Origin of the sequence: Spirulina subsalsa FACHB-351 (genome assembly GCF_026130165.1) — a bacterium.
GTDB lineage: Bacteria > Cyanobacteriota > Cyanobacteriia > Cyanobacteriales > Spirulinaceae > Spirulina_A > Spirulina_A subsalsa_A.
In genome coordinates, this window is record NZ_JAIHOM010000006.1 from 1 (window position 1) to 57671 (window position 57671).

General features: G+C 46.3%; 50 protein-coding genes, 1 tRNA gene, 1 pseudogene and 1 riboswitch (1 of these 53 running past the window's edge). Of the genes and pseudogenes, 31 read left to right on the forward strand and 21 right to left on the reverse strand.

Going from position 1 to position 57671, the window contains the following annotated elements:
• Together K4A83_RS01815 and K4A83_RS01820 are read left to right on the forward strand one after the other, a co-directional pair.
• On the forward strand, window positions 1–836 hold an 836-nt coding region (locus K4A83_RS01815), incomplete at its 5' end, for a CIA30 family protein (protein WP_265262670.1).
• Window positions 837–1080: 244 nt separating this feature from the next.
• On the forward strand, window positions 1081–1392 hold the full coding sequence (locus K4A83_RS01820; protein ID WP_265262671.1) for a YkvA family protein: 312 nt from the start codon (window positions 1081–1083) through the stop codon (window positions 1390–1392).
• Window positions 1393–1581: 189 nt separating this feature from the next.
• Here K4A83_RS01820 and K4A83_RS01825 read toward each other — a convergent pair whose 3' ends face one another.
• Together K4A83_RS01825 and K4A83_RS01830 are read right to left on the reverse strand one after the other, a co-directional pair.
• On the reverse strand, window positions 1582–1878 hold the full coding sequence (locus K4A83_RS01825; RefSeq protein WP_265262672.1) for an energy-coupling factor ABC transporter substrate-binding protein: 297 nt from the start codon (window positions 1876–1878) through the stop codon (window positions 1582–1584).
• An 86-nt stretch (window positions 1879–1964) separates the two neighbouring features.
• Entirely contained in the window at window positions 1965–2723 is a 759-nt protein-coding gene (locus K4A83_RS01830) for an energy-coupling factor ABC transporter permease (protein WP_265262673.1), read from the reverse strand.
• A gap of 19 nt (window positions 2724–2742) precedes the next feature.
• Window positions 2743–2886, reverse strand: a riboswitch (cobalamin riboswitch).
• 321 nt (window positions 2887–3207) lie between these two features.
• Here K4A83_RS01830 and K4A83_RS01835 point away from each other — a divergent pair.
• Both K4A83_RS01835 and aroF read left to right on the forward strand, forming a co-directional pair.
• Window positions 3208–3504: a peptidoglycan-binding domain-containing protein gene (locus K4A83_RS01835; protein WP_265262674.1), complete on the forward strand. Its 297-nt coding sequence runs from the start codon at window positions 3208–3210 to the stop codon at window positions 3502–3504.
• A gap of 570 nt (window positions 3505–4074) precedes the next feature.
• The gene (gene aroF / locus K4A83_RS01840; protein WP_321160989.1) at window positions 4075–4959 is read left to right on the forward strand and encodes a 3-deoxy-7-phosphoheptulonate synthase; all 885 of its coding nucleotides are present in this window, start codon (window positions 4075–4077) and stop codon (window positions 4957–4959) included.
• Window positions 4960–5197: 238 nt separating this feature from the next.
• Here aroF and K4A83_RS01845 read toward each other — a convergent pair whose 3' ends face one another.
• Complete coding sequence (locus tag K4A83_RS01845; protein ID WP_265262675.1) at window positions 5198–7321, reverse strand: NAD(P)/FAD-dependent oxidoreductase; 2124 nt, start codon at window positions 7319–7321, stop codon at window positions 5198–5200.
• 140 nt (window positions 7322–7461) lie between these two features.
• Here K4A83_RS01845 and K4A83_RS01850 point away from each other — a divergent pair, with 140 nt between their 5' ends.
• Window positions 7462–7704, forward strand: coding sequence for a hypothetical protein (locus K4A83_RS01850; RefSeq protein WP_265262676.1), 243 nt, complete (start codon window positions 7462–7464; stop codon window positions 7702–7704).
• A gap of 134 nt (window positions 7705–7838) precedes the next feature.
• Here the strand turns inward: K4A83_RS01850 and proC are convergent, their stop codons facing one another.
• The 6 genes and pseudogenes from proC to K4A83_RS01880 form a co-directional block, all read right to left on the reverse strand.
• Entirely contained in the window at window positions 7839–8654 is an 816-nt protein-coding gene (gene proC / locus K4A83_RS01855; RefSeq protein WP_265262677.1) for a pyrroline-5-carboxylate reductase, read from the reverse strand.
• Between the two features lie 6 nt (window positions 8655–8660).
• On the reverse strand, window positions 8661–9431 hold the full coding sequence (locus tag K4A83_RS01860; RefSeq protein ID WP_265262678.1) for a Uma2 family endonuclease: 771 nt from the start codon (window positions 9429–9431) through the stop codon (window positions 8661–8663).
• A 148-nt stretch (window positions 9432–9579) separates the two neighbouring features.
• Window positions 9580–10179 carry a cell division protein SepF gene (locus K4A83_RS01865; protein ID WP_265262679.1) on the reverse strand — a complete coding sequence of 200 codons (600 nt, stop codon included), beginning with the start codon at window positions 10177–10179 and terminating at the stop codon, window positions 9580–9582.
• Window positions 10180–10572: 393 nt separating this feature from the next.
• Window positions 10573–11235: pseudogene (locus tag K4A83_RS01870) on the reverse strand (YggS family pyridoxal phosphate-dependent enzyme); the annotation flags it as partial.
• A 16-nt stretch (window positions 11236–11251) separates the two neighbouring features.
• The gene (gene pipX, locus K4A83_RS01875) at window positions 11252–11524 is read right to left on the reverse strand and encodes a transcriptional coactivator PipX (RefSeq protein ID WP_265262681.1); all 273 of its coding nucleotides are present in this window, start codon (window positions 11522–11524) and stop codon (window positions 11252–11254) included.
• 216 nt (window positions 11525–11740) lie between these two features.
• Complete coding sequence (locus K4A83_RS01880; protein ID WP_265262683.1) at window positions 11741–12469, reverse strand: 2'-5' RNA ligase family protein; 729 nt, start codon at window positions 12467–12469, stop codon at window positions 11741–11743.
• 124 nt (window positions 12470–12593) lie between these two features.
• On the opposite strand from K4A83_RS01880, the gene holA reads away from it, so the two are divergent.
• Window positions 12594–13589, forward strand: coding sequence for a DNA polymerase III subunit delta (gene holA / locus K4A83_RS01885; protein WP_265262684.1), 996 nt, complete (start codon window positions 12594–12596; stop codon window positions 13587–13589).
• Window positions 13590–13644: 55 nt separating this feature from the next.
• Here the strand turns inward: holA and K4A83_RS01890 are convergent, their stop codons facing one another.
• Window positions 13645–15129: a glycosyltransferase family 2 protein gene (locus K4A83_RS01890; RefSeq protein ID WP_265262685.1), complete on the reverse strand. Its 1485-nt coding sequence runs from the start codon at window positions 15127–15129 to the stop codon at window positions 13645–13647.
• Between the two features lie 99 nt (window positions 15130–15228).
• Entirely contained in the window at window positions 15229–16731 is a 1503-nt protein-coding gene (locus K4A83_RS01895; protein ID WP_265262686.1) for a carotenoid oxygenase family protein, read from the reverse strand.
• 296 nt (window positions 16732–17027) lie between these two features.
• Here K4A83_RS01895 and K4A83_RS01900 point away from each other — a divergent pair, with 296 nt between their 5' ends.
• The 4 genes from K4A83_RS01900 to K4A83_RS01915 all read left to right on the forward strand — a co-directional run bounded on the left by K4A83_RS01900 (window position 17028) and on the right by K4A83_RS01915 (window position 23058).
• A complete protein-coding gene (locus tag K4A83_RS01900; RefSeq protein WP_265262687.1) occupies window positions 17028–18755 on the forward strand; it encodes a succinate dehydrogenase/fumarate reductase flavoprotein subunit in 1728 nt (575 codons plus the stop codon).
• Window positions 18756–19089: 334 nt separating this feature from the next.
• Window positions 19090–21249 (forward strand): PAS domain S-box protein, encoded by a 2160-nt coding sequence (locus K4A83_RS01905; RefSeq protein ID WP_265262688.1) that lies wholly within the window; start codon window positions 19090–19092, stop codon window positions 21247–21249.
• Between the two features lie 134 nt (window positions 21250–21383).
• Window positions 21384–22199 carry a YwqG family protein gene (locus tag K4A83_RS01910; protein ID WP_265262689.1) on the forward strand — a complete coding sequence of 272 codons (816 nt, stop codon included), beginning with the start codon at window positions 21384–21386 and terminating at the stop codon, window positions 22197–22199.
• A 40-nt stretch (window positions 22200–22239) separates the two neighbouring features.
• A complete protein-coding gene (locus tag K4A83_RS01915) occupies window positions 22240–23058 on the forward strand; it encodes a YwqG family protein (RefSeq protein WP_265262690.1) in 819 nt (272 codons plus the stop codon).
• A gap of 53 nt (window positions 23059–23111) precedes the next feature.
• On the opposite strand, the gene K4A83_RS01920 is transcribed toward K4A83_RS01915, so the two are convergent.
• From K4A83_RS01920 to K4A83_RS01930, 3 genes are all read right to left on the reverse strand, one after another.
• On the reverse strand, window positions 23112–25166 hold the full coding sequence (locus K4A83_RS01920; protein ID WP_265262691.1) for an ABC transporter ATP-binding protein: 2055 nt from the start codon (window positions 25164–25166) through the stop codon (window positions 23112–23114).
• 66 nt (window positions 25167–25232) lie between these two features.
• The gene (locus tag K4A83_RS01925; protein WP_265262692.1) at window positions 25233–25373 is read right to left on the reverse strand and encodes a hypothetical protein; all 141 of its coding nucleotides are present in this window, start codon (window positions 25371–25373) and stop codon (window positions 25233–25235) included.
• Window positions 25374–25626: 253 nt separating this feature from the next.
• Window positions 25627–26370 carry a response regulator transcription factor gene (locus K4A83_RS01930; protein ID WP_265262693.1) on the reverse strand — a complete coding sequence of 248 codons (744 nt, stop codon included), beginning with the start codon at window positions 26368–26370 and terminating at the stop codon, window positions 25627–25629.
• Between the two features lie 389 nt (window positions 26371–26759).
• Between K4A83_RS01930 and K4A83_RS01935 the strand changes: the two genes are divergently transcribed.
• The 5 genes from K4A83_RS01935 to K4A83_RS01955 all read left to right on the forward strand — a co-directional run bounded on the left by K4A83_RS01935 (window position 26760) and on the right by K4A83_RS01955 (window position 34019).
• Window positions 26760–27869, forward strand: coding sequence for a YheT family hydrolase (locus K4A83_RS01935; RefSeq protein ID WP_265262694.1), 1110 nt, complete (start codon window positions 26760–26762; stop codon window positions 27867–27869).
• A gap of 150 nt (window positions 27870–28019) precedes the next feature.
• Window positions 28020–30383 (forward strand): putative PEP-binding protein, encoded by a 2364-nt coding sequence (locus K4A83_RS01940; RefSeq protein ID WP_265262696.1) that lies wholly within the window; start codon window positions 28020–28022, stop codon window positions 30381–30383.
• 187 nt (window positions 30384–30570) lie between these two features.
• Window positions 30571–31614 (forward strand): permease, encoded by a 1044-nt coding sequence (locus K4A83_RS01945; RefSeq protein ID WP_265262697.1) that lies wholly within the window; start codon window positions 30571–30573, stop codon window positions 31612–31614.
• 5 nt (window positions 31615–31619) lie between these two features.
• Window positions 31620–32453: a TIGR03943 family putative permease subunit gene (locus tag K4A83_RS01950; RefSeq protein ID WP_265262698.1), complete on the forward strand. Its 834-nt coding sequence runs from the start codon at window positions 31620–31622 to the stop codon at window positions 32451–32453.
• A gap of 12 nt (window positions 32454–32465) precedes the next feature.
• A complete protein-coding gene (locus tag K4A83_RS01955) occupies window positions 32466–34019 on the forward strand; it encodes an Ig-like domain-containing protein (protein WP_265262699.1) in 1554 nt (517 codons plus the stop codon).
• Between the two features lie 153 nt (window positions 34020–34172).
• Here K4A83_RS01955 and K4A83_RS01960 read toward each other — a convergent pair whose 3' ends face one another.
• Complete coding sequence (locus K4A83_RS01960; RefSeq protein ID WP_265262700.1) at window positions 34173–35882, reverse strand: putative bifunctional diguanylate cyclase/phosphodiesterase; 1710 nt, start codon at window positions 35880–35882, stop codon at window positions 34173–34175.
• A gap of 295 nt (window positions 35883–36177) precedes the next feature.
• On the opposite strand from K4A83_RS01960, the gene pgsA reads away from it, so the two are divergent.
• The 3 genes from pgsA to K4A83_RS01975 all read left to right on the forward strand — a co-directional run bounded on the left by pgsA (window position 36178) and on the right by K4A83_RS01975 (window position 40568).
• Window positions 36178–36693 carry a CDP-diacylglycerol--glycerol-3-phosphate 3-phosphatidyltransferase gene (gene pgsA / locus K4A83_RS01965; protein WP_265262701.1) on the forward strand — a complete coding sequence of 172 codons (516 nt, stop codon included), beginning with the start codon at window positions 36178–36180 and terminating at the stop codon, window positions 36691–36693.
• 153 nt (window positions 36694–36846) lie between these two features.
• A complete protein-coding gene (locus K4A83_RS01970; protein WP_265262702.1) occupies window positions 36847–38178 on the forward strand; it encodes a 16S rRNA (cytosine(967)-C(5))-methyltransferase in 1332 nt (443 codons plus the stop codon).
• 29 nt (window positions 38179–38207) lie between these two features.
• Window positions 38208–40568: an NACHT domain-containing protein gene (locus tag K4A83_RS01975; protein ID WP_265262703.1), complete on the forward strand. Its 2361-nt coding sequence runs from the start codon at window positions 38208–38210 to the stop codon at window positions 40566–40568.
• A 1-nt stretch (window position 40569) separates the two neighbouring features.
• Here the strand turns inward: K4A83_RS01975 and K4A83_RS01980 are convergent, their stop codons facing one another.
• Window positions 40570–41163, reverse strand: coding sequence for a glyoxalase-like domain protein (locus K4A83_RS01980; protein ID WP_407809783.1), 594 nt, complete (start codon window positions 41161–41163; stop codon window positions 40570–40572).
• A 593-nt stretch (window positions 41164–41756) separates the two neighbouring features.
• Between K4A83_RS01980 and K4A83_RS01985 the strand changes: the two genes are divergently transcribed.
• Window positions 41757–42518: a sterol desaturase family protein gene (locus tag K4A83_RS01985; RefSeq protein WP_265262705.1), complete on the forward strand. Its 762-nt coding sequence runs from the start codon at window positions 41757–41759 to the stop codon at window positions 42516–42518.
• Between the two features lie 128 nt (window positions 42519–42646).
• On the opposite strand, the gene K4A83_RS01990 is transcribed toward K4A83_RS01985, so the two are convergent.
• The 3 genes from K4A83_RS01990 to K4A83_RS02000 form a co-directional block, all read right to left on the reverse strand.
• Window positions 42647–43102: an NUDIX domain-containing protein gene (locus tag K4A83_RS01990; RefSeq protein ID WP_265262706.1), complete on the reverse strand. Its 456-nt coding sequence runs from the start codon at window positions 43100–43102 to the stop codon at window positions 42647–42649.
• 115 nt (window positions 43103–43217) lie between these two features.
• Window positions 43218–43290 (reverse strand) — tRNA-Phe (locus tag K4A83_RS01995).
• 77 nt (window positions 43291–43367) lie between these two features.
• A complete protein-coding gene (locus tag K4A83_RS02000; RefSeq protein ID WP_265262707.1) occupies window positions 43368–44807 on the reverse strand; it encodes an adenylate/guanylate cyclase domain-containing protein in 1440 nt (479 codons plus the stop codon).
• Window positions 44808–44998: 191 nt separating this feature from the next.
• Here K4A83_RS02000 and K4A83_RS02005 point away from each other — a divergent pair, with 191 nt between their 5' ends.
• Complete coding sequence (locus K4A83_RS02005) at window positions 44999–45826, forward strand: ABC transporter permease (RefSeq protein WP_265262708.1); 828 nt, start codon at window positions 44999–45001, stop codon at window positions 45824–45826.
• Here the strand turns inward: K4A83_RS02005 and K4A83_RS02010 are convergent.
• Window positions 45823–46608 carry a fumarylacetoacetate hydrolase family protein gene (locus K4A83_RS02010; protein WP_265262709.1) on the reverse strand — a complete coding sequence of 262 codons (786 nt, stop codon included), beginning with the start codon at window positions 46606–46608 and terminating at the stop codon, window positions 45823–45825. The genes K4A83_RS02005 and K4A83_RS02010 overlap by 4 nt on opposite strands.
• Before the next feature lie 272 nt (window positions 46609–46880).
• Between K4A83_RS02010 and rpsF the strand changes: the two genes are divergently transcribed.
• Together rpsF and K4A83_RS02020 are read left to right on the forward strand one after the other, a co-directional pair.
• Window positions 46881–47219, forward strand: coding sequence for a 30S ribosomal protein S6 (gene rpsF, locus K4A83_RS02015; RefSeq protein WP_265262710.1), 339 nt, complete (start codon window positions 46881–46883; stop codon window positions 47217–47219).
• A gap of 173 nt (window positions 47220–47392) precedes the next feature.
• Window positions 47393–48337 (forward strand): calcium/sodium antiporter, encoded by a 945-nt coding sequence (locus K4A83_RS02020; protein ID WP_265262711.1) that lies wholly within the window; start codon window positions 47393–47395, stop codon window positions 48335–48337.
• On the opposite strand, the gene K4A83_RS02025 is transcribed toward K4A83_RS02020, so the two are convergent.
• Complete coding sequence (locus K4A83_RS02025; protein ID WP_265262712.1) at window positions 48284–48823, reverse strand: hypothetical protein; 540 nt, start codon at window positions 48821–48823, stop codon at window positions 48284–48286. The two genes, K4A83_RS02020 and K4A83_RS02025, sit on opposite strands and share 54 nt — an antisense overlap.
• A 657-nt stretch (window positions 48824–49480) precedes the next feature.
• On the opposite strand from K4A83_RS02025, the gene adhE reads away from it, so the two are divergent.
• The 9 genes from adhE to K4A83_RS02070 form a co-directional block, all read left to right on the forward strand.
• Window positions 49481–52159 (forward strand): bifunctional acetaldehyde-CoA/alcohol dehydrogenase, encoded by a 2679-nt coding sequence (gene adhE / locus K4A83_RS02030; protein ID WP_265262713.1) that lies wholly within the window; start codon window positions 49481–49483, stop codon window positions 52157–52159.
• A 152-nt stretch (window positions 52160–52311) separates the two neighbouring features.
• Window positions 52312–52590 carry a (2Fe-2S) ferredoxin domain-containing protein gene (locus K4A83_RS02035; protein ID WP_265262714.1) on the forward strand — a complete coding sequence of 93 codons (279 nt, stop codon included), beginning with the start codon at window positions 52312–52314 and terminating at the stop codon, window positions 52588–52590.
• On the forward strand, window positions 52577–53086 hold the full coding sequence (locus tag K4A83_RS02040; protein ID WP_265262715.1) for a PAS domain-containing protein: 510 nt from the start codon (window positions 52577–52579) through the stop codon (window positions 53084–53086). The genes K4A83_RS02035 and K4A83_RS02040 overlap by 14 nt, the downstream gene beginning before the upstream one ends.
• 15 nt (window positions 53087–53101) lie before the next feature.
• Complete coding sequence (locus K4A83_RS02045; protein ID WP_265262716.1) at window positions 53102–54268, forward strand: serine/threonine-protein phosphatase; 1167 nt, start codon at window positions 53102–53104, stop codon at window positions 54266–54268.
• Window positions 54269–54284: 16 nt separating this feature from the next.
• A complete protein-coding gene (locus K4A83_RS02050; protein WP_265262717.1) occupies window positions 54285–54746 on the forward strand; it encodes a hydrogenase maturation protease in 462 nt (153 codons plus the stop codon).
• Window positions 54747–54749: 3 nt separating this feature from the next.
• The gene (hypA, locus tag K4A83_RS02055; protein ID WP_265262718.1) at window positions 54750–55091 is read left to right on the forward strand and encodes a hydrogenase maturation nickel metallochaperone HypA; all 342 of its coding nucleotides are present in this window, start codon (window positions 54750–54752) and stop codon (window positions 55089–55091) included.
• A gap of 2 nt (window positions 55092–55093) precedes the next feature.
• Window positions 55094–55897 carry a hydrogenase nickel incorporation protein HypB gene (gene hypB / locus K4A83_RS02060; protein WP_265262719.1) on the forward strand — a complete coding sequence of 268 codons (804 nt, stop codon included), beginning with the start codon at window positions 55094–55096 and terminating at the stop codon, window positions 55895–55897.
• Window positions 55898–56181: 284 nt separating this feature from the next.
• The gene (locus K4A83_RS02065) at window positions 56182–57330 is read left to right on the forward strand and encodes a hybrid sensor histidine kinase/response regulator (protein WP_265262720.1); all 1149 of its coding nucleotides are present in this window, start codon (window positions 56182–56184) and stop codon (window positions 57328–57330) included.
• 21 nt (window positions 57331–57351) lie between these two features.
• A protein-coding gene (locus tag K4A83_RS02070; RefSeq protein WP_265262721.1) for a hybrid sensor histidine kinase/response regulator crosses the window boundary here: on the forward strand, window positions 57352–57671 show its 5' portion. 769 nt of this gene lie beyond the right edge of the window; 320 of the gene's 1089 nt are visible here — the first part of the coding sequence; it begins with the start codon at window positions 57352–57354; the stop codon falls past the right edge of the window.

Genomic DNA, 57671 nt, shown 5'->3' on the forward strand with positions numbered 1-57671 from the left:
ACCCCAACACCCCCAACCCCCAAGTCTCTGAACTTCCCCCCCTCCTCAACCACGTGCAAAGCGTAATCTACACCGGAGACGTTAACGCATTGCCCCCCTGGATCGACGTAATCGCCCAATACCTCGGCATCGGGAGCGAAACCCTATTATTCGACTTCCGACAGCCTAACGACGATTTAAAAGCCAGTTGGGGCGCTGTAGATGACGTGGTGATGGGGGGAGTCAGTGCCAGTGGGATTCGTTGCCTCGAAGGACGGGCAATCTTCGCGGGAAACGTTTCCACAGCCAACTCCGGGGGGTTTGCCTCAGTCCGTAACCGCAACTTTGACCCTCCCCTCGACCTTTCCCACTACGACGGGATTCAACTGCGCGTTAAAGGAGACGGTCAACGGTACAAACTCATTTTACGCAGTGAGGGGCGTTGGGATGGCGTGAGTTATTGTTACTCCTTCGATACCGTCGCCGGGGACTGGATAACCGTCTCCATTCCCTTTCGGGATCTTCGTCCCGTTTTCCGCGCCAAAACCCTTACCAATGTAGGGGAATTTGATGCCAGTCGCACCTATTCTTTCCAGATTATGCTGAGTAAATTTGAGTATGATGGGGCGCTGAATCCTCATTTTACGGCGGGAGGATTTAGTTTAGAAATAGCCACAATTCAAGCCTATGGGGGTGTTGTTACACCTAAGTTAATTGTTTTTACCAATCGTGACTTGCCATCGGTCATTGAGAGTGGTTTAAACCAAAGTGGTTTAGCCTATAAAATCCTTGAAATGGGAGACACCGGAGAAGCCATGGCGGAACAAATTCTTAAGGTTTTATCTCCTGTAAGTTGACATCCCCCCCCACCGTAAACGGACGGGGATTCCATCTATTTCAACAGGTCAAAAATTGACAATTGATAAGATTAGTGTTTCAGTTTTTATAGAGTTTATTAATTTTCGTGCTACCTTAAGATGAAGGAATTTTGGGGCTTGGTCGCCATTTATCCCGTCGCCAACGTTCCTTACGGCACGGGCAAAACTTGGCCCCATTCAGATCAGGAAAGAGCCTGTATTGAGGTTTCCTTCCGTCTAGAGCATGGGAGAAGCATTGAGAGTGAAAACGGCTTATCGTTGGTATCGTCAGACCCTACATAACCCCCAATATCGTTGGTGGTTAATTTTGGGCAGTTTGTTATATCTAATTAGTCCGTTAGATTTATCCCCAGATGTGATTCCACTGTTAGGACAAATTGATGATCTCGTCTTGCTGACGATTCTTTTTACGGAAGTCTCACAACTGATTACCGATGCCTTGCGACCTCGTCCTCTAGAACCTCTGAGACGAGATGATGATCCTCGGGCGATTAACACTGTCGATGTAGATGCGGTAACAGTGCAAGATGACTAGGGGAATGGGGAGTCGGGAACGGGGGAGCGGGGGAGCAGGGGAGCAGGGGAGCAGGGGAGCAGGGGAGAAATTCCCTATTCTCTATTCCCTATTACCTATTCCCTATTCCCTATTCCCTGTTCCCTTGTGGATTACAAAACTCAAATGGAAACGCTATATAACCCTGATTAGAGAAATACTAAGCTATCCCTACTTGCTCTCATGACGACCTTTATAAAGCCCAATGACATAACCTAAAAACCCTGCACCTAATGCCGCTTGAGATACAAATAATAAGCTTTCAATTTCTCCACTCGGCGGCTCAAAAATCGACTCAAACCAGGGTTCATAATCCGGTTGAATTTCTGTAATCATTTCTTCACCTAGTCCATCGGCTCCCTCATAGTCTCCTCGAACAAATAGTAAAGGAGTTAGGGTTAAGACCAGGACAGCGAAAACAAGCCACCAGTTGCCTTGTTTGCTAGGTTTAATGTTAGATTGTGCCATGATTAATTCAAGATAGGGTAAGTGATTTTATCGGATTAAACGGCTCAAAAATTGGATAGTGAGTCCCCGTTTAAAGTAAAAATTCATTAACTTTGAGCAGGTTTTAATAGCTTCAAGGTTTGCAGTTCTGGGGCGGCATAGGACTGTAACCAGTTCCACACTAAGACGGTTAGAAAACCTTCGGTAATGGCGAGGGGAATTTGAGTGAGGGCAAAAATTCCGGCAAATTTGACAAAGGCGGCTAAAATGCCACCACTAGCGGCGGGAAAGGCAAGGGCTAACTGGATTGAGGTGACTAAATAGGTGCTTAAGTTGCCCAAGGCAGCGGCGCTAAAAATGCCGATTTTCTGCTGTCCTAATTTCAGGGCTATTTGATAAACAGCGTAGGCGACCCAAGGACCAACAATGGCCATAGAAAAGACGTTTGCTCCCAAGGTTGTAATCCCACCATGTGCTAATAAAAGGGCTTGAAAGATTAACACTAAACTACCTAAAACGGTCATTATGCCGGGCCCAAATAAAACGGCACCGAGTCCGGTTCCGGTGGGATGGGAACAACTCCCTGTGACGGAGGGTAATTTAAGAGCAGACAGGACAAAACTAAAGGCTCCTGCGAGTCCGAGGAGTAATTTTAATTCGGGATTTTGGCGGGTGATCTGAAGGAGCGATCGCAATCCCCAGCCAAAAAAGGGCAATGCCAACACCCACCACAATACAGCCCATTGTAGGGGTAAAAACCCTTCCATAATGTGCATCGCTTGGACGGGCTGGGCGGAACCGATTACTAAGTAGGCACTAAGTCCAGCTATGGCAGCTAACTGCCAACTCTTTTTTCTGTAATTCATCTGTACCTCGCAGATTGATTAAAGCGGTTAAGCCTCGGCGGGCATCCTGACTTAGGGATTTGTGTTCCCTTCACAGTTGCGGGACAGTGCTGGATTTGCACCAGTCTTTCCCCGTTACCTCTAATGGCTGTTCCCCATTAGAACCGAATTGGATTATTGACACTGTACCAGAAACCGGGGGCAGTGAAACCAGAAAAATAGCCTGAGAAACGTTCTCGGGTTTCACGGGGGATTTCAGATTTTTTTTGTATCCTAAAACACTCTTGCCTGCTATACTGTTGTGAGATGTTGGGAAATCGTACAATTTTCGGCATAAATGGTCGGGATTCCTGACTCCATCAGGCCTGACTAGATCAGGGAGATTAACTGCCCTTAACCCAGCTAGTTAAATCAGAGCAATCAAAAACAAAGGAAGGCCGATTAATTCGCCTGTAATGTTCTTCCCCCGTGAAAAACGAGGGTTTTCACACTTACTAAATTTGTCATGAAAGGTTCTATTTCTGCCACCCAGATCAAATTCCCGATTTTGTCCGAACCATTACGCCTCGGTAGCGAAGGACGCTTTGTGAAGGTTTTGCAACTGCAACTGGAGTCTCAAGGCTTTTTTTTAGGTCGTGTTGATGGTGTTTTCGGTAGAAATACCCTCGCTGCCGTCCGTGCCTTTCAAGCTGAGTTTGGGTTATCTATCGATGGTGTGGTAGGAGCAGCCACTTGGCGCAATTTGGGAGGAGAATACTATGGTCGGGAGAAGGTTGTATTCCCCATGAGTATTTTCTCTTAAATTAGCTCTCCGTCGGATCAGAATCCAGTTGGGCTTGACTTTGATCTCCCTGTCTGCTAAGGTTATTTTGCCAGTGGGGAACAAAGTTTCCTCAAAGGCAGTCTAGGGTTAAGTATCTAGAGTAAAGTTTCTAGAATCAACAACATCTAGAATGAACAACCTCTAGAGTTAACAAACTAGCAAGTTTCCATTCAACTTATAGAAATCACCAGTTTCCTAGATGAATTTCCCCGGCACCAGCTACTTTTATTTTTGGTTTAGACAGGTTCACCGAGGGTGAGTCCCGTTTAGGCTAGGGAAAGCAAAAGGGAAAACTCGGTGAACCGCAAGCACTTTAAAGGGCCTGCGGTTTTTGGTGTTTTAGGGGGTTCTACCCAAACACTAGACTCCATCGATTAGATTTCTCTCTCTTTTCTCGTTCACCCGTTTATCGCGGAGATACCCATGATCATTCCTTCTCCTGTTTGGTTTTTTGGTTTTTATTTTACTTGGCCTACTGGATAGTCCGAGCTTAGATCCTGTTGTATCTCCCTCTTGCTCGGACAGTGATTCCGAGCTTTTTTTTCGTCCATTATTCATGCTTTAAGGAAGGTTCACACCATGTCTCATTCTCAACTGATTGCCAAAAAACACGACCAAGATATGACCTTAGTCTCCCTGTCTTCAGAGGTGATTTTCGGGGGGGAAGAAGTGGTGATTATTGGCGGGCCTTGTTCGGTGGAAAGTCAGGAACAAATGGATACCGTTGCCGAAAAACTCAGCGCCGCTCCCGTCCAAGCGTTACGGGGGGGCGTTTATAAGCCCCGCACGCTGCCTTACTCCTTCCAAGGGTTAGGTCAAGCGGGATTGGAGATTTTAGCGCGAGTGCGTAGGGAGCATCAGATTCCGGTGGTTACGGAGGTGATGGCGATCGCACAAATTGAAGAACTCGCCGCCGTTGCCGATCTGCTGCAAGTTGGGAGTCGTAATATGCAGAACTTCGACCTCCTCAAAGCCCTAGGCCAGGCCGGAAAACCCATCTTACTCAAGCGAGGGTTAGCCGCTACGATTGAGGAATTCCTAGGGGCAGCAGAGTATATTGTCAGTCATGGCAACCCCCAAGTGGTGTTATGTGAACGAGGAATCCGTAGTTTCGACAACTTCACCCGCAATGTCTTGGATCTTGGGGCCGTGGTTGCCCTGAAACAACTCACCCATTTACCCGTAATTGTAGATCCCTCCCACGCCGTTGGGAAGCGGGAATTAGTCGCTCCCTTGGCCAAAGCGGCGATCGCCTGTGGAGCCGATGGGTTAATCATCGAGTGCCACCCGGAACCCGAGCAATCTATTTCTGATGCTCGCCAAGCCCTATCCTTAGAAGATATGGTCGCCCTCGTCCACAGTTTACAACCTGTTGCTGCTGCCATTGGTCGCTCCGTGAGAACTACTCCGGAGCGACAATTATTAGCGGCTTAGTTTAGCTGAATCAAGCCGGGGGGGAACAGGGAACAGGGAATAGGGAATTGATAATTGATAATTGATAATTGATAATTGATAATTGATAATTGTTCCCCCTCTCCCCCTCTCCCCTGCTCCCCTGCTCCCCTGCTCCCCTGCTCCCCTGCTCCCCTGCTCCCCCGCGAAGAGAGAAGAGAGAATTGAGAAGTGAGAATTATTCCTGACTCCCGACTCCCGATTGGGGGCCAAAGGGCAACTACGAACCCGATTTCCGAACTTTTTCAGCCAGCTCTAGTTCCACCGGGGGCGGTGCATTCGCCTCCTGTTGACGACGTAGCACCTGCTGTTGTTGGTCCGAGGCAAAAGGGGGAGAATTCCCCACCCCCGTTAAACTGTAGCTAAAACTCAACAACCGCAGCCAGAGCGCCGGATAATTCGGCTCTAACCACCTTTGCACCCCTGCTAATACTTGGGGCAACCAACCGCGAAACGCCCAGGCAATTAGGGAGTCCAGCCCAAACCAGAAATAACTGCCCAGCCAGCGCAGAAAATCCTTAGCTCCGGCCTGTTTCCAAATCCAAGGAATGAGGGCTGGATTCATAAACGCCGCCTTGATGGCTAAACGGTTAAACGTCAGCCAGTTAAAACGGTCTTTAATGAACGTATCGGCCACCTCGTAGGGTTCATTAGCCAATAAGCCAAAAAAGGTGTTTAACATGGCATTAATCCGTTCTGGGGGGAGCGTTTGTCCCGTCGGTACCATCATCCCCTTAGAAAATAGCCAAGTCACGGCGATATTGCTCTGATAAGCGCGGATTTGGTTCAAGTGTTGAGCTTGGAGTAAATCATGTTTCAGGGCTGTATCTAATAAATGGGTGAGACGGCCTAAATTGCGCACGAGAGAGCCAAACCCCGTAAACACTAGAGGGGATTGAAGGGAAGCCGCATCCCCAATGGCTAACAGCCGATCAAACGCCACCTTGCGATCGCCTCCCCCCACCGTAAAATGACCCGGAATATAGCCAAACGTCGCCTTTTTCCAGACCAAGGTTTCAGGATCACAACGTCGATATTCCGGCAAAATCGAGAAAAAGTCCTCATACATCTCCAACAACGACCCCGGATTATCCGGGTGGACTTGGTGATAGTGGAACAGATACAGCGTTAAATTATCCTCCTCAATCGGGAACAACTCCCAAATCAACTGACGGCCGCGGGAAATATCCCCATGAGAATGGAGAACATCCCCATATTCCGGGTCCCACACTTGGGGAGAAATGCCCGACAAAACCGCCCCCACCGTCGGACAAACACTATCAAACGCCCGTCCTCCGTTGAGTTGCCAAGCAATCGGGGAAGCCGTTCCCATCGCATCAATTAGCAACCGTCCCGTCACCGTTTTAGCCCTTCCCGTATCCAACTCCGTCGTCTGGACTTGTACCCCACTTTCCCCAATATCCACCCGAGAAAATTCGGTAAAATCCCAGATTTCACCCCCAGCGGCTTTTAACTTATCGCCACAAAGCTTTAATAATTTACTAGAATCCACCGCAATATTTAACACCGTGGGCGTGTAGAGAATATTAGCCTTTAAATGGGGGGGATTATTGCCATCAAAAAATTTACTGAACCCATCCCGATATTCTCGTGCAATAATAGATTCAAACTCATCTGGTGAAAAGAGTCCCAAATCGATTAAACTCTGGAACTCTGCCCTAGAAATATTCCACTCTCGGTTCATCCGACCGAAGCCCAGACGTTCGACCACAAGAACTTTATAGCCCCGCCTGGCCATCACGGCGGCATGAATAACCCCTAAAGCCCCTCCGATATAGATGAGGTCGTATTCTGGGGCAGGGGTTTGAGCGTTGGTTAAGGGAAAAACAACTGATTTCGGATTTTGCGGGGTGCAAACACTTTCCCGCCAACGCTTCTCCCACCAGTAGGCCCGTTGTAAATCCTGTTCCCCGTGGGGCATTTTCTGGAAAAAATGCACCGTCTGGGGGTAGTAGGGCGCAAGGGCGCTAAAAATTGACTGTTGACTGAGATCAATGTCCGGCGGTGCTGGATACCGTTGCGGGAATTGTTGTCTCAAGTCGGCTTCGAGTTGAGCTAATAGCCGAGATTCTTGGGGGAGGGGGATTTTTCCCCACCGAAACACTTTAAGATAGGTGGTGCGCTGGACTGACCAGAGGAAAATTGATAGTTCAGTCTCTGGAATGTTCTCCCTAGGTTGTGAAGATTTATGGGGAAATTGCCAGCGAATGCCATCGGGAGTGTTAAGTTTTTGTCCGAGTTCGGGTCGCCATTGGTCATGGAGCCAAGCTAACACCGCTTGAGTTTCCGGTGTCGGAAGTTCAACATAAAGGAGTTCTTTCATTGGGATTCTTTTCACTAACCAGAGCGTGGGGATTACTTAAGGATGAGAAGGTCGTAAAATCCTTAGAATGTTTTAAAGAAAGTTTACACTGTTGCCGTTGCCGATTTTTGACCAGTTACTAGGGTGACTTAGGGTACGCCATGAATTATCCCATTCCTAAGAGTTCAGAAGAAATTCAAGCCCTCCAGCACCGTCCGGTGAATGAGGAGTTAGTCGCGGCTGCGATCGCAGGAGTGATCCAAATTGCCCGCGCCCAAGGAAAATCCCTCTCCGATCTCACGGCAGAGGTCTTGACGGATCATAACCTACTCGATGGCGCTCAACGACGTTGGCTGAGTGAGTTAGTGACCCATGCTTGGTACAGTTTACCGATGGGGGAATGATCTGGGTTGATAGGTAGGGCTTGCTGAATAACTCTACTCGTGGGGCTAGGGAATAGGGAATAGGGAATAGGGAATTTCTCCCCTGCTCCCCTGCTCCCCCGCTCCCCTGCTCCCCTGCTCCCCTGCCCCCCGAGTTATTCAGCAAGCCCTAACTCCTTAGAACGAGCATAGGCGGCTTTAACGGCCTCAATCACTGCCGAACGAAACCCCTTGGATTCTAATAGGGCAACCCCAGCAATAGTTGTCCCGGCCGGACTCGTTACTTGGTCTTTTAATAGGGCAGGATGTAGCCCCTTGTCCTGCATTAACTGAGCCGTGCCTAGAACGGTCTGTACGGCCAGTTGTTGGGCAATGCCTCTAGAAAGTCCAGCCGCTACCCCGCCATCGCTCAGAGCTTCAATCATCAGGGCAACGAAGGCGGGACCAGAACCGGATAATCCGGTCACGGCATCCATTTGACTTTCCGGCACTTGGACAACCTGCCCGACCACGGCAAAAATGTTCTGAGCGAGGGTGATGTGTTCTGGGCGAGTTTGGGTTCCCGGTGCGATCGCCGTCATCCCAGCCCCCACCATTGCCGGAGTATTCGGCATCACCCGAATAACCGCCTGCTGGGGAAAAGCCGCTTCCAGCCTGACCAACGGCACCCCCGCCAAAATCGATAAAACCAACGCCGAACAACCACAACGCGCCTCAAGGGGCAAATCCTCCACCACCTGATCTAAAACTTGGGGTTTCACAGCCAATAACAACCCCTCAGTCGCCTCCAACGTCTCTACATTATTCCCCGTCACTTGGACTTGATAGGTCGCCGCCAAAAAATCCCGCCGTTCCCCAGAAGGTTCACTGACAATCACCTCATAGGGAGCATATAAATTCTGAGCTAATAAACGAGAGAGCAGCGCCTCCCCCATCACACCCCCACCAATGAAACCAAACCGAATCGTCATAATTCTTCAATCTTCCTCCAAATCCACACCCAAAGCCTGCAAACGTGCGGCTAAACGTTCGGCTCGTTCCCGCTCCTGTTCGGCTCGTTCCCGCTCCTGTTCGGCTCGTTCCCGTTCCTGTTCGGCTCGTTCCCGCTCCTGTTCAATTTGTTCTGCGCCCCATAACAACAACTCTCCCCCTTCATCCCACCAACGCAACCAATAAGCGTTAAAGTTTTCCCGGGTTCCTTGCCAAACGCCAATCATTAAGTTCATGGGTTCGATCCAATAACGTCCCTCACTATTGGCTGTTTGTAGGGTGTAGCGTTCTGATTCGAGGCGATAGACTTCGATTTGTCCGGTGTAAGGGTTAAAAATCACATAGTAGGGGACTTGAAGAATTTGCTCATAAAAAAACCATTTTCCGGGGGGATAGGTGGGTTTATTGGAGTATTCATGACCATCGGTGTCGGAGAGGAATTCCATGACGATAGTAGGGCGCTCTCCTTGCAACTGGGGTGTATAACTCCGGATGACTTCCTCCATCGGGACGGAAATATTGGCGATATAACACCAGTCTGGGGCTTTAACTACGATTTTGCCGTTAACTGTGGCACAGATACCGTAATTGGTTGTGGCGAGGGTTTGGGCTGAGATGCGACCAGCCCGCGCTAAACTCTCGGTGAGGGCAAAGGCTAGGGCTGGCTGTTGAATGTTGTCCACAGGATCATCGGGTAAAACGTAGTCGTCGGGAAGTTTTTCCCAAGTGATTTTATAGGAAATTGGAGTGGCAATCATCGTTCAATTATCCGTTCTTAATGATGAAGCTTACCCCACCTGCAAGGGCGCAAGGGGGGGAATACGGGGGCGAATCTATTAAAAAAGGAGAGAACTGGATGAACTCTCTCCTTGGTCTATTTTATACTATATGTAATTTTGATGTGAACTACTGCACCATGCGACTGGGATCCATACCCCAAGCAGAGGACCCAGGGGAGGTGGGACGGACGGCACTTAGGGGAGAGTTGGGGACTTCATGAACTCCACCGGATTGGGTGCTGACTTGGACACAACTGGGGGTGAAGAGGAAAATACTCTCGCCGATGCGTTCTTGATGGCCGTCGATGGCGTAGGTGCCACCTGCTACAAAGTCTACGGCCCGTTGTGCTTCGTCGGGGTCAATTACGGTTAGGTTTAAAACGACGGATTTCCGTTCCCGTAAGGCTTGAATCACTTGGGGCATTTCTTCAAAAGAGCGGGGTTCAATGACCACCACTTCAGATATCCCATTCGCTCCCGGCATTCCAATCACGTTGCTCCTCGCTGTTGTTGTAGGTCCCATACTGGTTTCAGGTGTAGTTACGGTTGGACGTTCTCTTGTCGTCCGTCTGGGGCGTTGACGTTCTTCTTCTACTACCGCAGGGGGGTTTTCCTGTTGATAGAGATTCTGGTAATCGTTCCCGTCCATGTCTTCTTCATAATACTCGTATTCCTCGGATTCGTTGAGACCGACAAAATCTCTTAGCTTGGTAAAGATGTTATTCACTGTTGACTCCCTAATACTAGATTGAGTTCGTTAATCTATTCCGCCTCTGTCGCACTGCCAAGACTAGGGGTAGGCTTTTAGAAAATTACCCGGGACGGGTGCGAGACAAGCCCCGTTTCACTGGCTGGCCGCTAAATGCCCCGGATGGGGAATGGTCGGCATATCAACGGGAATTCAATCTCCATCGAAGAAACGGGGGCTGGAAGCATAATTTTCCTCTTGTTCGATGTATTTTATCCCATCTTGTCTACAGGGACTGGTCGAATTGTCCTGTTTCGGTTAGGGCTTGGAGGATGGGTCATTCTCATTCTGAGAGGCTTGGTGATTCTCATTCTGAGAGGCTTGGCGATTCTCATTCTGAGAGGCTTGGCGATTCTCATTCTGAGAGGCTTCGCGATCGCCAAAAATAATCCGTCCTAAACGAATCATCGTGGCTCCGGCTTGGATTGCCCAGGGATAATCCCCAGACATCCCCATAGATAATTCCTCCATCTTGAGGTTAACCCAAGTTTGTTGACCAATATTCTCGCGCAAATCCTGTAAATCCTCAAATGCTTTTAATATCTCGGCTGCCGTTAAGCCCAGAGGCAAAATTGTCATCAAACCTTGAATCTTCAAAGCATTGAGATGATCTAAGGCTGCGAGATCGGCTTGCAGTTGGGCAGGAGTCCAGCCGTACTTGTCGGGATCGGGGCGAATTTTTACCTGTAGCAAAATGTGGGGAGACTGGGGGAATTCGGGGGCGATTTGGTTGAGGCGTTGGGCGAGTTTTAGACTGTCGCAGGTGTGAATCCAGTGGAAGTGTTCGAGGGCTTTGCGGGCTTTATTGGTTTGTAGGTGGCCGATAAAATGCCATTGAATATCGGTTAGGTCTTGTAAGGCTTGTTGTTTGGGGATCGCTTCTTGAATGCGACTTTCGCCAAAATCCCGGATTCCGGTGGCGTAGGCTTCCCGAATGGCGGCAGGGGGAAAGGTTTTACTGACGGCAATGAGACGCACCGAGGGGGGTACAGTTTGACGCAAATGGGCGAGGTTTTGGGCGATCGCACTAGACATGAGGACAAGGGGGAAGCTAATGGAAGGTGCGCTGATAAATTAAATTCAGCGCGGTGTAGTCTTCACTGGCATTTAGACGCCGCAGTTTACGGAGACGATTCTCCACAATTAAACGGGCGTCGGAACGCCCAATGGGGTCAAAAATCAGCCCTTCTGGACTTTGGGTGACGAGGAAGAATAAACGCTGGGCGTAAAGAGTTGTGAACAACTCTTGATGTTGTTCAATGGGACACACTTGAAAGAGCAAACCAAAGGTAGGATGATTAATATATGTTTCGTTATTCTTCATTCACTTCACACAGAAGAATGCTCCTGCCCAAATGGGGAGCGTGAAAACGCCAAGTTTTGAAGGGACTGTCATCAAAATTTAACATACCGCCTAGCTATAATATCTTGCTTTGGGGTCAGGAGACTAGCCTTTCAGGGAACCAATCATTGAACTCATATCCTAGGGGTAATTTATGGATTACCCCTAGGACAACCTATTTAGGATTACTATACAGGCTCAAAGTTTAACCGTGGGGAAGTGGGGTTTACGGGAATAACGGGTCATGTCCTCAAAGTGTTGTAATTCGGCTTGTTCTAAGGTGAACACTTGGGGGTCAGTGCCAATCCAACGGTCGTTAAAGTTGACGAGGATATTAGACAGGCGATCGCGGTCGAGGGTGGGGGGAATCTGATTAAAGTAACAGAGGGTAATATGGGCGGTAAAGCGATATTGCTGTTCAATGCCTAAACCAATTAGTTCGGCATTTTGATAGAGAGAACGTCGCAGGGTCCTAAGTTTTTCGTGGGAGGTTTCATTTTGGGGGATGAGTCCCACGGCAACGGCCCGAGGTCGTACAATGACTCCCACCAGTTGAAAGGTGAGGGGACTTGAATCGGTGAGATGATATTGATACTGTTGGAAACTGTGGGCAATGCGATCGCACAGTTTTTGTTCATACTCTCCATCCTGCGACACGGCATCCTCATAGGCCCCATCCCAAATCAAATCGGCTAAGGTTAGATGAAAACTATCGGGAGGCACTGGAATCACTAAATCGCCCAATGTGGCGACTAATTCGGCCTGATCCTGTCTGAGTTGCGCATAAAACCCGTCATTGACCTGATCTTCTGGGCAAGCCGGGCTATTGATAGTGTATCCCGGGAAGGGAGTAGCTTTCCCCCCCTCAAACTTGGGAGATTTCTGGATGGTTTGGAGTTGACTTTGATAACTGGCAGGTAGCGTCAACTTTGCTACGCGGTTAAGGTATGCTTGATAAGTTTCGTCCAATCTAAATCGCCTCCGACTTGTTCTAATTGATTGTAGGTTTTTCGGTTGCAATTAAAAAGTTTTGTAAATTTTTTTCATAATCATGGGTCTGTATTTGTTTTGGGGCGAGGATGATTTTGCTATGAATGAGGCGATCGCAACCTTAAAAAGCACTATCCTTGACGAAAACTGGGTTCAGTTCAATTATGATCAAATCCCCGGAGACAGTCCCGACAATGTTATTCAAGCCCTCAATCAAGCCATGACACCCCCTTTCGGGATGGGAGGTCGTTTGGTCTGGCTGGAAGAAACCACCCTGTTTCAACAATGTTCTGATGCCTTGCTGCAAGAACTTCAGCGCACCCTGCCTCATCTTCCCCCGACCTCTACCCTGTTGTTTTCCTGCCGCAAAAAACCCGACGGCCGCAACAAAGCCACTAAACTCCTACAAAAACACGCTGACATCCGGGAATTTTCTCTCATTCCCCCTTGGAATACCGATGCTATCCTGAAAAAAGTGCGCCAACAGGTACAGGAAAAGGGCTTACGACTGACCCCAAAAGCGGTTCAAGTCTTAGCGGAGTCCGTAGGTAATGATACCCGCTTTCTCTATGGGGAATTGGAAAAACTCCGTCTGTACAGTGAAGGGAGTCCTCATCCTCTTGATGAAAATGCGATCGCCCGTTTAGTGGTGGCCAATACCCAAAACAGTCTACAACTCGCCGCCGCCATTCGAGACGGCAAAACCCCCCAAGCATTAGGGTTAGTGAGTGATTTACTCAACCGCAATGAACCCGCTTTACGCATTGTCGCCACCCTAATCGGGCAGTTTCGCACCTGGTTGATTGTCAAATTGATGATGGAAAGTGGGGAACGAGATGAAAAGGCGATCGCCTCAGCCGCCGATATTAGCAACCCCAAACGCATCTATTTCCTGCGCAAAGAAGTGCAATCCCTCCCCTCCGCCAAACTCTTAGCCACCCTTCCCCTCTTTCTCGACCTAGAACTGAGTTTAAAGCGAGGAGCCGACCCTTTAGAAACCTTAGAGCGTAAAGTTGTTGAATTATGTGCCGTTTGTCGTAGCGAATACCTGCCTTAAATCCTATTCCCTATTCCCTTGTTGAGTATAGCGTTATTTTTTTAGCAAGCCCTAGTTAACCCTCGGACTCTGGCACATCAATTAAGATTAACTTCCGTACAATAGGCTGTTGATTATTCGCCCGTTGTAGCCGACGAATTTTAAACAATAGTCGCCAAGTTGCCCAAGAAAAACTCATGGGCAAAGAAAGCTGAAAAGCCTTCAACCAATTGTGACTCTCTAGTGCCATCTGGATTAAACGAATTTTTAAATAAATTTGCAATTCCCGAATATTTGATAAAGATTGCTCCGCCGTATCATTTAAAAACTTGGCAAGTTTTAGGACTAATATCTTATTGGGATGAATTTCTTGAATAAATGTAATGTTGTTTTTAACAATTCTGGGAAATAAACACAGAAATAATAATTGCCAACACAGGAGACTCAAACAGGCAGAGGAGAATAAAATTAAGGCTTGCTTCTTGCTACCCTTTTTAAAAGCGACCAGTCCCCATCTGAGTTTTATATATTTGCGTAATAATGCTAAACGCTCACAACTCCATTGATAGTCAGCCGTATCTAAGAGAATTTGCGAGGAATATTTAAAGGTAGAATAGTGAGGATAGAGTAAAAAGTTAACCTGATTTTCATGTTTAAAGCGCTGAAGTAATAACCTCCAAGCCATCAGGGAAAAGGTCGAACCTTTGGAGAGTTGGGCAGCTTTAAAAACCTTACCTTGTTTCAGGGCAACTAAACTCCAATGAAGTTTTAAATATTCCTCAATATTTTGTAAACTGGGAATCGTAGAACGATATTTTTGATTGACGAGGGCGTAGATTCGTTTTTTGATAATAATATGGGTATCAAGACGAGTTTTAAGGGAGAATTTTTGGTTATAAGAACCAGTCCAAACCGTGCGATAGGCTAAACAGGAGTTGATAAAAATAGCATCGCCAAACTGGGTGATTTTCACCCAAGAATCAATGTCATCAAAATTAGCATCTAGGGTAGAATCCCAGCCTCCTGAACGTAAAAAGGCATCCCGACGAAAGGCCACTTGGACTGGGGTGCCAAAGGGAACCGCTTCTAATAACATTCCGTGATGGATGTCTTCTTGGGGGATGTAAAAGGCTTTACCGGGGCCGACTTTTTCAGTGATGAATAATAGTTCTTCTTGTTCAGTCACTTGTGCGGCACGACAGGAACAGATGACCGCTTGGGGTCGGAGGGCGATCGCACGGCTCATTTCTTCGATACAATTTAAGGCCAAATAATCATCATCGTCCAACCCTTTAATCCAGTCCCCTGTGGCGCGATAGACCCCAGCGTTGACGCTTTCAGAATGACCTAAATTCTGCTCATTACGATGATAAATTAAACGATTATCCCCTTGACGAGTCAACTCGGCAACCCGTTGAGTCACATACTCTTGAGTCCCATCGGAAGAACAATCATCTACGACGACCACTTCACAAGGGACGGTTTGATTGAGAGACGTAGCGATAGCTCGTTTCAACAAAGACAAGCGATTATACGTTGTGATGACGATGCTAAATCTCATCTTGTGACCCCTAGCGATAACGGTCTTTGTTCAATCTTACCCAGAAGGAGATAGGATGTGTCTCCTATCTCCTGTTTAGTCGGGGAGAGTTCCGGTCAATTAGTCCAGAAAATACTCAGGTGTCCAAGTTCCATGTAGTCCATAAGGAATATGGTGTTTTAAGTGTAATGTAGCGATCGCACCCTGGGCTAAATCCTGAGCATCCAAGATGACCAGCTTAGACCGATGATGACTTGCATCATACACTAAAACCAACAACCATCCCTCATCTTCAGCCTCCCCCTCCGGTTTCGGCACAAAGATCGGTTCACCCACATAACCCCGAGGAGCAAAAGAATAACAATCGCTCCGTTTCTCCCATAAATCCATCTTCACCACAGCCTGTAAAGGCGCATTGCCTCCCGTTGCATGGCCTGCCCCGAGATACACATAGCGCGCATTGCGTCCCACCTTCTCAGGATGAACGACGGGAAACTCACAACAGCGTTCACCCCAACACTCCCGTTTCACCGTTTGCTGGTCTAAATCCAAGTGAAAACGCCACAGCAGCCCCGGTTCCAAAGCCTCAAAATCTACCTCGCGGAAATCCACCTCATTTTTCAGTTTCACATAAGAAGCATAACAAACCGAATCTACCGCTATCTTCCGCTCATCCACCTCAAAGGCATTGGCATGGTGGAAAATAAACCCAGCCGGACTTTCCAAAATTTGCACCCCTTGAGAGGCATTCACATCCCGAGGAATGACAATAATCCGCGTCGGTTGTTCTGTTTGTAAGTCCATACATTCTCCGGCTCCCCGTAGTCCCAATAAATAGGGCAAAGGATTAAATTTCACCGGATTTTGAAAGAAAATATAGTAGTGGGGCGTGAGGGCAAAATCATGAATAAAGGCAAAACCCGGCACAGAATGCACCTGTTGCCGCCGTAATTTCCCCTCTAGACTGAACTCATAAACCCGAATCTGAGTCGAAGCGCCCACTTCAGTAGAGAAATTAACTAAACAGGGTTCACCCCCATCCCAAATCGAAGCTGGGTCTAGGCGAGGGTGTGCCGCAAAGGCCTGTCCGGGTTTGAGCATCCCCCCAAGATAATCTAACCCCACCGTCTCCAAATTTTTAGGGTCTAAGCGATGAGGTTCTGCCCCTTCCCACAGGGCGAGTAATTTTCCACCCCAATATAAAACATTAGTATTGGCAATATTTTTGAACTGCATATCTAATAAATTCGCCAACCAGCCCCCCGGTTTTTGGGTACCGAAGACCCCCCGATAGAGGATTTTCCCGGCCGCTTGTTCTTTCAGAAAGCCCTCGGTACGGACAAAGCGATTCTGAAAATGAACCCGCCCCCCGCGAAAACTGAAGGCACAGACCATCCCATCCCCATCAAAGGGATGTTTAATACTTTGTCCGCCAATGTCAAATAAACCCGGACCGTTACGGAAGAATGTCCCCTCTAGTTGAGTCGGGACTTCTCCCTCTACCTCGTCAATCCAGTAGGCCGATTCTTGCCGGAGGGATTCATAACCCCCTTGCCAGTCTTTGAGGTTGTAGGATAGGTTTGAGCGTTGGGGGGTGGATACAGTGGGCGATAGGTTAACCATAGTCTCGAAAACACCAGTGAGTTGTATAGGGTTATTGCTTTTAAGGTAACAAATTGTTAAGACACTCGGTTCTCTGACAAGGTGATCTCAGCCCAAGGCGATCGCCGCCATTTTTGAGTGGCGGCGAGGGTGCTGCGACCATAACAGGTTCGTAGTTGCGCTTTAGCGCCAAATACAGGTTCTCTGTGATTTGGTGGGATGAGGATGTCAAAAACCTAAAGAATTTAACAAACTTCTGCCTTCTGTTTCCAGACATCCGTCACGATAGAAAACAGAACGCTTATATAAATTTGACCATGTTAGAACATGATGTAATTATTGTAGGTGGTGGTTTAGCGGGCTGTCGCGCTGCCCTAGAAATTAAAAAAATTAACCCCAGCTTAAATGTGGGTTTAGTGGCAAAAACCCATCCTATCCGCTCCCACTCCGTCGCAGCCCAGGGGGGGATTGCGGCAACGTTGAAGAATGTGGATCCCGAGGATAGTTGGGAAGCCCATGCTTTTGATACAGTGAAGGGATCCGATTATCTGGCCGATCAGGATGCGGTGGAGATTCTGACCAAGGAAGCGCCCGATGTAATTATTGATTTAGAACACATGGGGGTACTTTTTTCCCGCTTACCCGATGGTCATATTGCCCAGCGCGCCTTTGGGGGCCATTCCCACAAACGGACCTGTTACGCGGCCGATAAGACGGGTCACGCCATTTTACATGAGTTGGTCAGCAATCTCCGCCGTTATGGGGTACAGATTTATGATGAGTGGTATGTGATGCGCCTGATTTTGGAGGAGGATGAGGCGAAAGGGGTGGTGATGTTCCATATTCTGGACGGTCATCTAGAGGTGGTGCGGGCGAAGGTGGTGATGTTTGCGACAGGGGGCTATGGTCGGGTATTTAACACTACCTCTAATGATTTTGCCTCCACAGGAGACGGTCTAGCCATGTGTGCAATGGCGGGATTGCCTCTGGAAGATATGGAGTTTGTGCAGTTTCACCCGACGGGGTTGTATCCGGTGGGGGTGTTGATTTCTGAGGCGGTACGGGGGGAGGGGGCTTATTTACGCAACAGTGAAGGCGATCGCTTTATGGCCAATTATGCGCCCAACCAAATGGAGTTAGCCCCTCGGGATATTACCTCCCGGGCCATTACCCTAGAAATTCGTGCCGGGCGAGGAATCCATCCCGATGGCAGCGCCGGAGGGCCCTTTGTCCATCTCGACTTACGCCACATGGGGGAAGAAAAAATCATGAGTCGGGTTCCCTTCTGTTGGGAAGAAGCCCATCGTTTAGTCGGAGTCGATGCGGTTCATGAACCCATGCCTGTGCGCCCAACAGCCCACTATTCTATGGGGGGAATTCCAGTCAATACGGATGGACAGGTGCGACGCAGTGGCGATCGCCTCGTTGAGGGATTTTTCGCCGCCGGAGAATGTGCCTGTGTGTCCGTCCATGGCGCTAACCGTTTAGGCAGTAACTCCCTCTTAGAATGTATCGTTTATGGCCGTCGCACCGGACGCTCTATTGCAGAATATGTCCAGACCCGCAAAATGCCCACATTCGACGCGCAATTCTACATCACAGAAGCCGAAAAACGCATTCAAGGCCTATTGAACCAAAACGGGACCATGCGCATCGGAGCCCTACGTTCTGCCTTTCAAGACTGTATGACCGAACATTGCGGCGTATTCCGCACAGAATCCGTCATGGCACAAGGATTAGAGGCCATTCAAGAACTCCAAGCCCAATATCCCCAAGTTTATCTAGATGACAAAGGAACTCACTGGAATACAGAGTTAATTGAGGCCTTAGAATTAGGTCATTTAATGGTCGTCGGGGAAATGATTTTAACCTCCGCCTTGCACCGGAAAGAAAGCCGGGGAGCGCACTCCCGGGAGGATTATCCTCAACGCCATGATGGGGAATTTCTCAAACACACTTTAAGTTATTATTCCGCCGCCGGAATTGATTTGGAATATATGCCCGTAGTAGTGAATCGTTTTGAACCCAAGGAACGAAAATATTAGCACCCCCCTATTTCAGGTCGGCTTCATTAGTCTGCATAACCCCACTCTCCGATAACAGTCATCAATTCATCCCACGCTGCCCTATCGGGTCAGACGTGGGGCTTCTTGTGGAAGACGCTAAAACCGGATCGTTTCAACCCGAAATTGCTATAGTGAACAGTTAAGACTGAACTAAATTTCATTCAGTTTAATCCATGACCCTATAACCCTCTGATTTCTTACTCCCACTCCAGTAAAGATGCAACGCATTGAAATACGAGCTAGTCCCTTGATTTAAAGTCAATCAGGAAATAAATTTCTTCTGTTGTACTCCTCAAAAATTCAGGATTACAGGATGTCCAATCAACCAGATAAAAACGCCCAAGCCCTTCGCATGAGTGAAAACAGACTCCGTTTAGTTACTAATGCTTTACCTGTTTGTATTTCCTACATCGATCGAGAGTTGCGCTATCAATTTGCCAACCAAACCTATCAAAAATGGTTTGGACGCTCTCCCGATGAAATTGTTAATCAATACCTCTGGGATGTTATTGGTCAAGCTGCCTATGAAAGGGTGAAATCTAAGATTGAGCGAGTGTTTCGCGGGGAAACGGTGGAATATGAAGCAGAGATGGTTTATTCTCCTCATCATGTTCGTTATGTTTCCGCTACCCTAGTCCCTGACCTAGCAGAAGATGGTCAAATCTTAGGGTATTATGCCCTAATTGAAGACCGCTCCAATCAACGCAAAACCGAAGCCGAATTAAAAGACCTCGCCCAACGAATGTTAACGGTTATTGAAACGGTGGGGGAAGGTATTACCCTCAGTAATTTAGGCGGAGAATTTATGATTCTCAATTCTAAATTAGAGCAAATTACAGGCTATAGTCGCGAAGAGGTGAGAAGTTTTGAGGATTTTTTAATTTATCTTTATCCTGATTTGCAAGAACGGCAACGAGTCGCCCAAGAAATTCAAGATGTTTTACGGGTTGGGGTGCGAGAAAATATTGAAACCCAAATTATTACTAAATCCGGTAAACGAAAAACTTTATTAGTCTCTACATCTCGCCTAGAAATTAATAATGAACCTTGGCTATTAAGTGCTTATCGAGATATTACAGAACGTCAAGTTATTGAATTACAATTACGGGATAGCGAAGCACGATTGCAAACAATTGTCAACAATACCTTTGATGGGATTTTAATTTTGGATGGTCAGGGAATTGTCCGTTTTGCTAATCCGGCTGTTACCCGTTTATTTAATAAATCGATTGAACAAATTATGGGGAGTGAATTAGGTCGTCCCATTGTAGTGGGAGGGTCGGCAGAAATTGAGCTACATTCTCCGGGTCAAGAGGTCAAATATGCAGAAATGACTGTGGCAGAAGCGCAATGGGAAGGGGAAAATGTTTACATTGTTTCCTTACGAGATATTAGTGAACGGAAACAGGCTGAACGGGCTTTACGCGAGAGTGAGGAACGGTTTCGCCGGGCTTTTCGTGACTCTGCTATTGGGATGGCTTTGGTGACAATTGAGGGGGAATTTTTGCGGGTGAATCGTTCTTTATGTGAGATTTTAGGCTATAGTGAGGCAGAGTTTAACCACTTAACATTACAGGGGATTACTCACCCTGAAGATTGGTCGATGAGTGAGCGCTATCAACAGCAAGTTATCCGGGGAGAAATTCGCTATTTTCAACAAGAAAAGCGGTATTTTAATCGGCAAGGTCAAGCGGTTTGGGTGTTGGTTTCTGCCTCTTTAGTTCGGGATAGTGAAGGTGAGCCTTTGTATCTCATTGCCCAAGTGCAAGATATTAGTGAACAACGGGCAATCGACCAGATGAAACATGAATTTATTTCCATTGTTAGTCACGAGTTACGCACTCCTTTGACGGCCATTGAGGGGGCTTTAGGTTTATTAGCAACGGGTATTTATAATAATAAACCGGAGAAAGCGCAACGAATGCTAGAAATTGCCCGGACTGATTGCGATCGCCTTGTGCGCTTGGTCAATGATATCTTGAGCTTGGAACGCTTGGACTCTGGGCAGTTTCAGTTAGAGATGGCCCCCTGTTCCGTGACCCACTTAATGGAACAGTCCGTGGAAGTGATGCAGGCGATCGCCAATACCGTCCCTATTACCCTCACAACTCGACCCATTGAAGCCCAAGTCTGGGCCGCGGCTGACTCCATTTTACAAACCCTCACCAACCTCCTCAACAATGCCATCAAATTCTCCCCTCCCCATACCACTGTCACCGTCTCAGCCCAAGATTATGGGGCCAGCATCTGTTTTTGTGTCCAAGATCAAGGTCGCGGCATCCCCCCCGACAAACTACACAGCATTTTCCGGCGTTTCCAACAAGTAGATGTGTCCGATGCCCGTCAGAAAGGAGGTACAGGACTAGGACTCGCCATCTGTCAGAAAATTATTGAACAACACGGCGGACGAATTTGGGCAGAAAGTCAATTAGGACAAGGGACTTGTTTTTATTTCACCCTGCCTAAAGCTTAACTTTTACTCTTTATTTTTGCCAATGTCAACCGCAAAAAATAACAAAATAAAGCCTTTATTTTACTCTAACTAATGAGGATTTTTTATTATTTTGTGATACCATAAAAAATACAATACATTGAAAAGTTTTTGCCATGATTGACCCCAATTTAATTGATAAAATACCTGAAGAACTTGCTGAAGTTAAACCTTTTTTAAAAAGTAACTTATTGCCTTATATCGCAATAACGTGCCAAGATCAAGGTTGGATTAGAAATGCTTCTGACCCAGATTTATTGCCACCTTGGGAGACAAAATTAGGAGGATATCCTTACTTACCCAAAGATATGGACTACCCTAAAGATGCAGAAACCGATCGGTTTTTAATGTTTTTAGGTCAGATTGATTGTGCTGACGTGCCGGAGTTACCGGGCTTTAACTTGCCGAAACAGGGACTTTTGCAATTTTACACAGGATACGTCGTCCCGATGGGAGAGTGGGAGTCAACACAACATTATATTCGCTACTTTCCAGAGTTTTCTAAAGATGAAGGAGATTTAATCACCGATTTTAGTTTTTTGGAAGAAGAACGGAGTTATAATCACTGGTATGACCATGTTTATCGCTTAAGTTTCTCGCTAGAGTCTGATGTTTTCTTAGACTACCGTAGCGGTTTTTCAGTGTTTCATCCCTTAGACGAACCCGAACATCTACCGATCTGGGAAGAATTTTATTATGAGTGGTTTTATGAACAAGACGAGTATATGGCACTCAAAGGGAATGGGAAATTAGGGGGATATCCTGAAGTTCATTCCTACGTTCCGGAGACACTAGACAAGGCAGAGGGTCAGCTTTTGTTAGAGTTAGATCATCCCGATGATGATGGGGTTTATTTCTACTTTTTTATTGACCCAGAAAAACTAAGTCAGGCTGATTTTAGTCAGGTTAGTTCTTATCTTGTAGCCGTTTGATGGGTTCTTCCTTAATACAATTTGTGAGAAACTTGTTGCAATGATTGATCCTAACTTAATTGCCAAAATACCTCAAGAATTTGCCCAAGTCAAACCTTTCTTAGAACAGAACTTACTCCCTTATATTGCCATAACCTGTGAAGAACAAGGATCCCTTGATAGTGCTTGTGACCCAGATTTATTGCTACCTTGGGAGACAAAATTAGGGGGATATCCTTATTTACCCAAAGGAATGGACTACCCCAAAGATGAAGAAACCGATCGATTTTTAATGTTTTTAGGTCAGATTGATTGTGCTGATGTGCCGGAATTGCCGGGCTTTAACTTGCCGAAACAGGGACTGTTGCAATTCTACACAGGATACATTCCCACTATGGGGGAATGGAGATCCACACAACACTATATTCGTTACTTTCCAGAAGTTTCTAAAGACGAAGGGGACTTGATTACTGATTTTAGCTTTCTAGAAGAAGAACGGAGTTATAATGAGTGGTACTATGATGTTTATCGTTTAAGGTTTTCTCTAGAAAATGACGTTTTCTTTGATTATCGAAGTTCTGCATTTAAGGTCTTTCATCCTTTAGATACACCCGAGGAGTTAAAATCGGTATGGGAAGAATTTTACTATGACTGGTTTTATGAACAAAAAGAACATATGACACTCAAAGGGAATGGGAAGTTAGGGGGATATCCTGAAGTTCACTCCTATGTGCCGGAGACACTAGAATCAGCCGAAGGTCAGCTTTTATTGGAGTTAGAGCATCCCTATGATGGAGTGTATTTCTACTTTTTTATTGACCCGCAAAAATTAACTCAGGCAGATTTTAGTGAGGTAAGTTCTTATGTCGTAGCGGGTTGAACAGTTTATATAATAGAGCCTTATTCCCCTTCTTGAGCCGAGGAAATCTATACTTAATCTATAGATTTTGCACCATGTTCCTCAAAATAAGAGAGGGTTTTGAGCAATCCAAGGGCGGCAGCATAGGATTCTTCGATCAGTTCTTGTTTTTCTTCTGGGGTATCTACGAGGTCATCGGTGGCTAATTGCAGGGTGCCTAACATTGCATTAAGACTGGTGCGAACTTCGTAGGAAAGACGGGTGCGCAGTTCGTGGGAAGCGCGGATAGAAGCGCGAATTAAAGCGGCATTGGTGGGGAGAACGACTTTTTTAGATTTTTTCTTGCCAAACTGCATGGCGTGAAGATTGGCATATTGTCCATTGAGGGCTAACAGTTCTTCGTGATCGCCAAATTCTATAATGCGACCTTTTTCCATCACGGCAATTTTATAGGCTTGTTGGACGGTGGAGAGACGGTGGGCAATCACAAGGGTGGTGCGATCGCGGCATAATTCATCAATGGCCTCCTGCACTAGCCGTTCCGAGACGGTATCTAGGGCGCTAGTGGCTTCATCTAAAATCAGAATATCGGGATCTCGTAACAGGGCCCGAGCAATGGCAATCCGTTGTCTTTGGCCTCCCGAAAGCATTACCCCGCGATCGCCAATATCCGTATCAAAGCCATTAGAGAGTTCCATAATAAAATCATAGGCGTTGGCTCGTTTAGCCGCCATGATGATTTCCTCTGGGGTCGCATCTTCTTTACCATAGGAGATATTATAGGCAATGGTGTTATTAAACAAAAACGTATCCTGACTCACCACCCCCATCGCCCGTCTCAGGTCATACATATTAAAATCTTTCAGATCAATACCATCCAAAGTAATCCGCCCTTCAATCGGGTCATAATATCGTGGTACCAAATCCACTAAAGTCGATTTTCCGGCTCCAGAAGATCCCACTAAAGCCACCGTTTTCCCCTTCGGTACCCATAAGTTAATGTCATCTAGCACCTTGTCCTGACTGCCGGGATAGGCAAAACTCACATTCTCAAAGCGAATCCCCTCTTGAATCCGATGGTAGGGCTGTTGACCATTGCTCATAATGGGCTTGTTCTTACGACTCAAGAACTGGGCAACAATTTCAGCACTGGGCGCAGCATTGGCGAAACGACTGCGATTATTATTTAACTGACCCACAACAGGAATCAGACGGAACAACGTCACCAGATAAATTAATAAAATCGTAGATAGAGATTCTAGTTGTTCGGCAAAAATATAGCGACCTAATACAACAATCGCCAAGATAGTCATAATCCCGAGGCATTCATTTAGAGGCGAAATAGCGGCAAAGGTGGCATTAGATTTTAGTTCTGCTTCTTCTCGTTCTCGGATAAACTGCTTGATGATTTTATATTCCGCTTCCTCAGTGCTAACGGTTTTAATTAACCGAATACCAGACAAGATTTCAATGAGTTTCCCGGTATATTGACCTGATTTATCTGATAAAATTTTTCCGTATTTTTTAGCACTCATAATCAAATACTGATTACTGAGAGCGACTAAACCCAATAAAACAGTGGAGATCAGAGTTAATTGCCAAGACAAGGAAACTAAAATAGCTGTAAACACTAATATTGTAATGGCTACTGTTAAGATTTCAATAGCAATTTTAATTGAGCTAATCGCTCGACCAACCTCTTGATTAATACAGTTTACAATGTCCCCTAATTTTGTTTTACTAAAGAAGTCTAAATCAATTTCTAGTAAAAGCTGAATTCCTTGTAGACGCATATTTATGATCAAGGAACGATTCAAATAAGAACCCACAATAGTGGTTAAATAAATGGCAGTATTTTTAAGTAAAATTGCCAGAAAAACCGTCCCGATCATTGCAATAAATTTAAAATCCCCGGGAAATCTTTCAAAAAATAACATCAGTTGCTGTAGGGGGGCTGGACCCCGTTGTAATAGCCCGGTTTCTTGTCCGAGGAAACCTAAGAGTAACGGGACAATCAAGGCCGTGCTAATACCGTTAAAAATAGCCCCAGAAAACCCCAAAACAACGGTAAGAACCATTAATAATGGGTATTGCAGAGCAAATTGGAGCAACAGTCGATTAGGGGTCATAAATTTAGTTTGTTCTGAATTATCAATATTAATGGCTCGGGAGCAATGGCACAAAAGCCACGATTCCTAGGGGGCAGTCAAGTCGGTGATGACATGGCTTAATACATGGGCTGTACTCTCCAAACTATAATACTGAATACACCTCTCCCTAGCACGATGACCCGCTAACTGAGCTTGATCGTAACTCGTCTGTGTGGGTTGGTTCATGGCTGAGTCATTAGATTGAGAACCCGGTGGGTTGTTACCACTGGCGTAACTCCCGTGTCAATTTTAGCCGCTAGATCGGTGAGTGAAACATTAATTTCTGGCCAAGTGCCTCCACTGCACCAATCCATCCCCCATAATAACCAAGGATCAATCTAATCGTTATGGATTAGATTGATCCTCGTGCTTGATTCAACTGGGTGAATCGCTCAAAATTGCGGTGGTTTCGACCAATTTCTCTGCCCGAGAAGTTGACCTAAACCGCTTCCTCGGAATTGGCATCCACCGCGACTTGATCAGAACTTGGGAGTTCTAAACAATAACCCGCCCCATAAACCGTTTTAATGTATTGGGGATGACGAGGGTCCGGTTCGAGTTTCGTTCTCAAATGGCGAATATGAACCCGAATGGTTTCAATATCATCATTGGGATCATATCCCCAAACTTCTTTGAGAATTTCACTGGGGGATACGGTTTGTCCGTGACGCTGGAGAAGGCAGTGTAATAACTCAAATTCCAAATGGGTGAGCTTGACGGTTTTGTTAAACCAAATCGCCTCAAATCGCTCTGGAATCAGGGTTAAAGGCCCATAATTGAGGATTTCAGAGTGTTTGGCAGCTTGAGGGATGCGGTCGGTTCGACGGAGTAAAGCCCGCACTCGTGCTAGCATTTCTTCGAGTTCAAAGGGCTTTGTCATATAGTCATCTGCACCAGCATTGAACCCACCCACTTTATCTTGAGTTTGATCTAAAGCGGTGAGCATCAGGACTGGAATATCTGCTGTCCGTTCGTCTCGACGCAACCGTTGACAAACTGTGAAGCCATCAACTTTGGGGAGCATTAAGTCCAGCATAATCAAGTCAGGTTGTAGTTGAACGGCAAGGGCCTGACCTTTTACTCCATCACTGGCTAGATTTACGTCATAGCCAGCCATTTCTAAATTAATGGAGACAAGTTCTGAAATTGCGGGATCATCGTCAATGACCAAGATTCGGGGCATGACCAGAGAGTGTTAGCTATTGCTGTATTTGTTGATTTGTTACGGTTCTCAAAGAACTGTAAGGGGTAGATTAAGAAATCTGTATTGATTATAAAGGGTAATTCTCAATTCAGTTGCACTCGGGGGAATTTTTTTGGTTGCCTTTATACAAAGGGGGGGCTTTGTCAAGGGGCGAATTGTTAAAGATTGCAACAGTTCGTTAACCCTTAGTAACTCTGGGTTTCAGGCAGGCTCAGTCCAGAAACTCAACCGGGGGAATCTGCGGAGGATTCCTCGGTTCGAGTTGTTCTTGACACCAGGAACATAATTTTGACCTTTATACTTTTATAAGATTTGTGAGAGGGTCATCCTTCTCTCTCCATATAGCTTTATTGAAATGAAGACAATTAATGATTGAATCTACTTATCAAGCGCCTTGGTATTTACGACAGGGATTAGTCCATACCCTCTGGGCGAGTCGGTGGTATGGGAGACAATGGGAGGAGCAGGGAGAACAGGCGGCTTGGCTGCGGAATTTTCCGCCCATGAATTGGCGAGAACAGGTGTTTAGGGGGGCGGATGATGTGCCGTTGTGGGGGGTGTGGAGTTGTCCCCCTCGGGCGAAGGGGACGCTGATTATCACCTATGGGATTACGGGGACAGTAGAACAGGCCTGGTATGCTCAGACCTTGGCGCGCAAGGCCTATCAACAGGGTTGGGCGGTTCTGCTGTATGATTGGCGGTTTCATGGTAAGACGGCGAAACTGTCTGGGGTGCCTTGTTCTGATGGTTGGCGGGAAGGTTGGGATCAGGTGCGACTGGCGGAACAGTTGGTGGAGTTGGGTTGTCCTCCTTTTGTGGGTTTGGTGGGGTTTTCTTTGGGGGGACAGTTGGCGTTGTGGGGTTTGAAGGCGGCTCAGTTGGACCAAAGCTCGTTAATTCGCTTTGGGGCGGTTTTATGTCCGGCGTTAGAGTCGAATCGTTCTCTGACTTGGCTACAAACGACGTGGGTGGGACGCAGGATTGAGCGGGTGTTAACCCAGGAGTTAAGGACTTTTGTGGCCGAGCAGTGTGCTTTTTACGACCGGGTAGGCGATCGCCTGCCAGAACACCTGTCGCCGGAAGTCGTGAACCGTATTGATTCCATCATGGGCTTTGATCGGGAAATTGTTATTAATTATTACGGGTTTCCCTCGGTGAGGGATTACTATGAACAAACAAGTGCTTTGTACCTGCTCGATCAAATTCAACAACCTTATTTAGTAATTTATGCGGCCGATGATCCTATGTTTGAGCCGGGTTTAGTCCCGGAGATGGAGGAGCGCATGGCAGGGCATCCGGCGGGGACATTGTTGCTCACCGCTCACGGAGGCCATCTAGGTCATCTGACCCATCCCACCAGACAAGAGGACGAGTTTTGGGGGTTGAATCGCTTGTTAGAATTTGCCCAACACCAATGGGAGCAGCAAGTTGGACAAGGAGGATCACCCTATCAGTTAACCGCCAGCACCCTGCTCTGAAGAGACGGCGCTTCATGCCTCCATCTTCAGATACCTGAACCAGCCTAAGTCCTATCAGGTCTTAGTTCGATTCCCTACTCAAGCCCTGCAAAATTCTGAAATCTCCGGCACTGATTACTGATTACTGATTACTGATTACTGAAATGTGGCATGGGCAAGTTTTACTGGCTTGAGGAAATTGAGCCAACTGAGGTGAATTTAGTCGGGGAAAAAGCCCTCGCCCTGAGTCAATTGGGACGTTTGGGCTATCCTATTGTGCCGGGTTTTGTGATTCCCTCCACGACACTCAAGGCTTTTTTAAAACGTCTCGGAGAATCGGAACCCCTGTTAGTGGATTTAGCCGATTCTTCTCTCTATGTGGATGTGGATGATTACCAAGCCTTGCAAACATTGACCCGCCATATTCGGGTGGCCATTTCAAGCACCCCTTTAGAACCGGATTGGTTAGAGGATTTGAGTCAAGAAATCAAGAAGTTGGGGACTCCGACCTTGATTATTCGTCCTTCGGTGACGCTTCCTCAAAAGCGGGAGGAACACCTACATGGGGTGTTAATGGCTCAAGTTTGTAATAATGATCCCAAGGTTTTGGAAGGGGCGATTAAGCAATTATGGGCGGATTTGTTCTCGGCGAAAAGTTTGTTCTATCGGCAACGAATGGCGATCGCACGTTTACCCATTCACTGTGCCTTATTAGTCCAACCCCTCTCCAATGTGGTAGCCTCCGGCACTCTCACCACTGATGAGCAAACCTGGTCTATCCAATCGAGTTGGGGATTAGGACAGAGTTGGGTAAGGGGAGAAGTCGATCCCGATACCTATTCCATTAAAGCCAGTCAAGGCATCTTAAGCGCTAAACACCTCGGCCATAAAACCCGAGCCTATGAGATTTTAGCCCAATCGGACGGCCGGGCTAACCCCTTAGATGTCATTGCCCTTACAGAAGCCCAACAAAATGACTATGCCTTAGACCAGCAAAACCTACAGGACTTAATTGAACTGTCTCGTCGTCTTTTGGAGGAAGGAAAACAGCATTTCTCCCTGGAATGGATTCTCTGTTCTGAGTCGGACAAGTTACAGTTATACCTGACTCAATTCACCCCAGAACGCACTCCCTATTATCGCCCTCCTCCTCTGGTAATGGAACAGTCCCCCGTTTTAGTGACAGGGATACCTGCATCTCCGGGGCGGGTGATTGCTCCGGCGATGGTGATTTTAGGGAATCAAAAACCGCGACCCCAAATTCCCCCCGGTTCTATTTTAGTGACTCAGGGGTTAACCTCAGATTGGTTGCCCCTGCTTCAGCATTCCATCGGCATTGTGCTAGAAATGGGAGGAATGACCAGTCATGGGGCCATTATGGCCCGAGAATTAGGCATTCCCGCCTTAGTGGGGGCTGCCCATGCCACCCAGCAGATTCAAACGGGAGAATTAATCCTCTTAGATGCCACTCGGGGTGAGGTGTCTCGCTATACGGGAATATCTGACCCCCTAGAGGAGCAGGAAGACCGAATGACCCCGGCACATTCCCCCTCCCCTTCTTTTGTTCCGCCCTTTCCAAGAGGAGCTAGGGGGGATACTGCCCCAGCGCCTGAAGAGTTGGACGAGGCGGAAAATGACTGGCTGGGAACGCAATTGTGGGCGAGTATCAGTCAACCGGATTTAGCTGAAGAAGTTGCACAAGGTCGGGTGGATGGGGTGGGTTTGTTGCGCGCTGAGATGATGATGCTGGGGTTGCTCCATCAAAAATCTTTAGCCCAGTGGTTGGAAGATCCCCAGGCCTTAGTGGATGGCATTCGTCAACGTTTAGAACAGTTTGCAGTGGCCTTTATGCCCCGTCCGATTTTTTACCGCACGACGGACTGGCGTTTCCCAGAATATCCGGCATTAGGGGAGAATTGGTCTGAGGGGGTAAATCCTTTAATGGGGTTACGGGGAACCTATCACTATCAATTTCATCCGGCCTTGTTTGAGGCGGAATTAAAGGCATTACAGGCGATTCAGGGACGTTATGGGAATTTTCGGGTGATTTTGCCGTTTGTGCGCAGTGTGGCGGAATTTCGGTACTGTCGCGATCGCCTGGTGGAGATGGGATTATTGCGATCGCCAACCTTCCAACTTTGGATCATGGCCGAAGTGCCGTCGGTATTATTCCTCCTACGGGACTATATTGAGGCCGGAGTCCAAGGGATTGCCATTGGCACCAATGATTTAAGCCAGTTACTGCTAGGAGTAGACCGGGAAAACCCTCCACTCGCCCGGTTTTATGATCAAGATGCCACAGCCTTAAAAAGGATGCTACAACAGTTAATCACCCAAGCCCAAACCTATCAGATTCCCTGTTCTATTTGTGGGCAAGGGGTGTTAGAAATTCCGGACTTAGTGGATCATTTAGTGGAATGGGGAGTGACCGCTATTTCCGTAGAACCCCATGCCCTAGAGTCCACTTATCAAACCCTAGCCCGGGCCGAAAAACGTTTACTCTTAGCGGCTGCCCGGTTGAAAATGGACGGGTAGGGTGTAATAGGGAATGGGCAATCTTAACTTGTCAAGGTCAGGGAATGGGAAATAGGGAATCGGGGGAGCGGGGCTTAGATCCCCTGAACAAGCAAAAGATACAGTAAGGTATTATGGGCAGAACTGAGCCCAAGTTCGCTAAACTCGACTAGATAGCCGTGATCCCTGTCGTTTCCTCACAAAACTCATGACTGAACTGTACACTGCGTTCACGCTCTTTTTGAGCTTATTGGTAGAAGCTCTACCGTTTCTGCTGTTGGGGGTTCTGCTCTCCAGTGCTTTACTTTTTTTCATCGATGAACGCCAGTTAGTGGCCAAAATGCCCCGTAATCCCTTATTAGGGGCTTTATTTGGCAGTTGTGCCGGTTTTCTATTTCCGGTCTGTGAATGTGGTAATGTTCCCGTCGCTCGTCGTCTTTTAACTCAAGGGGCCCCCACTTCAGTAGCCATTGGGTTTTTGCTAGCCGCCCCGACGATTAACCCCATTGTGATGTGGTCTACTTGGGCGGCCTTTCCCCATCAGCCGGGGATGGTATTTTGGCGAATTCTCTTCTCGTTGATTATTGCCACCATTGTGGGCTGTGTATTTAGCTTTCAGAAAGATCCCTGGCCCCTCATGCAGCCGGATTTAGCCAAGCGGGTGATGAATCAACGGGCGAATCAAACCTCAACGAGTTCGGCCCTCTGGACAAAACCGGATCCCCTGCCGACGTTATTACAATCCGGGACATTTTTATTAGGTGAGGGATCCGAACCGGTGCGCTTGGATGATGCGGCCACCGGAGCAGTTGCCTTGCCTTATCAGAAAGCCTTTCAACGCTTTTCTCGCCACAGAGTCCGCCTGTTTTTAAACAATATTGTCCAAGAAATGCGGGAACTTGGGGCAATGTTAGTCTTGGGAAGTGCCACAGCGGCCGCGATTCAGGTGTTGGCCCCTCGGGAGTTGGTGCTGAGTTTAGGTCAGGGTCCGGTGACTTCGATTTTAGCCATGATGTTATTGGCGGCGTTGGTGTCCATTTGTTCGACGGTTGACGCTTTCTTTGTTTTAGCCTTTGCTTCTACCTTTACTACGGGGTCCCTCCTAGCCTTTTTAGTCTTTGGCCCCATGATTGACATTAAAGCCATTGGCTTGATGATCTCGATTTTTAAACCCAAGGTGATCCTTTATTTATTTGCGATCGCCGCTCAACTCACCCTCATCCTTACCTTGTCTTATAGTTACTTCTTCTAACACTCATGAAGACCTTTAAACGAGTTCGCCTCCAATGGCGTTCCCATCCTCTCTGGAGTCGATACATCTCCCCTCTGGGCAAGATGTATCTTAACGTGGTTCCGTGGTTAGATATCTTAACCATGCTGGCCTGGGGGGTACTCTTCCTCAAGTATTTTGTGATTGGTCGCCTCCAACTGCTCATCCACCCCAACTATTTCGCACTGGTTTTAGTCGCAGGCATCGTCCTAGTAGTCCTCGCTGGGGTCAATACTTGGAATCAACTGGCTGAAAAACAGGGAAAAATCCCCCCCCTCACGGCCGCCGAAACCCAACACTTAACCCTCTTTCCTCCCGGTATCGGAACCGGTTTACTCTTAATTGTTGCCCTGTCGGGTTTTATTATTCCCCCCAAAATCCTCGCTAGTGATGCAGCCTTACAACGGGGGCTAAGTGAAACCCTCCCCTACACCCGCACCGAAGCCCAAACCTTTTACAGTGCCATTAAACCTGAAGAACGCTCCCTCTTAGATTGGGTGCGCACCTTTAACGCCTATCCTGAACCCGATGCCTACCGAGGACAACCCGCCAATGTAACCGGATTTGTGGTTCATTCCCCCACCCTGAGCAATGAATATATCCTAATCTCCCGTTTTGTCATCACCTGCTGCGCGGTGGATGCCTACCCCGTGGGTTTACCCGTCAAACTCCCCCCCGGCACCCCACGCTATGAACAAGATATCTGGTTAGAAATTCAAGGGGAAATGAGTACCGAAACCTTTGGCGAACACCGTCAACTGGTCATTGCGGCTAAAACCATTGAACAAATTCCCACCCCTAGTAATCCTTACGAGTTCTGAGGAGTCAATCTTATGACTATTCCCAATCGTTATCCCGTTCTTTATCCCATTGACCGCATTTCCTTGGGGTTAATGACCCTGTTTTCTGTGGTGATTGGGCTGTTAATTTTAGGCGGTAGTTTTTGTACAGGCGAGCGCTGCCTCTTTCACACTGGCCCCCGGGTGAATCAATTCTCTTGGGAAAACCGCGTGATTGACTACCGAGATCAAGCTTTTATCTTGGGGTTTAATCGCCCCATGGATCAAGAAAGTGTTGAAGAAAACATCAAGATAACCATTCCCGATCAACCTGATGTAAAGAACCCGCTGCCCGGAAAAACCAGTTGGGCCGGACGACGGATGGCCTACACCTTAGATTTTCCGGCACCCTACGGGACAAAATACCGTTTTGAACTGGAAAACGCCCAAGAACGCTTTATCAATCAACAGCAAGAGGGGGCTGCCATTCAACCTTATCAAGCCGAATTCCGTACCCCTGACCGGGCCTTGGCTTATATTGGGCTAGAAGGGGCGGAACGGGGGCGTTTGGTCATTTTTGACTTCACCACTCAAGAAAAGCGGATCATCACGCCAGAACAGTTGGTTGTCACCGAATTTAGAATTGATCGCGATCGCGCCCAGATTGTTTTTAGCGCCGTAGAACGCAATAGCACCCGAGAGGGAATTCTCGACCAACAAATCTACCGGGTGAATACCGGACTCACCCGAGAAAAATCCGGCTTTCAAACCGGAAAAGACATCGGCAAAATTGATTTAATTCTGGACAATGAGGGCTACAACAACCTCAAATTTGACCTTTCCGAAGACGGGGAACTGCTCGCAGTGCAACGAGTAAACAAAGAAGATCCCGCCGATTTTGGCCTATGGGTTATACAAGATGGCAAACAACCTAAACCCCTGAAAAATGAACCCGGTGGGTTGTTTCTGATTGCCCCAGACAATGAAACCATTGCCAGCACCCAAGGAGAAGGGATTGCCATACTTTCCTTAGAACCTGCCGCCCAACCCCTTGACTTTTTAGCCCAATTTGGCATGGTGTTAGGGTTCTCCCCCGATGGTCGATCGGCCGCTATGGTAGATTTTAATAAAAATAACCCCGATTTGCTCTATACCCGCTCTCTTTATTTGGTCAACAATCAGGGCGTGCAAGAAAAAATCTTTGATACTCAAGGCTCTATTCTCGATTGTCAGTTTCAGGCCAAAGGTGAACAGATGTTTTGTCTCATGACTAATTTAGTGGAGGATACGGAATATATAGAACAGCCTTACATTGCTATGGTCGATGTCAGAGAGAAAAAAGTCGCGCCCTTGATTACCTTGCCGAAATATCAAGACATCAACATCAGTTTAGCTCCTGATGGCTTAGGGTTACTCTTTGACCAAATCCGCACCGATCCCACCAATGAGCAAGAAAGTTTCTTAAAAACCAGTTCAGGAGAGGCGTTACTCGATGGGCAAATTTGGTTATTAATTCCCCCTCGTTCTTTACCGGAGCAGGGTCAAGGGACTTCTCCTCAGTTGGAAGAGTTGCCGTTTGTTGGTTTTCAGCCTCGATGGTTCCCCTAAAATAGGGTCTGCTGAATAACTTGGGGAGTTGGGAGCGGGGAATTGATAATTGATAATTGATAATTGACAATTGACAATTATTTCCGATTCCCGATTCCCGATTGGGCGCCCAAGCGCAACTACGAACCTGATTCCTGACTCCCGATTCCCTAATTATGGTGCTTGGCGAGCTTCCCAAAAACGGGTAAACTCCAGCGCGGGCATGGGACGGCCAAAATAATAGCCTTGGAATTTATGGCAACCTAGATTGTGTAAAAAGGTGGCTTGTTCTGCGGTTTCCACCCCTTCGGCAATGACATCTAATTGTAAACTCTGGGCTAAGGCAATGACAGAACGAACAATGGCGGTGTCGTTGCTATCTTGGGGAATTCCTCGCACAAAGGACTGATCAATTTTGAGAAAGTTTAGGGGAAAGCGTTTGAGGTAACTTAAGGAAGAATACCCGGTTCCGAAATCATCTAGGGCTACGGTTACGCCTAAATCTCGGAAACTTTGAAGGATTTTGATGGCACTTTGCACATCATTCATTAATAAACCCTCGGTGATTTCTAACTCCAAAAGATCGGGATTATGGTGGGTGTTTTCTAGGGTAGTCGCTACTAATTCCACGAGATTGGGCTGTTGGAACTGAAGGGCGGAGAGATTTACAGCTACTCGTAAACCATGTAATCCTCCTAGTTGCCAGAGGTGGTTTTGCTGACAGGCTTTTTGTAATACCCATTCGCCAATGGGGATAATTAAACCGCTCATTTCAGCGACAGGGATAAATTCACCGGGGGAAATAAAGCCTTCTTGGGGATGTCGCCAACGGAGCAAGACTTCTGCTCCCATACAGTCGCCTCCGTCGGTGTGATAGTCTATTTGGGGCTGATAAAAGAGTTCGAGTTCTTCTCGTTCTAAAGCGCTGCGCAAATCCCGTTCTAGGGCTAACCGACGGCGCAATTGTTCGGTCATTTCTGAGGAGTAAAAATGATAGTTCCCGACTCCTGCGGCTTTGGCTGAACGGAGGGCGGTGTCGGCATGGGTGAGTAAGTCTTCTGCTTGTTCTCCGTCGCTGGGATAAATAGCAATGCCTACGTTAGCTGTCGGATAGAGTTTTTCGCTTTCGAGGATAAAGGGTTCTGCTAAGAGGTTGATCAGGGTTTGGGAGTGCTGAATGACTTGTTCTATGCCTTGAATTGGACTGTAGAGAAAGCCAAATTCATCGCTGCCGACTCGTGCCATGAGATGACAGGAATCGCCTTGATCTAGACGACGGGCTATTTGCCGGAGTAACCAGTCGCCTTTGTCTTGTCCTAGGCTGTTGTTGTAGCTGGAAAAATCCTTAATATCCAGTAGAAGGATGGCGAGAATGGTGTGTTCTCGTTGAGCGAGGGCGATCGCCTCTTCTAGACGATATTGGAGAAAATCCCGGTTGGGGAGGGCGGTGAGGGGATCATAGTTTTTGAGTTGGTGGATGGATTCGTCGAGTTTGGCGATCGCATACATGGTATCACTCATCAAAATCCCCACTTCATCTTTAAACTCGGTGGGTAGGTTGGGGAGAACACTTTTTTCGAGATAATGACGGAGACTCAGGAAGGTGGCTCGAATGGGGGAGAGTAATTGTTGTAAGGTGAATAGGGTGATTCCGGTGCCGATTAAGGTGGCAATCAAGGCTACCACGAGAATCCGCACTTTGATCTCAAGGTCAATATTGGCTGAGGCGATCGCATAAAAAAACAACGTCAGTAGGGGAATATGGGTGCCAATAAAGGCCACTAACATGATTTTCCCCAAGTAACTCTGAGGGAGCTTTAAACGAGCTAGGAAAGAATAAACTTGCAACTTAGGGATCTTCCGTCCGGGGGTTTGGGTTGTCATAAGTGTTTAAAGGTAAAAATTAAACTCTCAACTCTGTCAAACTTCACTCTGACCCGTTCCACAGTTGGGAGGTCTTCTAGGAAAAAGCTTAAGACTGAATAATAACCGGGAAACCATGATTTAATAAATTTTAGTATAAAACTTGACAGATATTTTTTCATGAAACCCCCTCTAAGCCGTGGGAAAATCATGATAGGGATTGATGCCGCCCCCAATCGATTAGACCCACGTTCAGGGTGACACTGGCTCAATTTATGCCCCATCTGGGCTGATCAATTCTTGACAATTTTCACAGATGAATTTACCCACTTGGATTACAGTTTCCCGCTTGTTAGGGGTGCCGATTTTACTCTATTGGTTAGCGAATCCTACCCCCCAAAACCGTTGGCTTGCCTTGATTGTGTTCCTCATTGCGGCTGGAACCGATTGGCTTGATGGTTATTTAGCCCGTCGTCTGAATCAGGTGACAGATTTGGGCAAATTTTTAGATCCCCTCGTGGATAAGTTATTAGTGTTAGCGCCGTTATTAGCGATGATTGCTTGGGGGGTGATTCCCGCGTGGGGGGTGTTTCTGATTTTGGGGCGAGAATTGGCGATCGCAGGATGGCGCGTCAATCAAACCACCATCACGGGGGCGAATCTTTGGGGCAAACTCAAAACCGTCACCCAAATCATCGCCATTGCCCTCCTGATCTCTCCTCTGCCCTCCCCTTGGCCCGGAGTCGCCATCATTGCCTTTTGGTGTGCTGTCCTCCTCACTCTCGTTTCCGGGGGAATTTATTTTCTCAAACCAGAGGAAACTCTTGACTAGGGAATTGATAATTGATAATTGACATGAGAAACCGGGTTTTTGCTAGGGTGTATCGAGAAAACTAGACAATGAATGCAACCCGGTTTCTGGCTAAGTCAAAGTTAGTCAATGACCTTACACCCGACTCCCCTGCTCCCCTGCTCCCTAACTCCAATGAATGCCCGCCAACTCGCCTTTCTGGCCTTAAAACAAATTGACCGCCAATCCGCCTATACCGATGTTGTTTTAGATCGCACCCTACGCCAACAAAAAAGCTTAAAACCCGAAGATCGGGGCTTATTTACCGAGTTAGTCTATGGCATAGTTCGACGACAGCGCTCTCTCGATGCCCTGATTGATCAACTGGGCAAAAAAAAAGCCCGACAACAACCCCCTGATTTACGCCTCATCCTCCAGATCGGACTCTATCAACTGCGCTATCTGGATCATATTCCCCCCTCTGCGGCCGTTAACACCACCGTGGAGTTAGCGAAAACCAACAGCTTTAAACACCTCTCGGGGGTAGTCAACGGCATTTTACGGCAGTATGAACGATTAGCCCAAGAGGGGGATCCCTTAAAATTACCCCGAGATCCCATCCCACGCCTTGGATTGTTGCATAGTTTCCCCGATTGGATCATTCAATTGTGGTGGGAGGAGTGGGGAGAAGAGGAAACCGAAAAGCTTTGTATTTGGTTCAATAAGACCCCTTACTTGGATTTACGCATCAACCCCTTACAAACGACTCGGGAAGCCGTCCAAGAGGCTTTAAACGCCCAATCCTTGAATGTTTATGCTCTCTCTGGCCTCCCCCAAGGGTTACGAGTGGAGGGGAAAACGGGGCCGATTGCCCTGTTACCGGGTTATGGGGAGGGGTGGTGGACTGTGCAGGATGGTAGCGCCCAGTTGGTGGCCCACTTGCTCGATCCTCAACCGGGGGAGGTGGTGATTGATGCCTGTGCTGCCCCCGGTGGGAAAACCACCCATATCGCTGAGTTGATGGGTGATCGGGGGGAAATTTGGGCTTGCGATCGCGCCCTCAAACGTCTAAATCATATTACAGGGAATCAACAACGGCTCAAACTGCACAATATCCAAACTTGTGGGGGGGATAGTCGGCAATTTGAGCAGTTTATCGGTAAAGGCGATCGCGTCCTCCTCGATGCTCCTTGTTCCGGTTTAGGTACTCTCCACCGTCATCCCGATATTCGGTGGCGACAAACCCCCGAAAAGCTCGCCGAATTAGTGCAACTGCAACGGGAACTATTAAACCATACCGCCACTTGGGTTAAACCGGGGGGGTGTTTGGTCTATTCTACCTGTACCCTTAACCCCCAAGAAAATGAAGCCCTGGTGCAGGACTTTTTAGCCACTCACCCCCAGTGGCACCTGCAACCCCCTCCCCCCAACTTTCCTGTTCAAAATCCAGCCGGATGGGTTAAGATCCTACCGACGAAACAGGATATGGACGGCTTCTTTATGGCTAAACTTGTCCTAGAACAGTAAGAGCCATAACGGATACAGAGAAACAGGGCATGGTGAAGCGATCGCTCATAGCCTCTTCCACCGGGGTTGAAAAAGCAAAAAAAGCCTTTAAACGTAAGGGATGGACGCAAGAATATTTAGCGGCCGAAGTTGGGTTACAAACCCGTCAACCCATTTGGAAATTCTTTTCCGGTAAACCCATTTATCGCCACGTTTTCATAGAAATTTGTTTCGCCCTCGACTTAAACCCTGAAGAAATTGCCCTAGCCTCCGAAGAGAATTTAAACCAAAATACAGACCATCAAAATCTGGATCTTTGGGTGGAAAATTTGCGTCAAAGTCAAGCTAAAACCCTACAATATCAATGTGGTTTAGTGCAGATGTTAGATGTCACTCGTCCCATTGAATTAGAAGATATTTATGTAGATGTAAATATCTTGCCAGAAATTCCCCATCGACGCTGGTTAGAAATCTCTGACTTTCCCAGTGCCAGTGAGTACAGTCGGCTAGGACTGATTAAAATTCCCCAACAACGAATTCCAGTTATTACCGTTTTAGAACAATACAAACATCTCGTCATTTTAGGTCAACCGGGTGCCGGGAAAACAACCCTTTTGCAAGCCTTGGCGATCCAGTGTAATCAGGGCAGTTGGCGAAAAGATTTGCTCCCCATTTTTATCCGACTTAAAAATCTATCAGAAGATACCCTTAGACTCAACTCAAATAATTTTTTAAATGATTTATTCAGCTATTCTCCGGCTGAAAATATCGCACAACTTGAACAACTTTTACTAAAGGGCAAAGTGCTTTTATTGCTCGATGGACTCGATGAAGTCCCGGCAAAATCTCAAATCTTACTCATCCAAAAACTACAGAATTTCTTTGAAAAATACTATAACATTACCTGTTTAATTACTTGCCGACCTGCGGCCTATCAATACCGCTTGCCAAACTTTACAGAAATTGAACTAGCAGACTTTACCGACCAACAAATCTCTAGCTTTGTATCTAAATTCTTTCAAATTGTTAACCACTGTTCTCTCTTTAGTCGAACTTGTTCTAACCCTGAAATTCTGGCTCAACAGTTTTTACAACAAATTCAAAAAAACGAAAATCGCTCGATTCGAGAACTCATTAAAACGCCGATCTTACTTAACTTAAGTTGCCTTGTTTTCCAACAAAAAGCCGAATTTCCTCATAATTTAATCAAACTGTACCAACAGGGTTTAGATATATTACTTAATCGTTGGGATATTACAAGAGGGATTCAGCGAGATAGTGAACAATGCAACTTTTCTGTCCCAGAAAAACTAAGTCTATTAAGTTATTTAGCCTATGTTATGCTCAAAAAAGACCAATATTTTATTGAGCAGAAGAACCTACAAAAATATGTAATTTATTATTTAATTCATCACAAAAAAAGCCAAAAAGATAGGAATGAGCTAGAGCAATATGTTATCAAAATACTCAAAACGATTGAAAGTCAACATGGGATTTTAGTCGAACAAGCTCGGGGGATTTACTCTTTTTCCCATCTCACCTTTCAAGAGTATTTAGCCAGTCATTGGATTGCTCATCATCCCGAAACTTCCGTTTTCCAAACCCTGATTAATCATCTCTACAATCCCAATTGGCGCAATATTATCTTAATGACTTGTTCCTTGCTACCCAATAGTGAAACCTTCTTGACAGCAATTCAACAAAAAATTCAACAAGATATTGCCCAAGATTTAGAATGTGTTTTGTTTTTAAGGTGGGTACAACAACAAGCAAAACCTTGGCAAGATAGTAAAAAGTTGATTCTAGTTCAGGGAGTATTATTTAGTTTTGGAATGTTGCGCAATGTACGATTACAACAACGTAGTTTAAAAGGGTTAACTTTAGCCATTGCCTTGTTGCAAGAACTTTTATTTTGGGTTGATTTTCAGCGTATAATTACCCCATTACGGGTGGAAAATTTAGCCGAAGCTTGGTTAAAAGGACGGGAATTAGCCAACCAATGGGGTGAAAATTTACAGGTGCAACTCTCCTCTCGGAAAATTTCTTATGTGCGCGTTCAACAGAGTATGTTAAAGCGGGATTTACAAGGACTTTGTGAACTCAGTTTAGGGGGAGAGTTAGCGGTAAGTTTAAATGATCTCATCATGGACTTACCGAGTTTAGAGATGAAAACGGAACCCCTGAAAAAATGGTGGGAGACGGAAGGCAATATCTGGTTAGAAAAACTCCAGAATGTCTTATCCCAACAGGGATATGGTCAAGTATTGATGCCTTTGGGCGATCGCCAGCGACAAGCTTTGTTACAATTCTATTCGGCTCAAGTCTTACTGGTGGAGGGTTTGGAGCGGGCGATAGACCTTTCCCCCGATGTGCGATCGCACTTTGAATCAAAACTCTTTCACGTGGCTTAATTTAATTAGCCACTTCTGCCATTTCAATAACCCGTTCCTCAATATCTTTGACTAAGAAATTGATGGGTTTTTTACTACGAACTTTAAACCGTAAACGGCGAGATTGTACCCGCAAAAGAAGTGTTTCCAAACATTCCCGATCAAAACAGACATGACGCTGACGGTTTTTATGACCGTAAGTTGCCCCAGAAATCACATGAAGTTGAGTGTTTTTCTTCAGTTGATACCATAAGCCCTCACTCCCCCCCATTGTACTGGTTAAAGCACTCGGAGCAGGGGTAGCAGACAGATAAAGAGGATCTAAACTCGCCGCGCCCAAACTTTGCTCATAATTGTAATAGTAATGTAGGGGAACATCCGCCACAGGCAAATTTAATAACCCTTCGTAGAATTCCTTAGCAATTTGCAAATCCGACACCATGATTGTATGGACTTTTGGCGCACTCGACAGGAACATCCACATAGCCCCCGCATAGGCAACCAAGAGCATTACCATAATACCTTGGGTCGAAAAGAGACTGTCAAGGGCGGGTAAAAGCGCCCCAAGCACAGAAGTTGCTGACATGGTGTAGTTCAAAAACATCAATAACGTCATTTAAGCAATTGTAACGGTTTTCAGGGATCAGTGATCAGTCAACCCATCTCAATTCCCCACAGTCCACCCCCTAAAACAGTGTCTAGACATCCAGTCTCCGTTATCTGTTGTCACTCCCCTCTGCATGGGGAAAACTTGATTTTTTGTTTTGTTGGGTTTTGTTGAGTTGCGCTGTCGCTTCACCCAATCTACAAATTACTGTTGACTATTTACTATTTTGTTGGGTTGCGTTATCGCGTCACCCAAAGGATAGATTATGCTCATTCTCTATAATTTATTGTCAATTTATTGTCGTCAGGAAACCCACCCCCTAAGTACAATTCTTTAGCGTTGGTTAGTTCACATTTTGGGATGCGTTAGATTAGGGGGCTATTCATCCGGAAAAAGTCTGTATCGGTTTGAAGCCTCAATATAGAGAGTTTGCATTCAATTGATCAATTAAGGGTTAACTCACTCGATTGTATTTGTCAAGAGAGACATGACGTATTTTGGTAATTCAAATGACGTAATCTCTGAAAATCTCTGTTTAGTCGTACTGATCCCTTGACCCTTGACAAACTCATCTCACTGTAGAATTCAATTGAGTCTAAATTATGGAAGTTTTCAGATTATTTATATCGGTTTACTTCATTTCCTTTGCCTTGACAAATCTTGCCTATTTTATCACAGCTATCTTAGGTTTTGTAACGGTTCAACTCTGGCTTAAAAAACATCGAAAAAGGATCTCAAAAAAAACTTTTCTAAATCAACAAATCAAACAAGAAATGCTTCAATCTTTCCAATCAAATAGCATTTTTTCTTTATTTTGGACAATAACTTGGTTGAAAGTAACTCCCCACAATCAACTTTATTTTGACTTTGCAGAATGGGGTTGGCAATACTGGGTTTTGAGCTTCATCGTGCTGCTTATTCTACACGATACCTATGTCTATTGGGTTCATCGTTTAATGCACCACCCAAAACTGTACCGCTATTTACACCAAAAGCATCATATTTCAGTAGATGCGTCTCCTTTTTCAGGCTATTCTTTAAATCAGAGTGAAGCCATAATTCATGCTCTATTTTTTGGGGTTGTCAGCCATATTTTTCCGATTCATTGCTTGGTGATTGTTTTAATAATGGGATTTTCCATATTGGCCAACGTTATTGGACATTTAGGCTACGAAGCAATGCCTAAAAATTGGCTAAAGTTTGGCGGTTTACTGTTCAATACTACAACTCACCATGATATTCATCATCTTTATGGAGGTCGCTATAACTATGGAGTGTATTTCCGCTTCTGGGATTGGATAATGGACACAGAATCCCCGAATTACCAGCAGACCTTTGACCAAGCCACTCGTTCTATTGATTGAGACTAAAAGGAACAACAAACAACTTCAACTGTTTACTGTTGAATATGGTGCGTCAGGACTACAGTCATTCTTACTAAACTTAAGTCTCTGGGTCTGTCGTACCCTACTATTGATTACTGTCCCCCCACTCACACCGTTTTCTCTAGAATAGAACGACTCAACTCAACCAATTCCCCTTGTTCTGGCCAAAAGAGAGGGGGTAACTGGTCAAAGGTGAACCAATGGGTTTCATAATAGCGATGGGGATCGGTTGGTTTTACGTCAATTTGTTGAGTAGAAAATAGAAAATAATGGGTTACTTTCCAATCAGTTTTAGCATAATTAAAACGCTCTCGAATGCCTAATTTTGTAATGAGTTCCAGTTGAGAAAATCCCGCCTCTTCTTCGATTTCTCGCCGTGCTGCTTGTTCTAAGGTTTCTCCGGGTTCTAGATGCCCTTTGGGTAAAATATACTCACTATACTTTTCCCCCCGGACTAACGCTAGATAAACTTGCTTTCCTTCCCAACGCACAACAACACCCCCGGCTGAAATGGAGGTAGGAGCATTTTCGGTGTTTTGATACCAAGTTTGATCAATTATCATTAGGGCTGGCTGAATAGGGTTCTAATCAATGTTATACAAGACGTTCAGCCCTTTAATACCAAAAATACCCTCAAGCGTGAAACGCTGGGAGCTTTGAGGGGATTAGCTTTTAGGATGCCGGGAGGCGGAATTGAACCGCCGACACGAGGATTTTCAGTCCTCTGCTCTACCAACTGAGCTATCCTGGCGACAGGGTGTTTTTTCACTGCTTTATTAATCTAGCAAAAACCGTGAATCTTGACAAGCCCTTAACCGAAATATTTTTTCACTTGGCGGTCTTGCGTCCAGTGAGCCAATAGGTGGTCATTTTGCCTTTACCTTTGACGGCAATCAAGCCCCGTTCTTCTAGGTGATATTGGCCTTGTAGGCGTTTGTAGGTGGCGGCGGTGACTTGGATTTTACTGGGTAAACCGGAGGATTCCATGCGTGAAGCTACGTTGACGGCATCTCCCCACAGATCATAGATAAATTTGCGGGTGCCGATGACTCCGGCGACGACGGTTCCGGTGTTGATGCCGATGCGAATATGGAGGGGGATTCCTTGGCGGGTGCGGAAGGATTGGAGGGCGGTGATCATGTCGAGGGCCATTTCTGCGATCGCCTCGGCATGATCATCCCGCGCTACAGGTAAACCACTAGCGACCATGTAAGCGTCTCCAATGGTTTTGATTTTTTCCACCCCATGACGATCGGCTAATTCATCAAAGGCGGAAAAAATTTGATTGAGCAGACTAATTAACTCTAGAGGCTGCATTTGTGCCGCTAGGGTCGTAAAACCGACAATATCAGCAAATAAGATGCTGACTTCGGGGAACTGTTCGGCGAGGGTGCCTTGACATTGTTTGAGTTGTTGGACAATGGAGCGGGGGAGAACGTTGAGTAGAAGGCGTTCGGATTTGGCTTTTTCTAAGCGTAGGGCTTGTTCGGCATTAATGCGATCGCTAATATCGGTTTGCACGCCAACAAAGTGGGTTAATTCTTGTTGGGAGTTATAAATCGGGGAGATGGTTAACTCATTCCAGAAGGGGGTGCCATCCTTGCGTTGATTGAGCAGGGTGACGGTACAGTGTTTTCCGGCTTTAATCGCTTCCCGGAGTCGTTGCAATTCGTTTTGATCGGTCTGATCACATTGGAGAAAACGGCAGTTGAGGCCTAAGACTTCTTCCGCAGAATATCCGGTAATCTGTTCAAAAGCCGGATTGACGTAAATCAGGGGCATATCGGGCAAACGAGTGTTAGCAATGACAATTCCCACACTACTAGCGGCGATGGCCTGATCTCGCAGTTTGAGGGCTTCTTGCACTCCAGCCCGGTAGAGTTCGCTATTTTGCCAGTAGTTGTCTGTGACATCTTGGGCTATGCCGAAACTTTGGCCTTGTTGATAGGGGGATAAACGCCAAGATAACCAACGATAGCCGCCATTTTTAGAGAGATAGCGGTTTTGATGTTTGATCGGGCTAGAGGCGTGATGACATTGTTCTTCAATTTCTAGGGTAGCTATGAGGTCGTCGGGGTGAACAAAATCCACCCAAGGGCGCGATCGCAATTCTTCCAAACTCCAGCCGAGGATTTCTGTCCACAGGGCATTGAGGTGGGTAAAATATCCCTTGTGATGACGCACACAGAGGAGATCGGGGGAAAGGTCAAAAAATGCAGTTAAGGCCGGATCTGAATGATAAGAGTCTGGCTGATCTTCTGTCCACACAACGGTTCTCCCCTTATTCTGCAATAAGATATTCTCATAGCACCCTTGATTACTCATTATTGCAGGGCAAACGGCGATCGCAAGTCTATCAGGGGAACGAAATTCCTCTCAGAAGAGTTTCAGGAAGATTGCCCCAACCCAGTGAAAACTGTAAATTAATATGAAGACAACCTCAGATTTAATCAAAACAGGTGAAAGCTCAACTCTCTCTCCCTCTGCAATCCCTTCCCCAACGCTCCCAACTGCAAACTCTCTGGTCTGATACCCTGACCATTTTCTGGGGGGACTGGCTGGATTTACGGGTACGCATTGCCCAAGTGGCGGCTACTGGCTTAATTTCCCCCCTAATTTATATCATCGGCTTTGGTTTGGGGCTAGGCAGTGCGCTAGATCGGGCGATGGCTCCCCCGGCCGGGGATTCTTATTTAGAGTTTATCCTGCCCGGCATGGTAGCCCTATCTTCTATGACCATTAGTTTTGGGGGAACAACGTTCTCTATTTGTGGCGATCGCCTTTTTACCAAAACTTTTGAGGAATTACTCCTCATGCCCGTTCACCCCCTCGCTTTATACTTAGGGAAAATGTTGGCGGGTATTGTTCGGGGTTTAATGACCTCCGCTTCGGTGCTAATCATTGCCATTCTCTTTACTGGCAAAATTTTTAGCTTCCTCAATCCCCTATTTTTAGGCATTCTCATCCTGAATTGCGCGGTTTTTGCTGGGTTAGGGGTCATTACCGGATTAAGCGTCAAATCCCTAGAAAGTGTGGGACTCTATAACAACTTCCTGATTGTTCCCATGTCCTTCCTCGGGGCCACCTTTTTTGATCCCAGCACCCTCCCCTCTGTCCTCAAGGTGATTGTCTACTGCCTCCCCCTGACCTACACCAGTATTAGTTTAAGATCGGCCGCCTATCTGCCTCTGAATCAGTTTCCCTGGTACTCTTTCCCGGTGTTGTTATCTGTAGCCATTGCTCTAGCCTTTTGGGGGGCCTATCGTTTCTCCCACCAACAGGACTAAACCCCACGAGGACTGGCTTGGAGGGGGTTCTCCAGTTCACCAATGCCCTCAATTTCCACCCGCACGCGATCGCCCACCTCCAACGGCCCCACCCCTTCGGGGGTTCCCGTGAGAATCACATCCCCCGGCAACAGCGTCATAATCTGGGAAATGTAGGACACCAGAACATGAGGCGCAAACACCATCTGTTCCGTAGAAACCGACTGACGGGGAGTCGTTTCTTGATTAACAAAGGTTTGGAGACGCGCCCCAGCGCTCAATTCCCGCACAATCCAAGGCCCCAGAGGGCAGAACGTATCAAACCCCTTCCCCCGAGTCCACTGGCCATCCTTGCGCTGTAAATCCCGCGCTGTGACATCATTGGCGATGGTGTAGCCCCAGATCCGACTCTGCGCTTGTTCAGGAGAACATTGAGAAGTGCGATCGCCAATCACTAACGCCAACTCCCCCTCATATTCCACCTGCTGAGATTGGGGAGGATAGATAATCGGCCGACCCGCCGCAATAATCGCCGTCGGTGGCTTCAAAAATAACAGAGGTTCATCCGGCACCGGAGTCCCCATTTCCGCCGCGTGGGCCGCGTAATTCTTGCCCACAGCCACAATTTTAGATGGCGCACAGGGAGCCAAGAGGGTATAATCCTCCACCTCTAAAATTAACTCTGTCCCCTTCCCCCCCAACCAAGGCGGAGCATCCAATACTTGAACACTGCGGTTGAGTTGAAGCAAACCATAAAAGGTTTGTCCTTGAGAACTACTCACTCGAACGTAGCGTTGCGCCATAAGTCTAGAAACTGCTTGTCAATTTAAACGACAATTATAGAACAGTCCCGCTCCTGCTCAGGGTAAGTTTTGGACTAGGGGGAATTGCCCAAAAAATGTTAGGATGAGATCCGGCCTGTCACCACCCCACCCATTCATTCAGGCAGGGGAACAGTGCCGATCCTTGCTTCTGCCTGTGGGCTGCATCTTTGCCGAATTCAGCCGGGAAAACCCCCCAGAGCAAAAGAAGCCATTTTGTTCATAACATTTTGTCCACAAGGAGTAAAATCACCATGACGACTCGTAGCTACGAAATGATGTATGTCCTGCGTCCTGACTTATCTGAGGATCAAGTTAACGAAGCCACCCGCAAATATCAAGAAATGTTGGCCAATTTAGGCGCAACGTCGATTCAAAATAAAATCTGGGGCCGCCGACGTTTAGCCTATGAAATCCAACGTTTCCAAGATGGTATTTATGTGTTAATTCATTACCAAGGCGATGGTTCTCAAATTGCTCCTGTTGAACGGGCAATGCGTTTAAGTGAAGAGGTCATTCGCTATATTACCTTAAAGTTGGATGAGGAAAAACCTGAAGCTGAAGATTCAGAACCTGTCGCAGTAGAAGCTTAAGTTAAAATTTCAGTTGAAATTTTAGTTGGAATTTGAACCGGGGGCTTTACAGGTCTGTCTGCATTTTGTCAAGCCCCTACTCAATTATCAATACTCATTTTCCCTACAGCAAAGATTGACAAGTTAAGCCATTTGTCCGCTCATTTTTACTATTTTCTTAAATCCTTGACTTAATGTCTCCTTTAATTTTATGGTTACTGGTTCTTGTGATCAGTTTAGCCGTTTTAGCCAAAGCCTCTGACATTTTCATTGAAGCGGCTGAGAAAATTGGTCTTTATTTGCGTCTTCCCGCCTTTATTGTTGGTGTAACTATTGTTGCCATCGGCACATCGTTACCGGAATTAGTGTCCTCTATTTTAGCCGTCCTCCAAAATTCCTCAGAAATTGTTTTTGGGAATGTAGTGGGGTCAAATATTGCTAATATTTTCCTGATTATTGGAGCGGCTTCCGTTCTCCATCGGAAATTAAAGATTCAATTTGAACTCATTCATGTTGATTTACCCCTATTTGTGGGGTCTGCTTTTTTATGGGCGTTAATGGTCAGCGATCGCCATTTTTCCATTTTTGAGGCTCTGCTCTGCATTGCCGGGTATATCACCTATTCCATTTATACCGTCAGCAGTCGAGAAGAAGAAAACGCCGAAGCTTGCGACTTAGAACTTCCTCGGGGCTTTCTCTGGCAACAAATCGGCTGGATTGTCCTCAGTGCCACGGCCATCTTTTTCGGGGCAAAATACACCGTTGAATCCGTCATTGAACTCGCAGAAATCTTACAAATTGGCACCGCCGTTATTGCTGTAAGTGTTGTGGCTATCGGCACATCCTTACCCGAGTTTTTTGTGAGTTTTAGTGCCGCCCGCAAAGGCAATATAGAGATTGCCGTGGGCAATGTTTTAGGCTCGAATATTTTTAATACCTTAGTCGTGATGGGAATTCCCCGTTTAGTCGGCAAGCTTATCATTCCCCCAGAACTACTATTTCATGGCATGGCAACCATGTTAGCCGGAACCTTAATGTTTTTCTTTGTCACCCAAGATAAACAGATTACTCGGTGGGAAGGGTGGTTATTTTTTATTTTTTATCTCTGGTTTATCGGCAGTTTGTTCGAGTTTATCTAAGGCATCTAAAGGAGCAGAGGAACTACTAGGACTTTTCGCCTTCCCTCCCCGTTGACGCGCTAATTGCTCAATAGTATCCCCAATCACCGCCGTAAGACTTTTACGGGTGTTTACATGGTTTTCCTGTTCGAGTTTCAGGGACTCTAAGGCGCGATCGCGTTCCTGCATCACCGTCATCAGCATTTGTTTGAGATGGGTGACATCCTCAATCCCCTCCAACTCCGGGAATCCCTCCACCTCAGCCTCAATAGTATTCCCTCGAATCAGCAGAGGACCATCTTGGAGTTTCCCTAATTCCCGTTGCAGACGATTCTGTTCCTCTTGGGCCAGTCGGGCCTCGGTGCGTCTTTGTCTGGCCTCAATATTGTACAGTTTGCGCCAGTGGGCGGCACTTTCTAGAGCGGTGTCGCGATCGCGTTCAGCTTGGGTCAATTGTTGCCGCAATGCCCGAATTTCCGCCAACCATTGCATCAATTCTTCACTCATTGGTTATGCTCACACCTTGCCATTCTCCGCTTTACTTTAGCACTATTACCTAGGGGTGACAATTGTCTCTGCACGGCTTGCGATTGCTCTGTACTATAGCGTTTCCATTTGAGTTTTGTCATCCACAAGGGAAAGCCAAGGGAACAGGGAACACCGGATCTGGGAACAGTATACAAGGGTTACAAAGAGCTTGAAGTATTATGAAAAACTGCTCTGAGAGTTGATCAATGATTTGGAAACGCTATAAGTACCATGAGTTTGAATGGCACCTCGTTACTCAGATTGCCAAGGCAAAGAGCAAGGCTGACAAGTTAAGCCTGAATGTCCTTTTGTCCAGGTTAGGAAATAATTAACAATTAATAATTATCAATTCCCACATTTTACTCTTCACTGTTTACTGGAACTGAATATCCCGTTTATTTTAACACAAAATGGGTTAAAAAAATCAGCCCAGTCATCAGCTATTTAGACCAAAAAACAGGTAGCAACCCAGAAAAATTGCCCTAGGCAATCCTTAACCAGAGATTAAGAAACCCGCACCGTATTGAAAATCACCCCACTAATTGAGAGTAGAACGATAACATGAGAGGTGGAGGTAGATCACCTCCCAATGTACTCAACCACGTTTCATCCACAACTTAGGAGCAGACAAATCCTATGGTATTGACTGTTAACAGTACAGAAAGCTTAGAAGCCCTCGTAGAACGAGTCAGAACCGCACAACAAGCCTACGCCAGTTATAGTCAAGAACAAGTTGATTATATCTTTAAAAAAGCGGCTCTTGCGGCTAATGCAGCTCGGATTCCGTTAGCTAAAATGGCTGTTGCTGAAACAGGCATGGGGATAGTTGAAGACAAAGTGATTAAAAATCACTTTGCCTCCGAGATTATATACAACAAATACAAAGGTGAAAAAACCTGTGGGGTAATCGAAGAAGATAAATCCTTTGGCATTCAAAGAATCGCCGAACCTGTAGGAATTTTAGCCGGAATTGTCCCCACGACAAACCCCACCTCGACCGCCATTTTTAAAGCCTTAATTGCCCTAAAAACCCACAACGGGATTATTTTCTCTCCTCACCCTCGGGCAAAAGGTTGCACCACAGAAGCCGCTAAAATTGTCTTAAAAGCGGCAGTGGAAGCAGGCGCACCGGATGGAATTATTGGCTGGATTGATGAGCCAACGGTGCCTTTATCTCAGGCCTTAATGCAGCATCCTGATGTGAAATTAATTCTCGCCACTGGGGGGCCAGGGATGGTGAAAGCGGCCTACTCTTCCGGGAATCCTTCCTTGGGAGTGGGTGCGGGGAATACTCCGGCATTAATTGACTCCACGGCTCATATTAAAATGGCCGTTTCGTCCATTATCTTAAGTAAGACCTTTGATAATGGGATGATCTGCGCCAGTGAACAATCAGTGATTGTGGTAGAAGATGTTTATGAGCAAGTGCGTCAGGAATTTTGCGATCGCGGCGCTTACTTCCTCACCCCCGACGAAAAGCAGCGACTAGGTGAAAAAATCATCATCAACGGCCGCTTAAATGGCGACATTGTAGGTCAGCCTGTAGAACAAATTGCTGCCCTCGCTGGGATTACCTTGCCCCCCCGAACTCGGGTTATTATTGGCGAAGCCGAAACCATCGGCTCAGAAGAACCCTTTGCCTACGAAAAACTCTCCCCCGTCTTAGCCATGTATCGGGCAAAAGATTACGAAGATGCCGTAAGCAAAGCCTCTCAATTAGTCCAATTTGGAGGCAGAGGACACACAGCCGCCCTCTATACCAACCCCGGCAATATTGACCATATTAAAGCCTTTGAAGACCGCGTAGAAACCGCCCGAGTTTTGATTAATACCCCCTCCTCTCAAGGAGCCATTGGGGATTTATACAACTTCCGCTTAGACCCATCCTTAACCCTCGGTTGTGGGACATGGGGCGGGAATTCCATCAGCGAAAACGTCGAACCCCATCACCTGTTAAACATCAAAACCGTGGCCGAACGTCGGGAGAATATGTTATGGTTCCGCGTTCCCCCCAAAGTGTATTTCAAATACGGTTCTCTCCCCGTTGCCTTGAAAGAATTAGCCGGAAAACGTCGGGCCTTCATTGTCACCGACAAACCCCTCTATGATTTAGGCATGACCGGACCGGTGGAAGATGTTTTAGACGAAATTGGTCTAAAATATGACACCTTTTATGATGTCGAACCCGACCCCTCTTTAGACACCGTTGAACGGGGGTTAGTGCTAATGAAAACCTTTAACCCCGACGTAATTATTGCCTTGGGGGGAGGTTCGCCCATGGATGCGGCTAAAATTATGTGGTTAATGTATGAACATCCCGACATTGAATTTGAAGGGTTGGCCATGCGTTTTATGGACATTCGTAAGCGGGTTTATGATTTGCCCCCCTTGGGAGAAAAAGCCATTATGGTGGCCATTCCTACCACCTCCGGCACAGGTTCAGAAGTGACCCCCTTTGCGGTTGTTACCGACCGTCGCAATAATATTAAATATCCTTTGGCGGACTATGCCTTAACCCCCAATATGGCGATTATTGACCCCCAATTGGTGTTAAATATGCCCAAAAGTTTAACCGCTTTTGGGGGCATTGATGCTTTAACCCATGCCATAGAAGCCTATGTTTCGGTGTTGGCCTCGGAATATACCAATGGGTTAGCCTTAGAGGCCATTCGGTTGTTGTTTAAATACTTACCCAGTGCCTATGAAAATGGGGCAAAAGACCTCAAAGCACGGGAAAAAGTACACTATGCGGCTACAATGGCTGGGATGGCATTTGCTAACGGTTTCTTGGGAATTTGTCACTCCATTGCTCACCAATTAGGCGGCACATTCCACATCCCCCACGGGTTAGCAAATGCTTTCATGATCTCCCATATCATCCGTTACAATGCCACGGATGTTCCTTTTAAACAGGCAACCTTCTCCCAATATAAATATCCTAATGCGAAATGGCGCTATTCTCGTATTGCTGATCATTTGAAGTTAGGCGGTGAGACGGAAGATGAAAAGGTGGATCTACTTATTGCGGCTGTGGAAGATTTGAAGGCAAAAGTAGGAATTCCTAAGAGTATGAAGGAATGGCTAAAAGATGATCCCAGTGTCTTTTATGCTCAGTTAGATATAGTGGCAGATCAAGCATTTGATGACCAATGTACGGGGGCAAATCCTCGTTATCCCTTGATTCAAGATTTGAAACAATTAATCATTGATGCTTACGAAGGAAAACCTTTAGTGAGTCAAGATATCAAGGTAGAAATTAGTGGCAATGGTCATCAACCGGAGTTAAATGTATTACCGGAGATGATTCTGTCTTAGGGGGGTGAATTTTAGGTAATCAGGAATGGGTAATAGTTATTAATTATTAATTCCCTATTCCCCATTACCTATTCCCTATTCCCCATTACCTATTCCCCATTACCTATTCCCTATTCCCTATTACCCATTACCTATTACCTTAATGTGGAGTCATGGAAAAACGCAATCTTTATCTTTGTATGGGGTCTGCTTGTCATCAAATGGGGGTCTATGAAGTCCTCCCGAAGTTACAAGAATTACTGGCAGAATATAACCTTAATGATAAAATTGAACTGAAAGGTTCTTTTTGTTTAGAAACTTGTAGCTATGGCATTGTGATGAAGTTTGAAGAACAACATTTTGTGAGTATTAATCCGCAAAATGTGGAGAAAAAGTTCATTCAAGAGATTTTACCCGCGATTAAAGAAACAAAGAAAAATGTCAGAAAATAATCAAGATCATCTGTGGCAATTAATCTGGAAATATGACCCTAATGCTTTAATTGTTGTGGATGCCGATATGCACGTTAAGCTGGTGAATCCGGCATTTTGTACTATGTTTAATCTGCAAACAACAGACATTATTGATCAGCCTGTGTCTTTATTTTTAGATGAGGATGATATTGAAAATTTTAAGCAGGTGTGGGAGACAAATGAGGTAATTCGAGGCAAGGAAAAGGAATATTCCCAGTATCATTTGTATGTCAATCAGGTCATTTTTCCCATTGAAGATCAGAGTATTGTGGCCTGTATTATGGTCAATATGACCCACGAGTTAGACCAAAAGCGGGAGTTACGCAAAATCAAGAATGAAACCATTAAGAAGGTTAACGAGGTAGTTGACAATCAGATGAAAGTGGTGCAAGAAATTGCGGGATTATTAGGAGAAACGACGGCGGAAACGAAGGTTAGTTTGTTAAAAATCATTCAAATGTTGGAACGGGAATAATAAGTGTAAAGCTCTATGACTGTTGATAATTTCCTAGATATTTATACTCGCAGCTTAAATAAACAGGGTGAGGAACTCTGTGGGGATAAGGTTAAGTTTATTAAGGCTGAGAAGAAAACCACGGTGGTGATTTCTGATGGGTTGGGGAGTGGGGTAAAGGCGAATATTTTGGCGACGCTGACGACGGAAATTCTGTCTACGATGTTAAATGCAGATGTGCCGTTGGAGGAGGTGTTAAAAACGATTATTGCGACGCTACCAATCTGTCAGGTGCGGAAAATTGCCTATTCGACGTTTACGATTATTCAAATTGATAATCAGACCAATCATTTCAAGGTGATTAATTTTGATAATCCGCCTTGTTTTTATTTCCGTAAGGGGAAGGCGCAGCAATTAGATTTACAAACTGAGTTAATTTTAGATCGTAAGATTAAGGTGGCGGAAGGGTATTTAGAGCGGGGGGATTTTTTAGGGGCAATTAGTGATGGGGTGCTGTATGCGGGGATGGGGGTTGAGTTGAATTTTGGTTGGGGCTGGGACAATATTGCTAAACATATTGAGTCGGTTTTTTTGAAGGATGGCAATACGTCTCAACGCATTGTTCAAGATGTTATTAAAGAAACCCATAAGTTATATCATGACAAAATAGGGGATGATGCGACGTTTGTGGGGGTTTATGTTCGACAACGGAATCCGGTGATGATTTTTACGGGGCCGCCGTTGGATAATAAACGGGATGGGGAGTATGTGCGGCGTTTGTTGGAGTTTGAGGGGCGTAAGGTGATTTGTGGGGGGACGACGGGGAATATTGTGGCGACCTATTTGGGCGATCGCATTGAAATGGATATTAGCACCATGCGCAAGGAATTACCCCCCATTGGGCTGTTAAAAGGGGTGGATTTGGTGACGGAGGGGATTCTAACCATTTCTAAGGCTACGGAGTATATTAAGGCCTGTAATTGTGACTTAACTCGTCTGTCTTCGGATACCAATGGGGCTTATTTGTTAGCGCGGGAGATTTTACAGGCCGATTCGATCTTGTTTTTAGTGGGTCAGAAGATTAACGAATTCTATCAAAACCCCTTGCTGCCGAAAAATATCTCTATCCGACGCAGCTTAATTGAAGATTTAGTTAAATTTTTGCGCGATCGCCAGAAAGAAGTTGACATTGAGTATTGTTAACCCCCATTAACCCAGAATGCAGTCACTCCCTCCCCTTTCTACCCTAATTATCGGCTACGGTAACACCCTGCGCAGTGACGACGGGGCCGGGCAGGCCATCGCCGAAACCGTGGAAAGTTGGGGCTTAGAGGGCGTTTCTAGTTTAGCCGTCCACCAACTCACCCCCGAATTAGCGGCCGAGATGGCCCAATCCCGACAGGTGATTTTTGTGGATGTGTATCCTAGCACAAGGGACTCGCCCCAAGGAGTACAAGTGACCGCAATTGCTCCCGGAGAGAAGAACCCCACCCTAGGCCATGCCAGTAGTCCCCAATCCTTACTGGCCCTGTGTCAAGTCCTCTATCAGACCACTCCGGTCAGTTATTGGGTGTTAGTCCCGGCCGAAAACTTCGAGTTTGGGGAAAGCTTTTCCCCTCTCACCACCCAGAATATCCCTTTGGCCTTAGAAGAGATTCAAACGCTGTTGAGTTGCCGCTAAATTATGCACGAAGTCAGTTTAATGGAACAAACCTTAGCGATCGCCTTCGATCATGCCCAACAGCAAAACGCCCAGCGCATTCATCGGCTCAAAATGCGCATCGGGGCAGTGTCTGGAGTCGTTCCCGAGGCCTTAAGTTTTGCCTTTGATGTGGTGGCCTCCGGCACCATTGCCGAAGGAGCGACCCTAGAAATTGAAAACATCCCCGTCACCTGTTTTTGTCCCGACTGTGACCTGTTATTCAATCCCCCCGACTTATTTTATCAATGCCCCCACTGTGGCAGCTATATCCAGAAACCCCTAGCCGGGCAAGAAATAGAACTTACATCCTTGGAGGTATCCTAACTATGTGTGGAAATTGCGGTTGTCACGAACATCCTGAAATCGGCATTCACATCCATGAACACCCTCACCATCACCATGGTCATGACCACCATCATGACCATGACCATCACCACCACCATGAACACCCCCAAGACACCCCCACCAAAACCGTCGATGTAGCCCAAGCGGTTCTCAGTAAAAATGATCGCCTGGCTGAACGGAATCGGGGTTATTTTTTAGCGAAAAATCTCTGGGTGTTAAACCTTTTATCGGCTCCGGGATCTGGGAAAACTACCTTGTTAGAGCGCACCATCAGCGACTTACAGGGGAAAATTGCCACGGGGGTAGTAGTGGGGGACTTAGAAACCGATAACGACGCTCAACGATTGCGCGATCGCGGTATTCCCTCCATCCAAATCACCACCGGGACCCTCTGCCATCTTGAAGCAGATATGGTCCTCCATGCCGCCCAACACTTAGACCTCGATCATCTGGATTTATTAGTCATTGAAAACGTCGGCAATCTCGTTTGTCCCGCCGCCTACGATTTAGGGGAAAATTGGCGCGTAGCCCTGCTTTCCACCACCGAAGGCGAAGATAAACCCTTAAAATACCCCACCCTTTTTAAATCCGCCGATGTAGTCATTATTAACAAAATCGACATCGCCGAAGTCGTTGGTTTTGACCAAGAAAAAGCCCTGAATAACATCCGTCGCATCGCCCCCCAAGCCCAAATCTTCGCCCTCTCCGCCCGCACGGGGGAAGGGATGGAACAATGGTATGAGGCCTTGTGTCACAAAGTGCAAGCCCTCTCTCCAGTGGGCTAGTTGCCTTGGAAAATGCTCAATCCTTGCCCCGTCAAATTTTAGGTTTGACGGGGTTGTTGTGAGGTAGCTTACTAGGCAACAATAACAGAGGACAAATTTCCAACAGCCATCCTAGAAGGACGGGGCTTTAAACCCAGTTTTTGGGCAATAGTCGCCATAGGGGGATTGATGTCAACGCGCCAAAATATACTTCAAAATATACATTCTCTTGCCATACTGCAAAAAACCAGTTGATTAACACCCCTTTTTCTCATCAACCGTCAGATGTCAAGGAAATTCTAACCATGAATCCTGTCAAACTCATGATTATTGATGCAGATCAGCAGATTCTGCATAAACTTGAACCCCTTTTAAGCGAAATGGGGTATCAAGTTGCTTGTCTAGTAGATAGGAGAGAAGACACTCTAGAACAAATCCTCCACTATACTCCTGATTTGCTATTAGTTGGAAAATCCTTCATCTCGTCTAGTCAAAATCAAACCTTGATCTTGACCTTAGCCCACGACTACCACTTACCTATTATTTTTGTCACCGATTCTATTGAGCAAACCACCTTACATCACACCACAGGAATTAACCCAGTTGGTTATTTAACCCACCCCTTCGAGAAAACCGAAATTTTTCCTATTATTGAAATTGCTTTAGCACGCTCACAAGCTCAACTGGAAGTTCGCAAAGCCTTAGCGAAAGAGCAAGAACTCAATGAGCTAAAGTCTCGGTTAATTACCATGATTTCTCATTATTTTCGCACCCCTTTATCTACTATTGTTTTTTCGGCTGGATTACTCAACAGTTATGGCTATCAATGCTCAGAAGACAAGCTAAAAGTTCATCTAGACCGCATTCAATCTGGGGCGAAATCTCTCACAGACTTACTCGATAAAATTTTAGTTTTCAGTAAAGCAGAATCTCGGGAAATTCCTCTACAGATTAAACCCATTAATATTCATCAATTCTGCTTAGAGTTACAGGAAGAGATAAAAACCTTATATCCCTTAGTTAACCTAAAATTAACCTTGGCTCACCCAATGACTGAGGCTAATCTTGATCCGAAAATAATTAAACAGATTTTGCTTTATGTTTTAGTCAATTCGATTCAATATTCTCACCCTGAAACCCCAATCTATCTGTCTGTTAAACAAACTAAAAACCAAGTTATTTTTAACATTATTGATCACGGAATTGGAATTCCAGTGGAAGATAGAAGTCAAATTTTTGACCTTTTCCATCGGGGGAGCAATGTGGGGAGTATTCCGGGAACAGGTTTGGGCTTATCCATTGTCCAACAATTGCTAGAACTGCATCAAGGCAGTATCTTTTTACAAAGTGAACTGAATGTCGGCACGACTGTTACACTCTGCTTTGCTAAAAATGGGTTGCCTAAAATGCTCTGTCAATGCCATGAGTTGATCCCGAAAAAAACAGTAGTTTAACAGTCTATTCTAGGGGATAAAATGACCACTATTTTAGTAATTGAAGATGAAGAACCGATCCGTGAAAATATTATCGAGTTATTAGAGTCAGAAGATTTTCAAGTTCTGGCCGCAGATAGTGGAGTGCAGGGATTAGCCTTAGCACAAACCTATTTACCGGACTTAATTCTCTGTGATATTATGATCCCGGAGTTGGATGGTTATGAGGTTTTGCAACAACTGCGTCAAAATTCAGCAACGGCGACTATTCCTCTAATTTTTTTAACAGCTTTATCTGACCAAAGAGATACTCGTCGGGGGATGGAATTGGGTGCCGATGATTATTTAACTAAACCTTGTAC

Coding starts and splice junctions, on each gene's coding strand:
- K4A83_RS01820 (WP_265262671.1), top strand. CDS start 1,081: ATGGGAGAAGCATTGAGAGTGAAAACGGCTTATCGTTGGTATCGTCAG.
- K4A83_RS01825 (WP_265262672.1), bottom strand. CDS start 1,878: ATGGCACAATCTAACATTAAACCTAGCAAACAAGGCAACTGGTGGCTT.
- K4A83_RS01830 (WP_265262673.1), bottom strand. CDS start 2,723: ATGAATTACAGAAAAAAGAGTTGGCAGTTAGCTGCCATAGCTGGACTT.
- K4A83_RS01835 (WP_265262674.1), top strand. CDS start 3,208: ATGAAAGGTTCTATTTCTGCCACCCAGATCAAATTCCCGATTTTGTCC.
- K4A83_RS01845 (WP_265262675.1), bottom strand. CDS start 7,321: ATGAAAGAACTCCTTTATGTTGAACTTCCGACACCGGAAACTCAAGCG.
- K4A83_RS01850 (WP_265262676.1), top strand. CDS start 7,462: ATGAATTATCCCATTCCTAAGAGTTCAGAAGAAATTCAAGCCCTCCAG.
- proC (WP_265262677.1), bottom strand. CDS start 8,654: ATGACGATTCGGTTTGGTTTCATTGGTGGGGGTGTGATGGGGGAGGCG.
- K4A83_RS01860 (WP_265262678.1), bottom strand. CDS start 9,431: ATGATTGCCACTCCAATTTCCTATAAAATCACTTGGGAAAAACTTCCC.
- pipX (WP_265262681.1), bottom strand. CDS start 11,524: ATGAAGAATAACGAAACATATATTAATCATCCTACCTTTGGTTTGCTC.
- holA (WP_265262684.1), top strand. CDS start 12,594: ATGGGTCTGTATTTGTTTTGGGGCGAGGATGATTTTGCTATGAATGAG.
- K4A83_RS01890 (WP_265262685.1), bottom strand. CDS start 15,129: ATGAGATTTAGCATCGTCATCACAACGTATAATCGCTTGTCTTTGTTG.
- K4A83_RS01895 (WP_265262686.1), bottom strand. CDS start 16,731: ATGGTTAACCTATCGCCCACTGTATCCACCCCCCAACGCTCAAACCTA.
- K4A83_RS01900 (WP_265262687.1), top strand. CDS start 17,028: ATGTTAGAACATGATGTAATTATTGTAGGTGGTGGTTTAGCGGGCTGT.
- K4A83_RS01905 (WP_265262688.1), top strand. CDS start 19,090: ATGTCCAATCAACCAGATAAAAACGCCCAAGCCCTTCGCATGAGTGAA.
- K4A83_RS01910 (WP_265262689.1), top strand. CDS start 21,384: ATGATTGACCCCAATTTAATTGATAAAATACCTGAAGAACTTGCTGAA.
- K4A83_RS01915 (WP_265262690.1), top strand. CDS start 22,240: ATGATTGATCCTAACTTAATTGCCAAAATACCTCAAGAATTTGCCCAA.
- K4A83_RS01920 (WP_265262691.1), bottom strand. CDS start 25,166: ATGACCCCTAATCGACTGTTGCTCCAATTTGCTCTGCAATACCCATTA.
- K4A83_RS01925 (WP_265262692.1), bottom strand. CDS start 25,373: ATGAACCAACCCACACAGACGAGTTACGATCAAGCTCAGTTAGCGGGT.
- K4A83_RS01930 (WP_265262693.1), bottom strand. CDS start 26,370: ATGCCCCGAATCTTGGTCATTGACGATGATCCCGCAATTTCAGAACTT.
- K4A83_RS01935 (WP_265262694.1), top strand. CDS start 26,760: ATGATTGAATCTACTTATCAAGCGCCTTGGTATTTACGACAGGGATTA.
- K4A83_RS01940 (WP_265262696.1), top strand. CDS start 28,020: ATGGGCAAGTTTTACTGGCTTGAGGAAATTGAGCCAACTGAGGTGAAT.
- K4A83_RS01945 (WP_265262697.1), top strand. CDS start 30,571: ATGACTGAACTGTACACTGCGTTCACGCTCTTTTTGAGCTTATTGGTA.
- K4A83_RS01950 (WP_265262698.1), top strand. CDS start 31,620: ATGAAGACCTTTAAACGAGTTCGCCTCCAATGGCGTTCCCATCCTCTC.
- K4A83_RS01955 (WP_265262699.1), top strand. CDS start 32,466: ATGACTATTCCCAATCGTTATCCCGTTCTTTATCCCATTGACCGCATT.
- K4A83_RS01960 (WP_265262700.1), bottom strand. CDS start 35,882: ATGACAACCCAAACCCCCGGACGGAAGATCCCTAAGTTGCAAGTTTAT.
- pgsA (WP_265262701.1), top strand. CDS start 36,178: ATGAATTTACCCACTTGGATTACAGTTTCCCGCTTGTTAGGGGTGCCG.
- K4A83_RS01970 (WP_265262702.1), top strand. CDS start 36,847: ATGAATGCCCGCCAACTCGCCTTTCTGGCCTTAAAACAAATTGACCGC.
- K4A83_RS01975 (WP_265262703.1), top strand. CDS start 38,208: ATGGTGAAGCGATCGCTCATAGCCTCTTCCACCGGGGTTGAAAAAGCA.
- K4A83_RS01980 (WP_407809783.1), bottom strand. CDS start 41,163: ATGACGTTATTGATGTTTTTGAACTACACCATGTCAGCAACTTCTGTG.
- K4A83_RS01985 (WP_265262705.1), top strand. CDS start 41,757: ATGGAAGTTTTCAGATTATTTATATCGGTTTACTTCATTTCCTTTGCC.
- K4A83_RS01990 (WP_265262706.1), bottom strand. CDS start 43,102: ATGATAATTGATCAAACTTGGTATCAAAACACCGAAAATGCTCCTACC.
- K4A83_RS02010 (WP_265262709.1), bottom strand. CDS start 46,608: ATGGCGCAACGCTACGTTCGAGTGAGTAGTTCTCAAGGACAAACCTTT.
- rpsF (WP_265262710.1), top strand. CDS start 46,881: ATGACGACTCGTAGCTACGAAATGATGTATGTCCTGCGTCCTGACTTA.
- K4A83_RS02020 (WP_265262711.1), top strand. CDS start 47,393: ATGTCTCCTTTAATTTTATGGTTACTGGTTCTTGTGATCAGTTTAGCC.
- K4A83_RS02025 (WP_265262712.1), bottom strand. CDS start 48,823: ATGAGTGAAGAATTGATGCAATGGTTGGCGGAAATTCGGGCATTGCGG.
- adhE (WP_265262713.1), top strand. CDS start 49,481: ATGGTATTGACTGTTAACAGTACAGAAAGCTTAGAAGCCCTCGTAGAA.
- K4A83_RS02035 (WP_265262714.1), top strand. CDS start 52,312: ATGGAAAAACGCAATCTTTATCTTTGTATGGGGTCTGCTTGTCATCAA.
- K4A83_RS02040 (WP_265262715.1), top strand. CDS start 52,577: ATGTCAGAAAATAATCAAGATCATCTGTGGCAATTAATCTGGAAATAT.
- K4A83_RS02045 (WP_265262716.1), top strand. CDS start 53,102: ATGACTGTTGATAATTTCCTAGATATTTATACTCGCAGCTTAAATAAA.
- K4A83_RS02050 (WP_265262717.1), top strand. CDS start 54,285: ATGCAGTCACTCCCTCCCCTTTCTACCCTAATTATCGGCTACGGTAAC.
- hypA (WP_265262718.1), top strand. CDS start 54,750: ATGCACGAAGTCAGTTTAATGGAACAAACCTTAGCGATCGCCTTCGAT.
- hypB (WP_265262719.1), top strand. CDS start 55,094: ATGTGTGGAAATTGCGGTTGTCACGAACATCCTGAAATCGGCATTCAC.
- K4A83_RS02065 (WP_265262720.1), top strand. CDS start 56,182: ATGAATCCTGTCAAACTCATGATTATTGATGCAGATCAGCAGATTCTG.